This window comes from Nocardia veterana NBRC 100344 (assembly GCF_000308855.1).
Lineage (GTDB): Bacteria > Actinomycetota > Actinomycetes > Mycobacteriales > Mycobacteriaceae > Nocardia > Nocardia veterana.
Window position 1 is genome coordinate 1 of sequence record NZ_BAGM01000101.1, and the last position, 57671, is coordinate 57671.

The following is a 57671-nucleotide window of genomic DNA, read 5'->3' on the forward strand; positions in this document are numbered from 1 at the left end:
AAAACCCCATGGCGCACGCACAATTCGACCCGACGGCGCGGCAGGATCTGGCCGTGAAGGCCGTCGAGGCCAAGATCGCCAAAGACCTCACCTGGCAGCAGATCGCCGAAACGGCCGGATATTCCACCGCTTTCGTCACCGCGGCGGTGCTCGGACAGCACGCGCTGCCGGAGCAGTCCGCCCGCGCGGTCGCCGACCTGCTCGGCCTCGGCGACGACGCGGCCACCCTGCTGCAGACCATCCCCACCCGAGGTTCGATCCCGGGCGGCGTGCCGACGGACCCGACGATCTACCGGTTCTACGAGATGCTGCAGGTCTACGGCACCACCCTCAAGGCCCTCGTCCACGAGCAGTTCGGCGACGGCATCATCAGCGCGATCAACTTCAAGCTCGACGTGCGTAAGGTCGCCGATCCGGAGGGCGGCGAGCGCGCCGTGATCACCCTCGACGGCAAGTACCTGCCGACCAAGCCCTTCTGAAAAGCGAGGAACACCACCATGGATTTCGCCCAGCACACCATCGATCTGGCACGACGCAATGTCGAGGCGGGCGGACGCCCCTTCGCAACGGTCATCGTCAAGGACGGCGAAATTCTCGCCGAAAGTCCCAATCTGGTCGCGCAGACCAACGATCCGACCGCGCACGCCGAGATCCTCGCGATCCGCGCGGCCTGCACGGCACTCGGCACCGAACATCTGACCGGGACCACCATCTACATCCTGGCGTTGCCGTGCCCGATGTGTCTCGGCGCGCTCTACTACTGCTCTCCCGACGAAGTGGTCTTCCTGACCACTCGCGAGGAATACGCACCGCACTACGTCGACGACCGAAAGTACTTCGAGCTCAACACCTTCTACGACGAATTCGCCAAGCCGTGGGACCGGCGCCGCCTGCCGATGCGGCACGAACCGCGGTCGGATGCCATCGACGTCTACCGCCGCTGGCAGGAACGCAACAACGGCGAACGCCGGGTCGCCGGGGCACCCACGGCACAGTAATTCCCCAGCCGGAAGGAAGCGTCGCGGTCCGGCGAGACCGCTCGGCGTGGTGGCTACAGCAGTGGCGATCCGGGAGCGGGGGTGAGTCGGGTGGCGGTCACCTCGGTAATGGCGGTGGTGTCGAAACCCGCCATATCGGAGCGCAATTCGGGACTGGCCAGATATTTCGCGGCGACTTCGGCCGGGTCGGCGGCGGCCGGAAAGCTGATAGATCCTCATGGCCCGATTCCTGTTCATATTCGCGAATGGTTGGCGGCCACGGTTTTCAGCGGCGACCACGCCGGGCCGGGCCGCCGGATGATCTCGTACCGAAGCGGGGTCGGGCCGCGCGGACGCGACGAATGTGGCGGGTATAGCGGAGGCGACCGATGACGTACCAGATAGCGCGTATCGGTGTGGGGAGAGCGCCGAGGAGGGCGGCGCGTTCGGCGCGGTCGGCATCCTCCAGGACGAGGCCGAGGAGCGTGAGCAGGGTGAGCTTGGGTGTGTTGGCCACCAGGTGTTCTCCCAGCGACGCCCATTCCCTTTCGGTGATGTACTCGGCGGCGAGTGGAAGGAGGGTCGCTTCTTCATCGTCGAGGTGTTCGAGCAGGACGGCCCGGTGATCGACGAGGATCGCGACGAGGGTGTCGCGTTCATCGGCTCCGGCCCGGGTCTCCCATGCCGGGACCGCGGCGTCCAGCTTGGTCAGGGTGGCTTCGACGCGCTCGTGCTGAGCTTGCATGCGCAGGATGACGTCCGCACCCGGGTCGGCCCGGGCGAGCAGCGGTGGCCACAGCAGCTCGTCCTCGCCCTCATGGTGGTTCTTCAGGCCGAGCCGATAGTCGCGGCAGTGCTCAGCGATCACCGCCGCGCGGGCGGTGTCTCCCGGAGCGACCGCCGCGATGAGCTCGATCAGCAGGCGGGACTCGCGGCGGAAGGCTCGGTGGACTATTTCCATGTCCTGGGTATTGACGCTCATTGTTCCTGTCCTTCAAGGGTTTCGAGTGCCTCGAGCCTGCTGTCCGAGGTTTGGAAAGGACTGGGAATCGGCTTGGAACGCCAGGCCGCCGCCGCGTGCGTACGATGTGACGCGTCATGGTCTTCATTCGGGTTTTGGGTTCGTTCGCGGCTGAGGCCGGCGGAGAAGCCCTACCCCTGGGCGGCCCGCGGCAGCGCGGCGTGCTGGCTCTGCTGGTGGCCGCGCGCGGGCAGGTCGTGCCGGTCGACCGGATGATCGAGGACCTGTGGCGTGGGGAACCGCCCGCGCGCGCACTGGCATCGCTGCAGGCGTACGTGTCCAACCTGCGCCGCCTGCTGGAGCCCGGCCGGCCGCCACGCGCGCCGGCTCGCCTGCTGATGAGCGCGTCGCCCGGCTACGCCCTACGGCTGCCGCGGAGCGCGGTGGACGCGTGGCGTTTCGAGGACCTGCTCGACGAAGCCCGCACACTCGCCGATCCACGTGATGCTCACACCCGGCTGACCGAGGCGCTGGCGCTGTGGCGGGGCCCCGCGTTCGCTGAGGTCGCCGACGAGCCGTGGGTCGCCGCCGAGATCGCGCGGCTCGACGAGCTGCGTCTGATCGCCCGCGAACTGCGCATCGCGGCCGGATTGCGGCTCGGCGACCCCGCGACCGTGGTGCCCGATGCGGAAACCTTCACCCACGACCATCCCCTGCGCGAGGAAGGCTGGCGCCTGCACGCCCTCGCGCTGTGGAGCAGCGGCCGCCAAGCCGACTCCCTCGCCGCTCTCCGCCGCGCCCGCGCCACCTTCGCCGATGAACTGGGTCTGGACCCCGGACCTGACCTGGTGGCGCTGGAAGAGGCGATCCTCACCCAACGCACGGACGTTCTCCACACGGCCGTCCCCCCGCCCGCGGCACACACACCCCGCGTCGCCGCACCCACACCGCCATCCGTGATCGAAAAGCCTTACACGGCAACGTTCGTGGGCAGGGAGAACGAGCTGGCGGCGCTGCTGGCCGCCGCCGGGGAAACCGTTCGTCGACAGGTGCGCGTCGCACTCGTCAGCGGAGAGGCCGGGCTCGGCAAATCGATGCTGCTCGAGCAGCTCGGCGCGCGGCTCGCGCAGGACGGATGGCTCGTGGCCGCCGGGCGCTGTCCCGATGTGGACAGCGCGCCGCCCGCCTGGGCCTGGGTCGAAGTGCTGCGGACGGTTGCCGACAGCGTTCCCCCGGGCGACTTCGCCGACGACCTGGCGCCGCTACTGTCGGACTCGGCGACCGGGACCGGGGACGCGGCAGCCGGCCGTTTCCGGTTGCGGCGGGCCGTGTGGGCCTGGCTGTCGGCGATCGCCGCGGATCGTCCGGTCGCCGTGCTGCTCGACGACCTGCACTGGGCGGACGCCGCCACACTGGAACTGCTCGCCGGCGTGGACGCCCGGGCCCCGATCCTGATCGTCGCGGCGTACCGCGCGGACGAGAGCGAGCACCTCGGTGCCACGTTCGCGTCTCTCGCCCGCACCGCGCCCCTGCGGCTCGACCTGTCCGGACTCGATCGCGATGCCGTCGCGGAACTGGTCCGCGCCGAGTGCGAAGCCGACGACTCAACCGTGGCCGGAATCACCGAGCGGACCGGCGGCAATCCCTTCTATGTGCGGGAGACCGCGCGGCTGCTCAGCGGCGAGGGCGCGCTGATCGCGCTTTCCGAGGTGCCCGAGGGCGTCCGGGACGTGCTGCGGCGCCGGTTCGCCAGGTTGCCCGAGAGCGGTGTGTCCGTCCTGCGACTCGCGGCGGTGGCCGGCCGGGAAAGCTCGGTGGACGTGCTCGTGCGGGCCGCCGACACCGACGAGGACGGGGTACTGGACGCGCTCGACGCGGGCGTCATCGCCGGATTGCTCGACGAGCCCGGACCCGGGCGAGTCCGATTCGTACACGCCCTGGTCAGGGACACGCTCATGACCGATGTCAGCCGGGTGCGGATCACCAGGATGCATGCCCGGATCGCCGCGGCGTTGGAGGGTCGCGGCGATGTCACCGCGCTGGCCCACCACTACGCGCGAGCGGGTTCGCCGAAGGCCGTCGGTTATTGCGTGCGGGCCGCCGAACTGGCCGAGGCACGGTATGCCCACGACGTGGCGGCCACGCTGCTGACCGACGCCGTCACCAACTCCAGCGACCCGGACGAGCGGGTCGGCCTGCTCGGTAGGCTGCTGCGCGCGCAGGTCAGGGCCGGGGCCTTCGCCGCGGCCAGGGACACGCGCGAGCAGGCCGTGGAGTACGCCGAGTCGATCGGGCGCGAGGATCTGATGATCGCCGCGTTCACGGCTTGGACCGAGCCCACCCCTTGGCAGGCCCGCACCTACGGCACGGTGGACCGTCCCATCGTCGAGCGCCTCGGCCGCCTGCTCGAACGCACCGGCCTGGCCCCCGACCTGCGGTCCCATCTCCTCATCGCCTACGCCCACGAGCTGGTCGGCGAGGGTGATCCGAGCGTCATGGCGGCGGCGCGGGAGGCGCTCGACCTCGCCACCACTCCCCGTCTGCGGGCCGCGGCACTGCTCGTCCTCGCGCGCGAGTCCGGCCGGGAGGAGTACTCCCGTGCTTTGGTGGAGATCGGCGTCGAGCACGACCTGCCCGTCTATCGCGTGACCGGCCTGCTCAATCGGGCCGCCAACGCCGCCGCGGCCAACGATCCGGCGACCATGCGCCGGGTGGCAACGGAGGCACTCGCGCTCGCCCGCGCCTACCGCATGCCGGAAGCGATCGGCGCCGCCGAAATCGCGCTGGCGACACTGGTGCTCATCGAGGGTCGATTCGCCGACGCCGAGCGCCTCTATACCGAGGCCACCGAACGAATGGAACGCGCCGGATCGGTGCACGCCGCAGGCTTCCTGCGGCTCGCACGGGCGGCGATCTGGATCAACGACGGCACGCTCGGCGACCACCTGAACGACGTGCGTGCCCTGCACGCGGCACTCGGCCCGATGACCGCCGACCTGCTCGCACTCGCCCTCCACGCCGCGGGCCGCAGCGATGAGGCGTACCGCACCCGCACCTCACCCGCCCCGATCCGGCCCGACTTCTTCTTCACCTTCCTGACCAGCCTGCGTGGGATGGCGGCCGTCGCCTTCGACGACCGTGACGCGGCCGAGCGAATCTACGCGGATTTGCTGCCGCACCGAGACGGTCCCCCGGCGGGCGCGGAGAGCGTGTCGCTGGCCCTGCGCCCGGTCGCGCACACGCTCGGCGAACTCGCCCTGCTCCTCGGCCGCGCCGACGCGGCCGCCGCCCACTTCGCCCGGGCCGCCGCCATCGCCGACGAGTGGAACGCTCCCGCCTGGTCCATGGATGCCAGAGCCCACGCGGTTCGTGTTCCGCACCATCGGATTTCGCCTCCGTCGCAGGGTTGAGACCACCCTGGGCCGGGTGAGGGCCCGCGGCGTTCGCAGTGCTCCAAGTCGGCTCCAAGTTCCTTCCAAAACCCGAGGAGCAGTGTCGACCCCATCGGAACCGAACTGATGGAGGAGCGAAACATGAACAACCCCAATACCTTCCGGGCCGCGGTCGTCCGCGCCCCGAGTGGACCCGACTCGATCGAGATCATCGACGTGCCGGTCACCGAGCCCGGCGCCGGAGAGGTCCGGGTCGCGGTCGCGGCCGCGCCGGTCAATCCCACCGATCTCGGCGTCGCGAGCGGGTTCTTCCACGAGATGGGGATGATCGACCAGCCCTCCCACACCGGCCTGGGCTGGGACTTCGCCGGCACCGTGGTCGCCGCCGGTCCGGGCGTGGACGTGGCCGTCGGCACGCGGGTTGCCGGTGTCGTACTCGGTTTCGATCGCGACTTCGGCACCTACGCCGAACAACTCGTCGTGCCCGCCGCCGATCTCGCCGTGGTGCCCGACGAACTCGACCTGGTCGCGGCATCGACGGTGCCGCTCAGCGCGTTGAGCGCGGCGCAGATCGTCGATCTGCTCGGCGATGCGCCCGCCGACGGCAACCGATTGCTGGTGGCGGGTGCGGCCGGTGCGATCGGCGCGAATGTGGCCGCACTCGCACCCGACCGCGGCTGGCGAGTGACCGGATTGGCACGCGCCGAGGACGAACCGTTCGTGCGCGGTCTCGGCGCCGACTTCCGCACCGAAGCCGAGCCGGGTTGGGATGCCGTCGTCGACACCACATCACAGCAGGCATGGGGATTGAACCCGGTCCGCGACGGGGGAACCTTCGTCGGCGTGCGTCCGAACCTGACGCCCGCGGCCGAGCGCGGAATCACGGTGCACATCCTGATGGTGCGGTCCGACGGCCCGCGCTTGGAACAGCTGCTGGCCCGCGCCGCCTCCGGCCGGCTGCCTACCCGCGTGCACGCGGTCCTGCCTCTGGCCGAGGCCGCCGCAGCCCACCGGGCCATGGCCGAAGGCGGGACGCGCGGTCGGTACGTGCTCGACCCCGGGATCGACCGGGTCCGACCATCCCTCGGTGGCACGGTTCGAAACGGCCACAACCCGGTCGTCCCGGACACCGAGGCCCCGGTCACCGTGATCAACACGATGTCCGTACCCGCGGCGCAGCGGGAGCTGTTCCTGCATCGCTGGCGCGAGAGCGCCCAGTACATGGCGGCCGCATCCGGTTTCCGTCGAACCCGGATGTTCCAGGCGGCCGGTGACGCGGCCGAGGCGGTTTTCGTCAACGTCGGAGACTGGGACAGCGGCACCGCCCTGCGCAACGCCCTCGGCACTCCGGAATGGCGTGAGTTGACGCTGCGGATCCAGAACGAGGTCGACCTCACCGCACGGCCGATGATCTTCCATCTCGCGCTCGAGTTGGGGCCAGGCGACATGCTGCCCCAGTGACCGCCGATCGATAGCTCGAAGATTCGACGCCCGGCCGACTCGCGCGAGAGCACGGCCGGCCGGGCAGTGCGTCTCGGCAGGGCCGGATGCCTTGCCGGACAAGAATTCACCGTCCGAACGTCACAGGAGACCAACCGTGTCGCGCAAGAACCTCACCACCGGCCTGGCCACCGCAACTGTCCTGTTCACCTTCTACCTCGCGCTCTCCTTCATCCTGGCCCCCGCGACGTCGGCGCCGGGCTTCGGCCTGCCGACCTGGCCCGCCGGCGACGGCGGCGGCTTCCTCATCGTGAAAGGTTGCCGTGAACTCGCTATGGGCCTGGGCTCGGGCATCCTGCTGATCACCGGCCGCCGCCGCGCGCTGGGCTGGGTCCTGCTGATGACGGCCGTCGCCCCGCTGGGCGACATGGTCAATGTCCTGGCCCACCACGGCTCCACGGCCACCGCATTCGGCGTCCACGGCCTGACCTCCGCACTGATCGCGGTCACGGGTCTGCTGATCCTCCGCGAAACTAGCAAGGAACCGACGGCCCGGGAGGGCGCCGCCCCAGCGCCCGCCGTGTTATCCGCCTGACATCTACCCGCCCGCAGCATATTTCAGAACGAGGACTCGATGAAACTGCTCTACTGGACCGCCGTCGGCTACACCGCGCTGGGACTGCCCTCGGGCCTGCTCTACCGCGAGCTCACCAAGGCCCACCGGTTCACCGGCAAAACCGAACTCGCCGTGGTCCACACTCATCTGCTGGCATTGGGAACACTGTTCTTCCTGATCGTCCTGGCGCTCGAATACCCACTCGCCCTCTCCGAGACCCGCGCGTATCGCTGGTTCTTCACCGTCTACAACACCGGCGTCATCTGGGTCGTGTCGTGCATGACGATCATCGGCGCCCGGACAGTCCTCGGGTACAGCGAATACAAGCCGCTCTCGCATCTGGCAGGCGGCGGCCACATCCTGCTCACGATCGGATTCGTACTCTTCTTCCGCACCGTGCACCAGGCCATCACAGCTCGCCGCGACGAGCCGATCCCCTCCTGAAGACCGGTAGTGTCAGTCCGCCCGAAGCACCGATCCCCGCAGCGGGATTCGCCCGCTGGAGGCCGGCGAAATGGTGCTTCGGTCGTGAGATTCCGACGCTCATGGGCTGGTAGGACACTGGTGTCGGAATCGGATCCCGGCCAGGATGAACCGCGGCACCATCGACCACACCGACCCTACGGGACGACCAGACAACTGCCCATACCCGAAAGGCCTTGGATGTCAACGGAACTCAGGACCACCGTCCAGGACCGACAGACCGGCCTCACGGCTGGTCACGATCCCACCCATCCCGATCGGTATCAGCTGGTACCGATTACCTTTCAGTGGCTCTCGGGCAACCATCCGCACAGCCGAATCGGAATGCGAATCCGTTGCCAAGAACCTCGACAAAATTGAGGGCGATCCTGAAACCTTCTGGCCAGGACCGCCCTCGTCAGTAGCGGGGACAGGATTTGAACCTGCGACCTCTGGGTTATGAGCCCAGCGAGCTACCGAGCTGCTCCACCCCGCGTCGGTAATGTCAACCCTACGCAACCACCCCTCGAAAACCAAAACGCCTGGTGGGAACGGGCCATAGCAGCTGCTACCACCGCGGGCCCGGGCGGGCGGCCCGACAGCCACGGTTACCGGCGCTCCCGCCATCGGCGCACGGTGATCGCAACGATGGCCGCCGCCGCAGGCTGCGCGCCAGACTGGCCGAGTGACGACGACGAATTCGCATCCCGTGCGCGATCGGTACCGCGATCCGGAGCTGACCTCGCTGACGCGAACCAATCCGGTCATCGAGCTACAGCTCGCACACCGGTCCGTCCGTGCCTTCCGCGACGAGCCGGTGGGCGCGGCGGAGTTGACCACGATCGTCGCGGCGGCCCAGTCGGCCTCGACCTCGTCGAATCTGCAGGCGTGGAGTGTCGTCGCGGTGCGCGACCGGCAGCGGCGGGACCGGCTGGCCACCTTGGCCGGCAATCAGGACTTCATCCGGCGCGCCCCACTGTTCCTGGTGTGGGCGGCCGATCTGGGCCGCATCGGCCGCCTGGCCGCTGCGCGGCAGGCGAGGGTGGACGCGACCGAATACCTGGAGTCGACGATCCTCGGTTTCGTCGACACCTCGCTCGCGGCACAGAATGCGGTGCTCGCTGCCGAATCCCTCGGCCTCGGAGCGGTTTTCGTCGGCGCCATCCGTAACGACCCGGTGGGCGTCGCGGCCGAACTGCGGCTGCCCGACGGCGTGTTCCCAGTCTTCGGATTGGCCCTCGGCGTCCCCGACCCGGCCGAACCGGCCGGGGTGAAGCCACGCCTGCCGCAACGCGCGGTCCTGCACCACGAGGTCTACGACCCCACCGGCGACGAGGCGATCGGCGATTACGACGCCCGCCTGGCCGAATACAACACCGAATTCGGGCGATCGGGCGGTTGGGTGGACATCGTGCTGAACCGGCTCGCCGACCGTGACAGCCTGAAGGGCCGGCACCGTCTCCGGGAACACCTGCAGCGCCAGGGCTTTCCGTCGAGGTAATGCGGAACCATCCCACGGACGGAAAAGCGGCCCGGGACCGACCGACCCCACCTGTCATCGGAATACACCTCGCGTCGCGGTGCGTTGTCAGCCACCCAGCGATTCCCAGAAGGTGCACTGGTGTTCTCGGGCGAGATCGGCTGAGCCGATGTGCGCGGGTGCGAGCGACTGGACGTGGTCTCCGCTCCGAAACGGCAGCCACTGCGGCTGTCCGCCGCCGTTCGGATCTCCGGTGGATGCGAACCGAGCCCAGTACTCGATCATGGTCGCCGACAGCTGTCGCTGGGAGGCCGTGACGGGTCCCGGGAGCTGCTCGTCGGCAAAGAGGTACTGCAGTTCCGCACCATGAAACGCGCCGGTGGGAAAGTCGGGCTTCGCGAGCGTGGTGAACCACGGAGCGCTCTCGTCGGCGAATTCGTAGGCATACAAGGGTGTGTTCGCGGCGAGCACCCGATTCTGATCGCGCACCGCGCAGCCCCACGCCCAGTCGGTGACCACGGCCGACAGCGCCTCGCCGGCGGAATGGAATCGGCCGACGGGATACCGCTCCAGGATCCGTTCGACCTCGGATGCGGGGAACAGTGCGTCGAGTTGTTCGCGATAGCCGGCCGGAGTCGTCGGCTGGCCGGTTGCCGCTTCGATTGCCGCGGTGAAGAGGCGATGTTCGTCCCGGGTTATCCCTTCGATGACGGGCACACGGTTGAAGCGTCCGGCGGCGAAGGCGCCTTCCGGGCTGAGGGGAAGCATCCCGTCACCGACGGTGGGGCCTGATCCGACTCCGTCATCGGACCATTTCGCGAGCTCGGCTGCGGGCTTGGCTCGCAGGCACTCGGCAGCCGTGACCGGGTCGGAGCAGCCGACCTTCGCAGCGACCTCGACACCGTGCTGCTCTCGTTCGGAGCGTGGCAACGGAAACCAGGTCGGCGGCCCCGGCGACCACCGCCGACCGGCGCACTGGCCGCTTTGCACGATCGCCTTCTGAAACAGGCCTGCGGATCCCGGTGCGGCCAACTGGGCGCAGACACTGGTCCCCCCGGCGGACTCGCCGAAGATCGTGACGTTGCCGGGATCCCCACCGAATGCTGCCGCGTTGCGCTGGACCCACTGCAGCGCAGCCTGTTGATCTTCGAGGCCGAAATTTCCGGAGAGGTTCCGGGCTGGACCGTGGTCGAGGGCGGGATGAGCGAGGAATCCGAAGATTCCCAGTCGGTAGTTGGGGCTGACAACGATCACGTTTCCGCTGCTTGCCAGCTGCTGCGCGTCGTACAGGCTGCCGGCGCCGCTGATGAAACCGTTGCCATGGATCCACACCATCACCGGTAGTCGGCCACCGCTGCTGTGCCGCGGCGTCGTCACGTTGAGATAGAGACAGTCTTCGGTGGAACTGGCCCGATCGATCAGTCCTTCGGCTTGCGCGCATCGATTCCCGGGTCTGGTCGCGTCCCGAATTCCAGTCCACGACGCGGCAGGTTGCGGCGATGCCCAGCGGAGTTCACCAACCGGTGGCGCCGCGTACGGAATCCCTTGAAAAATCCTGGCATTCGTGGCGAGTCTGCCTCGTACTTCGCCGTATTCGGTCGTGACCACGGTGGCAGCGGGGCTGCGGGATGCGCTGCGGCTCCATGCCGGAGCGGCTGCTCCCGCGCCGGCCGCGCAGAGCGCGAGCACCGCCACGGCCACGACCACCCCCAGCCGACGGGCAGTTTCGGAGCGCGGTCTTCGCCGGCCCGATTCGTGGTTTTGCTCCTGCTGTTTCATCGGCACTGCCCCGATCTAATTCGTGTGAGGGTCACACAAACAATAAGTGTATGGTTTACACGAAGTCAATCGGCTCGCTGCCGACGAGAGGAATCGACCGATGCCGACCGCAGACGACGCGGAGCTGCCGCCGGGGATGGCCCTGGCGTGGCGGCTCCCGGTCAAATCGAACCAGCTCGGTCGGAGGCCGTCCCGAAGCGTCGAGCAGATCGTCGAGGCAGCCATCGAGCTGGCCGATACCGACGGATTCGCCGCCATGTCGATGCCCAAGATCGCGCAGCGGATCGGGCTGACCGCCAACGCGATCTACCGGTATGTCAGTTCCCGGGACGAACTGCTGGTGCTCGTCGCCGAGGCAGCCTGGGGCCCGGTGCCGGGCCCGGTACTCGAGGCGCAGGATTGGCGAGCCGCGGCAACCATCTGGACGCGGGGAATGATCGAACGATGCGACAGACATCCGTGGCTCTGCGATCTACCGATCCGCGGGGCTCCGGTGACACCGCATCTGCTGGGTTGGACGGAGGCCATCCTGAAGGTGCTGACCGGCGCCGGCCTGAGCCCCGGCGAGAGCTTGGGCTGCGCGTTGCTGCTCGACGGTTACGCGCGACAGGTCGCCAACACACGTCGCGATGTGCGCGAAAGTACCAGCACGTCGGTCCGGTCGGCAGCGGTGACCCGGTTCCTCGAACCGCGGCTGCGAGAACTGGGATATTCGGTCCTGGCGTCCATGATGGCCGAAAACGAATACACCGACGACATTCTGGACGACGACATCGCCTTCGGCCTCGAGCGGATCCTGGACGGTATCGATGCTCTGATCGCCAGTAAAGATACTGCAGCACAACGAGATTAACGACATCCGGTCGTCCCGATCCGGCCGCGCGAATACCTCGGTGTTTCGGCCGGCGGGCAGGTGAACCAAACGAACGAGCCGACCGCGACGGTCGACGAGAGTGGCGATCGCCGATCCGCCCCGAGCTCTGATGATCAAATCACCACGTGCCGTGGGCTGCGGGGTGCCTCCGGGACGTACCCGTGCGCGGTCCCGGAGTCCGTCGTGGATGCGTTGCCGCGCACCGGATCTCGTTCACCCGCGGTAGATGTCGTGGACGGTCGTCGGGGGCGGGAAGTCGTGGGGAAGCTGCGTCCACGCGATGCCGTCACGTTTCCGGAGAGTATGCCGGCGGACGGGGCTCGCTCCGAGCTCGCACACCGATCAACTACGTAGGGCACACCGATGCCCCGGTATCGACTACGTGGGTACGGTCTGTCCGGTCGGCACGCCGCCAGCCCTCAGCGACTCGACGACGGCGTTCCAAGAAAGTGAAGCGGATCGATACGGACATATGGCGTGCGGGGAGGGCATGGTGCACGTCGGTTGTGTGGGTTGATCCGCAACGAACGCAATTCCCCGCGGCCTTCACGGAGATCGGCGCCCGGTGTGGTCAAAACGGCACGCCAGTCGATCGGCGCGTGAAATGAATAGATGGTTCCATGCGAGTTCCTGAGCCGTTCCAACCCTTTCATCGCTCTATTGCTGCAGCCTATCTGCGCAATCTGAGAGATGTACTGTCCAATGTCACTCGTCGATTCAGCACCGAAGAGGCCGCGAACCTCAGAGGAGCAGCGCTTCAGGTTTCACGCGCCTCGAAGGAATTGCGGAATGCCGATCGAGAAGCGCGGTACCATTTCGAAAAGGAGGACGCCCCGGGCTTGGCGCTACGACAGGAAGGGGCTCGTGACACGGCCGTAGTCACGGACCCTCGGCGGGTACACGCGGCATGGTCCAGGATGTCACGTAACGACAGGGACGAATTGCATCGTATCGATCCGTTCATTGGCAACCGCGACGGTATTCCACAGGCCGACAGAGATCATTACAATCGAAAGACACTTCGATTGCTGCGAGAGAAGGCTCTGGCAGCGAAAGATTTTGAACGCGTTTCACACTACGACGTCATCGGCCAGGCTCTCGAATCGAGACCAGGCTCGCCGCAGAGGTACTTGTCACTGCTCGATGACAAGTTTCGTTGCGCTGTCGCCGTCGGAAATCCGGACAATGCAAGGAACGTGGTCACCAATGTTATCGGCGCCGAATCGAACCCGTCGGGAATCCAGGGCTGGACCAATGTTTCCGAAAGCCTGCGCCGATCCGCGATAGCGGCGGATCCGACAGCGGAGACGTCGGTGATCGCGTGGGCGGGATACGATCGACCCCCGACAATTTCCAGATCGATCGATTCGACATACGCGCGAAAAGCGGCCCCGACATTGGTGAAGTACCAAGAGGGACTCGGCGTTACCAATAATCAATCGCCACCGTACCGCACGGTTGTCGGCCATTCCTACGGGTCACTGGTCGCCAGTCACGCAGCGTCACATGGACTGACTTTGCCCGCCCATAATCTTGTTTTTACCGGCAGCTTCGGGGTCGGCGTCGATCGTGCAACGGAGCTGAGCTTGATCGGGCAGCCGTCGGATATGAGCCGACGAATTTTCGCCACTATCGCAAAACATGATTCGATTCAGCTGATGCCGAGAGCCCACGGTCCACTACCAACGGCGCCCGATTTCGGTGGAACGAGATTCACCACCGACTCCAGCCGAGGTCCCTGGACATCCTTGAGATGGAATTCCGACGATCATGATTCATATTGGAGCAGCACCAATTCCGCTATGCGGAATATGGGATTCATCGTCACCGGCCATGGTCATCTCGTGACGTGACATTCCATCCGATTCCTCTGTGAAGAAGGACACGAAATGACCCATGAGCCCAATGAATCCGTAGCCCGGGAGAAATTACATGCGTACTTGGTCGATATTCTTCGATCGCTTCCCACTCACCTGTCGCTGTCGCTATTCAATCCGAACCACCCCAACGCGAGGTTCGATACCGGTCTGACGATGCCGTTCAACGACACCGACCCGGAAGGGATGGAGCTGTACTACTTCGATATCTCGTACTGGCTTGTCGGGTGTCGTCCAGAGAGATCAGAAACGTGCTTTCGGGTCGTTGTCGAGGCGTGGAAACGTCTCGAATGGCATCCTGAATCGAGTCGTAATCGTAGACCACTGGCGGCGGTGGCTCGCACACCCGATGGATACGGGTTCGCCCTACAACAGAGTGTCGATGGACATCTGAGCTTATCCGCTTCAACTCCTCCGTTTCCTCCCGGAGGCACCGGCTGCGGGCCATTTCCGGAATCGATCACAACCGATACATAGGTTCCTTTTGCAGTACCCGAACGGGCCGAGTGGATAGCCAACCGCTCGCGTCTCGGTCTTCGAGGCTCGGCGATGGTGGTTTGCAGAAGCCGGCCGCGCCGACGCCGGTGATCTTTCAGCCGACCTACTGCCGAGGGACGTATCAAGCGCGACAACAACATTCGGATGTAGGAGTACTGGTCGAAGACAATCGGAAACGGCCGGCGACCGACGCCACAAGTCCGGGCGGCTCATCAACAGCGTCCGCTTCGACCGGTTCTACACCCTGTTCTGCCTCGAGCTGACCACCGGCCTACGCCGGGCAGAGACCTGCGGAGCCCACGGACCCTGCCACGATCTCGACGCCGGAGCGCTGTCGGTACCGACGGGACGTATCGTCGTCGCCGGTCACGCGCGCGACGCCGAGCACGCGCTGTACGGCGACGACTCTACGAAGACGGCCGGACCGTCCACCCGGACTCGATCCGAGAACGATTCAAGTGCCTGGCCGCCTGCGCCCCGGAACTGCCTGAGATCCGCTTCCAACGATCCGCGCCACACCCTACTGGGCGGAAAACCACGGACACCGCAAGCACAGCTGACACTTAGCTTGGCTAATGATGCCGAAGGTGATACCGATCCGAACGAAAACGGCCCCGGAACCATGGTTCCGGGGCCGTTTCCCTAGTAGCGGGGACAGGATTTGAACCTGCGACCTCTGGGTTATGAGCCCAGCGAGCTACCGAGCTGCTCCACCCCGCGTCGGTAAACACAACATTACACACGGGTCGGCCAGGGCTGCAAATCGCGTGGTCAGCGCATATTTTCAGGTTAACTGTGCCGATCTTGACCAACCTTGTCACACCACTCGAACAGGAAGCCGGCCCGCCGAGCAACGCTTCACCCACACCCGGGGCGGCGGCTGGAGACCGCGGTTCACCACGGCGCGGCAAGCCTCAGCGCCAATCGCCACCACCGGCGCGGAGCAGACAGGGCGGGCCGCGCCGCGGGGGCGGACCGGATTCGGCCGCCTACCCGACCACGGCCGAATACGATCCCGCCCACGGGAAACGCGCGCGTTTCCAAAATTCGCCCTGGAAAAACGTGACCGATGCCACTGATTCGCCGTGATTCATCGCACATAACGAGCACATAACAGTCGTTCGGAATGATCAATCACTGCATAGCCAACCTGCATGGATGTGCCGAATCGGGTTATTCGCTTCATGCAATTGTCGCTGTTATCAAGACGTGATCTGTCGAGATCTCTTCGTTATGGTCGTCTGCGGCCCGGATCGAACCCGTGATGGGCTCCGACCCGAACCGTTGCACACCGGCAACCCTGCCCCGCGGTTCGGGGATCCCCGACCTCCTGGGGGCAGGGACGCGGCCGAGTTTCGCCGCGCCGGCGGGCGCAGGGAGGGACACCACCATGAACAAGAACCGGAAGATCAGCAGTCGCGCCCTCGGCTTCGCCGCCGTCGCCGGCGCCCTTGTTGCCGTCCCGTTCGCAGCTTCCACCACTGCTTCGGCTGCGCCCGCCCACGACTGGGACGGTGTCGCGCAGTGCGAGAGCGGCGGCAACTGGAATATCAACACCGGCAACGGTTACTACGGCGGCCTGCAGTTCACGCAGTCCACCTGGGCCGCCAACGGCGGCACCGGCTCGCCGCAGAACGCGAGCAAGGAAGAGCAGATCCGGGTCGCGGAGAACGTGCTGCAGACCCAGGGCCCCGGCGCCTGGCCGGTGTGCGGACAGTACCTGCGCTACGCGCCTGCCGAGGAGGCCCAGCCGGCTCCCGAGCCGCAGCCCGAACCGGCCGCGCCGGTCCAGCTGCCGACCGACCGCCAGGAGCTGATCAACAAGGCCACCGAGGCCGGGAAGCAGGCCGCCCAGCAGTTCGGCGTGGCCGACCAGTTCCAGCAGATCCTGGATCAGAACAGCGGTCTGATCGACACCCTGGGCCGCTGAGCTGTCGCGGTCACCGCGCGAGCTCCGGACCGACACGCATTCGGCGCTGCCATCAGCTGATGGCAGCGCCGAATGTCGTTCGCGCGGCGGGTTTTCCGCGGGCCGGTCCGCTACCCGCCCGCCTTGTTGTAATCGTCGATGGCCTTCTGCAAGCCTTCCAGCGCCTTACCCAGCTGGCCCAGGTCGCCGGACTTCTGCGCGTCCTGCACCCCCTTCAGAGCGTCGTTGAGCTCCTTGACCGCCGCGTCCTTGCCGGCCGACCCGGTGGTGGGCGGTGGCGTCGTCGACGGCGGTGGGGTGTTCTGGTTCGACGGTGGCGGCGAGGTGCTGCCCTGCTGCCCCGGCGGGTTGATCGCGGCCTGCCCGGGCTGCTGAGTGGTCGCCGCGCCCAGGCCGTCCTGTACGTCGTTGAGGGCGTCACCCAGCGTGGACTGATAGCCCACCTTGTCGCCGTAGGAGGCGAGCACCTTCACCAACTGCGGGAACGAGGCGGTGGTCGGCCCACTGTTGCGTTCCAGATACCAGGGTTCGACGTAGAGGATTCCGCCCTCGCCGATCGGCAGGGTCAGCAGATTCCCGTATTTGATCTTGTTGGTATTGCCACCGGTCAGCAATGTCCGATCGTTGGAGACGCGGGCATCGGTGGTCATCGACGTCTGCACCTGTTGCGGACCCGGTGTCTGCGAATCCGTCGGCAGCTTGAGCACCGTGAACTTGCCGTAGTTCTCCGGATCCGAGGCCACCTGGATGTAGGCGGCCAGGAACTGCCGCTTGAAGCCGACCATCGCACTGGTCAGATTGAACTGCGGCCGACCGGTTTTCGGGTCCCCGATCAGCACGTAGTACGGCGGCTGATGCGCGTTGGTCGGCGTATCCGAGGTCGGATCGTTGGGCACCGACCAGAACGCGTTGTTGGTGAAGAATTCCCGCGGATCGTTGACGTGGTAGCGCGCCAGCATCTCCCGCTGCACCTTGAACAGATCCTCGGGATACCGGAAGTGCGCACGCAGTTCGGGCGAGATCTCGCTCTGCGGTTTCACCGAATTCGGGAACACCCCGCGCCATGCTTTGAGCACCGGATCGCTCGAATCCACGTCGTAGAGGTTGACCGTGCCGTCGTAGGCGTCGACGGTGGCCTTCACGGAATTGCGGATGTAGCTGACTTCCTTGCGCGGCAGCGTGCGTCCGGTGTTCTGATCGATGCTGTCCTCGACCACACCCTCCAGCGAGGTGCGCTGTGCGTAGGGGAAGTTGTCCAGCGTGGTGTAGGCGTCGACGATCCACAGGATGCGCCCGTTCACGACGGCCGGGTACACATCGCCGTCGGTGGTGAGCCACGGGGCGACCTGCTGCACACGGCTGCGCGGATCGCGGTTGTAGATGATCTTCGAGTCCGAGCCGATGGCGCCGGAGAACAGGATGTTGCGCTCGGCGTACTTGGCGGCGAAGGCGAGCCGGTTGAACCAGTTGCCGATCGGAACGCCACCCTTACCGGTGTAGGTGTATTGCTCGGTGCCGGTGTCGTATTCGCGCGGCGGCTGCCCGTTGCCGCCGACGATGGCGTAATCCGCATCGGATTTGGAGATCATCTCGCCGTAATAGATGCGCGGCTGATCGACCGGAATGGCCTGCCGGTCCTTCGGCGTGAACAGATCGCTGACCGTCGATTTGTCCCCGACATTGAAGACCGGGTAGCCGTAACCGCCGCTGGAACTGCTCGCACCGGCACCGGTGGCCGCCTGCTGAGTTTCCTTGGGCGGGGCCACATTCACCCGATTGGCGGGCGAGGCGACGAAACCGTCGCCGTGGGTGTAGACGGTGTGCTTGTTGATCCAGTCGGTCTGGTTGCCGGACAGGTTCTGCGGCACCAACTCTCGCGCGGCGACGATATAGTCCTGCTTCTCGCCGTTGATGGTGTAGCGGTCGATGTCCAGCGGATCCGGGAATCCGTAGAAGTTCTGCAACTGCTGGCGCTGGATGAAGGTCTGGGTGAGCAGATTCGGATCGAGCAGACGGATATTGGCGATCGTCTGCTGGTCGGCCGGTACCGACCCCGGGTCCTTGGTCTGACTGCCCTTGTAATCGACGTAGGAGACCTTGTCGTCGGTGAGGCCGTAGGCCTGCCGGGTCGCGGTGATGTTGCGTTCGATATAGGTGGATTCCTTGGTCGCGGCATTGGGGCGCACCTCGAACTGCTCCACGACCAGCGGCCAGACCGCGCCCACCAGGATCGAAGACAGCAGCAGCAGGGCCGCGGCCATCGCCGGCACCCGCAGATCACGCAGCACCACACCGGCGAAGAAGGCGATCGCGCAGATGATCGCGATCGACATCAGGATCAACTTGGCCGGCAGGACGGCATTGATATCGGTGTAGGAGCCACCGGTGAAGGTCGGCTCCTTCCGCGTACTCGACAGCAGCGAATACCGGTCGAACCAGTAGGCGATGGCCTTGAGCACGACGAACGTGCCCGCGATGAGCGCCAGCTGGATGCGGGCCGGGCGGGTCAGCGTGCCCTCGCGGCCGGACAACCGCAATCCGCCGAAGATGTAGTGGGTCACCAGATTCGCGAAGAAGGCGATCACCACCGCCACGAACAGCCAGTTCAGGACGAGTTTGTAGAACGGCAGATCGAAGGCGTAGAAGCCGACATCGATATGGAACTGCGGATCGGCGATGCCGAAGGATCCGCCGTGCAGGAACAGCTGCACCGTCACCCAGCTCGACTGTGCGACCAGCCCCGACAGCAGGCCGACCAGCGCCGGGATCCCGATCCCGAACAGTCGCAACCGGCCCATCACCGTGGTGCGATAGCGCGCGATCGGATCACTGGGACCGGAGACCGGGACGAACACCGGCCGAGTGCGGTACGCGGCCAGCAACGCCAGCCAGATCAACACGCCGACCACGACCGCGACCACCAGGAACAGCAGCAGGCGAGTCACCAGCACCGTGGTGAAGACCTGGCGGAACCCGACCTCGCCGAACCACAACCAGTTCGTGTACGCGTCGGTCAACCTCGGGCCGACCAGCAGTAACGCCGCAATCACGAGCGCGGTGATCAGCAATATCCGGCTGCGTCGAGACAGCGAAGGTAAGCCTGTCGGGGGGCGCATGCCCACGATGCCACTCTCCCAGGTCCGGCGATGTACCGAGGCGAATACCGGCCGATACACCGCAGTCCGATGATGCGTGTGGTCCCTGCGGACCGTCTCTCGCGCCCCACTCTACGTAAAACGGGTCGGATTGGATCGCGATGGCTCCCGGTACGCCGTGGCGGGCCCGCGGGTCCGGTGGACGTACAGTGTCCGCCGTGACCGTGGACAATCCCTCCTCCGCCCTGTACCGCTGCATCCGGGACGTGGCCGAGTTCGCCGACAGCGAAGGCTGGGATCAGCCACCGCAGTTGTTCGCGCTGGTGCCGACCGCCGATCTGGTGGCCGCCGAGCCGACGCTGGAGGATCAGCTCGACGACGGGGCCGCGCTGACTCCCATTGCCCAGGAACCACTTCCGGACGATCTGACCGGCGATTCGATGGCGCTCGACGAATTCCTCGCGACCACCAGCTGGCCGCCCGCCGTCGCGGGCGTGGTCCTGGTCCAGCAGATCGTGGTGCTGCCGCCGACCGCCGAACGCACCTTGGACGAGGCGATCGCGCCGCTGCTCGCCGATCGCGACGCCGCCGACCGGGCTGGACGCGATGCCGCGCAGGCGCACCCGGAGCGCCGCGACGCCCGCCTGTACGCGGGGGTGCTCCGCGACGGAGTCTCGTTGTGCCTGTTGCAGTTACGCCCCGAAGAGGACGAGGCGTTCCCGGATCTCGATCTGCGCACCGCGCCGAATCTGGCCCCGAACCTGGTCGACGCGCTGCGCCACACCCTGGAGAACGAACCCGACTGAACCGTGCCCGGGGCCGGGCACGGTTCGCCGCGGCGTCAGCCGCAGCTGGGCGCCGGGCGACCGGCGTTGATGTCGCCGAGCGCCTGCACCGCGCTGGACAGGGTGTCGACCTTCACCAGTGTCAGGCCGTCGGGAGTGCGCTGCCGCGCCTCGTTGCAGTTGTCGGCGGGGACCAGGAAGGTCTCCGCACCGGCATCGCGGGCGGCGATCATCTTGTACTGGATGCCGCCGATCGGGCCGACCTTGCCCTGCGGGTCGATGGTTCCGGTGCCGGCCACGAACCGGCCGCCGTTGAGCTCACCCGGGCTGAGTTTGTCGATCAGGGCCAGGCTGAACATCAAACCGGCGGACGGGCCGCCGATGTCGGCGAGGTTGAAATCGACCTGCAGCGGACCGGCCGGCACCTCCTGCGGCGTGACGCCGAGGTAGGCCTTGCTGGAATCGTCCGGGCGCGCACCGAGTTTCACCTCGACCGTCTGTTCCGCGCCGGCGCGGCGGATCACCATCGGCACCGTGGTTCCGGGGGCCGCACCCTGGACCGCGTCGACGACATCCTTCGAGGTGGCGACGGGCTTCCCGGTCACGCTGACCAGCTCGTCACCCTGCTGCAGCACCGACTTGGCCGGACCGTCGGCGGCGACCACCCGCACCTGCACCTTGGTCGGATACTTCAGGAAGTTCAGCGCCGCCAGTTCGGCGTTGTCCTCGGATTCCTTGAAATCGGCCTGATTGGACTTGTCGACCTGCTCGCGCGGCACATCGGGCGGATAGACCTCCGCGCGCGGGACGAGCCCGTAACGCCCGTCGGCCCACAGACCGAACGCCTCGAATATATTCAGCCCGTCGCGAACGGACACCGTGGTCATGTTCAGGTGGCCGGAGGTCGGATCCACCGCCGCACCCTGAATCGCGACGACCTGCTTGCCGTCCACCTCGCCGAGGGTATTGAAGGTGGGACCAGGGCCGAGAGCGACGAACGGCACCGTCACCGCGCTGCCCACCACACCGAGGACGAGCACGGGCACCAGAGCCGCTATCAAGGTGATGATCCGACGATTCACCCGGCCCACAGTAGCGGCTCGGCCATGACCATCCGCGTAGCCTTGGGGGCATGAGCGACGTGCCCTTCGGATTCTCGAACCGCGACGACGATCCCGACCGCGACAAGCGTGACGATCCGTCCGGTTCCGGAGCGAACAACCCCTTCGCCTTCGGCATGGGTTCTGCGGGTGCGGCCGGATTCGATCCCGCGGCGTTCGGCCAGATGCTGACCTCGCTGGGCCAGATGTTCTCCACCATGGGCCAGCCCGGCACCCAGTCGAGCCCGGTGAACTACGACGTGGCCAAGCGGCTCGCCCGCCAGCAACTCGGCTCGACGATCGCCCCGATCACCGACGGCGCGCAGCGCGCGATCAGCGATGCGGCGCATCTGGCCGAGCTGTGGCTCGACGCCGCGACCACGCTGCCCGCCGGCGCGACCAGGACCGTCGCCTGGACGCCGAACGACTGGATCGAACAGACCCTGCCGACCTGGAAACGACTGTGTGACCCGGTCGCCGAACAGGTCTCCGGTATGTGGAGTTCGACCCTGCCGGAGGAGGCCAAACAGTTCGCCGGCCCGATGCTCGGCATGCTGGGCCAGATGGGCGGACTGGCCTTCGGCTCGCAGTTGGGCCAGGCGCTGGGGCAGCTCGCGCAGGAGGTGCTGACCTCCACCGATATCGGCCTGCCGCTGGGTCCGGCCGGAACCGCCGCACTGCTGCCGAGCGCGATCAGCGAATTCAGCAAGGGCCTGGAACGGCCCGAGAGCGAGATTCTGGTCTACCTCGCCGCCCGTGAGGCGGCGCACCAGCGGCTGTTCGCGCACGTGCCGTGGCTGCGCCAGCAGGTGCTCGGCGCGGTCGAGGACTACGCGCGCGGCATCCGGATGGACTTCTCCGCGATCGAGGAAGCGGCCCAGAACATCGATCCGATGTCGCTGACCGACCCCTCGAAACTGGAGGAACTGCTCTCCCAGGGCACCTTCGAACCGCAGACCACTCCCGAGCAGAAGGCCGCGCTGGATCGGCTGGAGACGCTGCTCGCCCTCATCGAGGGCTGGGTTCAGGTCGTGGTCGGCGAGGCGGTGGGCGACCGGCTGCCCGGGGCGGGCGCGCTCGCGGAAACCTTGCGCCGGCGGCGCGCGACCGGCGGCCCGGCCGAACAGACCTTCGCGACGCTGGTCGGACTCGAACTGCGGCCGCGAAAACTGCGCGAGGCGGCCACGCTGTGGCAGCGGCTGACCACCGATGCGGGCATGTCGGCGCGCGACGCGGTGTGGGCGCATCCGGACCTGCTGCCCAGCTCGGAGGATCTGGACAATCCGAGCGGCTTCATCGACGGTGTGATCGGCGGCGGCGCGAACGTATTCGACGATCCGCTGGCCCAACTGGCCGAGACCGAAGCGCGGGAGCGCCGCGAAGGCGGTGCGGCCCGAGCCGAAGGATCGGGCGAGCCCGAGGATTCCGCGGACGGAGACGATTCGGGCGACGACGGCGGGCGCGGCGAGAAGGATCGCTAGCACCGCCGGACGAGGCTCGACTCAGCCCAGTCGAGCCTCGGCGGTGGCATAGCCGAACAGCTTGCGCCCCTTGGACAATGCGTCGACCACGACCGTGACCATGCGCCGCCGCGAACTCAACCAGCCGACCTGGCCGCCGAACCGGATCGCTGCCGGCGCGTCCGGAGTCACGGTCAGGTAGTGCATCTTCGGCGCGTACTGCACGCGCAGTTTCGTCAATGCCGTCGGATCGCCGAGCCAGCGGCCGAGATATCCGGCGACCAGGCCGAGGGTCATCATGCCGGGGACCGCCCCGCACGCCTGCGCCGCACCGGTGTGGCGCACGACGTCGGCGGCCGCGACCGTGACGGTGTCCACGGGGAGATCCGCTCCGACTGCGAGCGGGCCGAGATCCACACTGGGCCGGGGCAGCTGCGGCGCGGTCCGGTCGCGCTGTGGCGTGCGCAACCGGCGCTGCACCGGTACCGGTTCCAGGTCCTGCGGGGCGCGCCGGCCGGTCGGCCGACCCGAGCCGAGGTGTGTGTGGACCAGCAGTGTCGAGGAGCCGGTCGTCACCACCCGGCCCTCGAGGTCGCGCAGTACCGTGGTCACCGAGACCACGTCGTAGTCACGATAGTGACGGAAGGATTCGAAGCCGATATCGCAGCTCAGCCGGTCACCGGCGAGCAGCGGGCGCACGATCTCCAGGGTGCGGTCGGCGTGCACCACCCGGCCGCTGTGGAAGTCCGGGACGAGTGCCTCGAGCGTCTGTTCCTCGGCTCGCATCCATACCGTGGTGGCGAATGTGGGTGGTGCCACCAGCGCGTCGAAACCCCGGGCGCGGGCGGCCCGTTCGTCGCGGTGCAGCGGGTCGGTGGCGCCGATCGCGCGGGCATACTCCCGTATCGCATCGGCCGCGATCCGATACTCGCCCCGAGACCGAAACCGATGCTCACCCTGCAGCGGTGCCACCGGCGGCACGTCGACGGATGCGATGACCATAGTGCTCCTTTGCCCGACCCGAATCGACCCGATTGTCGGCCGTCGGCGGCCGGTCGTTAGCACTCGCCGCCAGGCTCTGGAAAATTCACGGCACACCGCGGGCGAATTTTGTGAGACGCGGCCCGGAACCGGTCCCCGCGGCCCGACCGAAAGCGGGTTGTGGACAACGCGAAAGCTGTGGACAACCAGGGATCGTCCGGCCCAGCGCGGTGGGTTCGCCGACCATACTGGCGCCATGACGTTGTCACACGCACGTGGACCGATGTTGCATCCGCGGGTGGCGGTTCTGCGCCGGCCCTCGGGTGCGGTGCAATTGGGGTGGGATCCGGAGCGCGCGGTCCTCCTGCATCCGCCGGCTGCCGGCGGCGAAGCGCTGCCGGCCTTCCTGCGGCTGCTCGACGGCCTGCACAGTCATCCCCAGATCCTCTGGGAGGCCGGACAACTCGGCCTGGACGGCGCCGAAACGCTGGGACTGTTACGCGATATCGACGCGGCCGGTCTGCTGGTGTGGCCACGACCGCGCCGAACCAGGATCCGTGGCGTCCACGTGCACGGCCGCGGTCCACTCGCCGACGCGATGATGGCCGGTATCCGCCGGTTGGGCATCACCCCTACCCGGTCGCACGAATATCGTTGTGGTGCCGACCATCCGGTCACCACCACCGATCTGGTCCTGCTCACCGATGCGCTGGTACCGACGCCGGAGCTGGTCGGCATGCTGCTGGTGCGCCGGACCCCGCATCTACAGGTGCGAATTCGGGACGGGCACGGCGTGATCGGGCCACTGGTGCTGCCGGGCGGTACCAGTTGCCTGCGGTGCGCGGATCTCACCCGCACCGATTTCGATGCGGAATGGCCTCATCTGGCGGCGCAACTGCTCGGCCGTACCGGCTACGCCTCCCCCGCCACCATCGCCGCCACGGCGGCGCTCACGCTGCGAGAGATCGAAGCGATCATCGATGCCGACACCGCCGACCCACCACGAACGCTGGACACCACCTTGGAATTGGATCCGGACGCCCGGCGCATCGCCCGCCGGAGTTGGAGTCCGCATCCGGAGTGTGCGTGCCGGCGCATCGCGGTGCCGGCCCACGAACTCACCGCCGGAAACGACCGGGTTCCCGCCGGCGGCGCCTCGTGAACACCGCGAACCCGGCCGCGCGCAGGTCGGCTCCGCCGCGGCTATGGTCGGTTGCTCGTCTCGCCACTCCTCCAGATGACGCAGGTAACATCCGCGTCGGTTCGTATCGGCGCGGGTGGACGACGGCCCCCTCGGCCGAGGGGGCTCGTACTGCGCGAGGCCGAGGTAGAGCCCGGGCCGCTTCGCAGGCAGCGCCAGCGAGGAGAAGCTCCAGCCCGACGACGGCGCACGGCTCGCCCGCGGTCACGATGCACCGACTGTGATGGATGACACGTCCGCTGCCAGGGGTGGAGTTCGGCCAATTCACATGGCACGCGACACGGTGGGTCAGCCATGATGGGTGTGTGTCTGAGATTGTGCGCCGTAGCTCGTCCCGCAACGCCAAGCTGGCGAAGATCCCGCTCGGTATCGCGGGGCGCGCGGCCGTGGGCTTCGGCCGCAAACTCGCGGGTGGCGACAAGGGGGAGATCAACGCCGAGCTGAATCAGAAGGCCGCCGAGCAGATCTTTTCCGTGCTGGGCGAACTCAAGGGCGGAGCAATGAAATTCGGGCAGGCGCTGTCGGTGATGGAGGCTGCGGTCCCCGAGGAGTTCGGCGAGCACTACCGCGAGGCGCTGACGAAATTGCAGGCCGCCGCGCCGCCCCTCCCGGCCGCCGCGGTCCACCGGGTTCTCGATCAGCAGTTGGGAACCGCCTGGCGGAAACGTTTCCGCTCCTTCGACGACACCCCCACCGCCTCGGCGAGTATCGGTCAGGTTCACAAGGCGGAATGGTCCGACGGCCGCACCGTCGCGGTGAAGGTGCAGTATCCCGGCGCGGACGAAGCGCTCCGCGCGGATCTGAAGACGCTCAATCGCATGGCCGGCATGATCGGCGCCGTCATTCCGGGCGCCGACGTGAAGCCGATCCTGGCCGAGATCACCGAGCGCACCGAGGAAGAACTCGACTACCGCACCGAGGCCGCCAACCAGCGCCGCTTCGCCAAGGCCTTCGACGGGCATCCGCGCTTCCTGGTTCCGAAGGTGGTCGCCGGTGCGCCGAAGGTGATCGTCACCGAATGGCTCGACGGCACCGCGGTGTCGGGCATCATCAAGCGCGGTGAGCAGGATCCCGCGGGCACCGTCGAGCTGCGCAATCGGGTCGCCACCCGGATGGGGGAATTCCACTTCTCCTCCCCCGCGCTGGCCGGCCTGCTGCACGCCGATCCGCATCCGGGCAATTTCATGATGCTCGACGACGGCCGCCTGGCGGTCCTCGATTTCGGCGCCTGCGCGCCGCTTCCGGACGGGTTCCCGCCGGTGCTGGGCCAGATGGTGGCGCTGGCCGTCGAGGATCGATTCGAGGAACTGACGGAGCTGATGTACAGCAACGGCTGGGTCATTCCGGGGCGCAAAGTCACCCACGCCGAGATCGCCGATTATCTGCGGCCGTTCACCGACCCGATTCGCACCGATTCGTTCCATTTCACCCGCAGGTGGATGCAGCGCGTCGCGGGCAAGGCCACCGATATGAGCCGCCCGGAGATGAAAACCGGTATGTCACTCCAGCTTCCGGCCGAGCACATCATGGTTTTCCGGGTGCTGATGGGCTCGATCGGCATCTGCGCCCAGCTCGACGCCGAGGTGCCCTTCATGAAACTCATGCGCGACTGGGTGCCCGGCTACACCGAATACCGCAGCGCCAGTTGAGCTTCGGCGCTCGGCGCCGACACCGGACATGGGACGAGCCCCGCATCGGTCATCGGATGCGGGGCTCGTCGGTGTTCCCAGAGGTGGCCGAGGCGGCGAGGCACTCGGCCGGATCCGGCGCCGATCACGCCAGTGCGACCTTGCGCGGGCGACCACGCGGCCGCTTGCGGGCGATCACGACGCCCTGTTCGAAGATCTCCCCGCCCCAGACACCCCAGGGCTCACCACGATCCAGGGCGGCGGCCAGGCAGCCCTTACGGATCGGGCAGGAAGCGCACAGTGCCTTGGCCTCCTCCAGCTGGGTGGGGCTCTCGGCGAACCACAGGTCGGGGTCTCCGACTCGGCAGGGCAGCGCGAGTGCGACGCCGCGGGTGCGGGCCGGCCTCGAGGCCTGGGTCGATCGGCATGTCACGCGAGTAGCGGTCGCGGTGGACACGTCTTGCTCCTTCAGCTCGTGCAGCGGTCGTTTCGTTGTCTTCCGCGAAACCGGTGCCGGTGGCTGAGGGCCGATAAAACTATGGCCACGGTTTCGCTTCGGGCGATCCGTGGCCAGGAGGCTAGGTAGCGGGGCTACCTGAGTCGACTTCGGTGTCGACTACTGATCACGGTCGCTGGGTGTGCGTTGCGGAGGCGGGCTGCCTGCAGCTTCGCCGGCATACGGCCGGCTTCGGCTGCGAAGGCGTCGGTGGTGTCGATGTGGAAACCGACAGGTCCCGGGTGCCAACCCCGCGCGGGCTTGCCTGCGTTGATTGCATACGTCGGCGCTTTCGGACGACCGCCGATAATGCTTGCGACAGACAGACCGGTCCCCTGCAAAGCGAGGACCCCCCGGGAGGTGGACACATGCGAAACCACCGGTGCCACAACGCTTCTCGAAGCGAGAGTCACACTGTTGTTCATTTCGTCTACCTCCCTCCTACTCGATGTCCGACTGATCACTGTGCGCGCCGGAATACCCTCCCGGTACGTGATCACCACCCTACGGGGGCGATACACAACCGCACAACCTATTTTTCACCTGCGGTTTTGTGGTCGGCGGCGGATCCGCCGCGCTATCGGTTACGCACCCGCGAGCGCACGATCGCGAGGACCTCGGCACCGAACTGTTGCGACTTCTGTTGACCGATACCCGGAATCGCGGCCAGCGCCTCCTCGTCCATCGGCACCTGCTCCGCGATCGCGGTCAGCGTTTTCACACTCACGACCGCGAACGGTTTGATCTGCAATTCCTCGGCCCGCTGCCGGCGCCACTCCTGAAGCGCACCGAGCAGTTCGGTGTCGACCTCGGCCGGGCACGTCGAACAGCGCCCGAGCAGCGTATCGGTGGAATTGAGCAGCGAGCGGCCGCAGACGCGGCACACCGGCAGGCGGCGGTTGCGCCCGCCGCGCACCCCGGCGTTGCGCGCGACTGTCGACGCGGGTGAATCATCCGGAACCAGGCCGGCCAGAAAGCGGCTCCGGCGACGATTACGACGACGGCCGTCGGCCCGCGACAACGCCCAGGACAGGCGCAGGTGCTCCCGGGCGCGGGTGACTCCGACGTAGAGCAGGCGGCGTTCCTCCTCGAGGGCGGCCTCGTCGGCCACCGCGCCGCCGTCGCCGAGCACGTGCGCGATCGGCAACGTGCCGTCGGTGAGCCCGACCAGGAAGACCGCGTCCCACTCCAGCCCCTTGGCCGCGTGCAGCGAGGCCAACGTCACCCCCTGAACGGTCGGTGGGTGCCGTGCCTCGGCGCGCGCGGCCAGTTCCCGCAGCAGCCCGGCGAACTCGAGGTCGGGATCGTGGGCGGCCAGTTCCTCCGCGAGCTCGACCAGGGCGACCAGCGACGCCCATCGCTCCCGGGCCTGCGCTCCGGCGGGTTCGGTCGCGGTCAAGCCCAGCCGCGCCAGTACCGCGCGGACCAGCGTGACCACCTCCGCGCCGCGCGCATCGGGCAGGTCCTCGCGCGCACCCGCCTGCCGCAGGGCCTGCACCGCCTGCCGCACCTCCGGCCGCTGGAAGAAGCCCTCGCCACCGCGGATCTGGTAGGGAATGCCGGCCTCGGTCAACGCCTGCTCGTACACCTCGGACTGGGCGTTGATCCGATACAGCACGGCGATCTCCGCGGCGGCCACCCCCTGGCCGAGCAGTGTGGCGATGCCCTTGGCGACCCCGGCCGCCTCCGCGGTCTCGTCCTCGTATTCGGCGAAGGACGGTTCGGGACCGTCGGGGCGCTGGCCGACCAGCTGCAGCCGGGTGCCGGCGATCCGCCCGCGCGCCGCGCCGATCACGCGGTTGGCCAGCGACACCACCTGCGGGGTGGATCGGTAGTCACGTTCGAGACGCACCACGGTCGCATCGGGGAAGCGGCGGGAGAAATCGAGCAGGTAGGCCGGGCTGGCGCCGGTGAACGAATAGATCGTCTGATTGGCGTCGCCGACCACTGTCAGATCGTCGCGGTCACCCAGCCAGGCGTCTAGCACCCGCTGCTGCAGCGGGGTGACGTCTTGATATTCGTCCACCACGAAACAGCGGTAGCGGCCCCGGAACTCCTCGGCGACGGCCGGATAATCCTCGAGCGCCGCGGCGGTGTGCAGCAGCAGATCGTCGAAATCGAGCAGGAGCCCGTCGGGCGTGTTCTTCAGCGATTCGTAGCCGGCGTAGACGGCGGCGATCTTGTCGGCCTGATAGGGGATGTCGCGATGGTGGCGCTGCGCGGCCTTCGCATAGTCCTCCGGCGCGACCAGTGAGGCCTTCGCCCACTCGATCTCCCCCGCCAAGTCCCGCACGTTCTCGGTCGCGGTCGGCAATCCGACCCGGTGCGCCGCCTGGGCGACGACGGTGAACTTGGAGTCGATCAACTTCCACGGCACGTCGCCGACGACCTGCGGCCAGAAGTACTTCAACTGCCGCAGCGCCGCCGCGTGAAAGGTCCGGGCCTGCACCGCATTCGCCTCACCACCCAGGCCGAGCGCTCGCAGCCGAGCGCGGAGTTCGCCGGCCGCCCGGGCGGTGAAGGTCACCGCCAGCACTTGATCCGGGCGCACATGTCCGGCCGAGACCAGATGGGCGATGCGATGCGTGATGGTGCGCGTCTTTCCGGTGCCGGCGCCGGCGATCACACAGACCGGACCGCGTGGCGCCCGCACCGCGGCGGCCTGCTCGGGGTCGAGCCCGTCGAGCCGCAGGCTGGTCGGTGGGGTCGGGGCAGGCACGCGGTCCATCATGGCAGGGACCTCCGACAGATCCGATCCGCACCGGGTTGCCCCGACCGACTCTCGGTCGCCCCCTACCGCGGACCAGCGTTGTCGCCGATCGAGCGGCCCGTACCGCGCCTACGGGTCATCCCTGCCGGTCCCGCAGGGTCCGCAGCGCTGCTGCGAAATCCGCGCTGTGCGGGCCGAGGGGTCCGAAGAAGGCGCGGTCGCAGTCCTCGACGGCGACGATCGCGCGATTGACCAGGGCCACCCCCGCGTCCGTCGGGACCAGGGACTTCGCCCGCCGATCGTGGGGATGGTCACGCCGCTCGATCAGACCCTTCTGTTCCAGCGCGCGTAGCACCTGGGATGTCATCATCGGATCGGTCGCGGCGTGGGCGGCGAGATCGCGTTGGGTGATCGGCGTATCGCCCTTCGTCCCGCCGAACCAGGTGAGCGCGGCCAGCAGGACGAATTGCACATGGGTCAGATCGAACGGCGCCAGGGCGGCACGCACCGCCGCCTGCCACCGGTTGGTCACCTGCCACAGCAACAGGCCCGGACTTTCGTCGGCACTGCCGAATTCTGTTCGCAGCAAACGGTTTTCGTCCTTCACCGGGCGGCCGCCATCGTCTCGGCGGCCGCCTCCCCCAGCATGGCCCGGGAAACGACGGTGAAATCGTGGGCGCTCAGTTCCACCACCCCACGCCGCAGCACGATGCCCCAGTTCGGGACGCTGGTCAGCTCGAGCTCGCCACGCAGCGTATCGATCGCGATCTCTGCCGCGTCGTGCCGGTACGTCACCGCCCGCCGCCACGGCCGGAAGCAACCACCCTGATCCTCGGCCTGCCACACCGGCCGGTCGGCGATGGTTCCGATGGCGGTGAACGACTTCACCGGGGCTCCTTCGCGCATTCCGGTTCGCGGCGAGTAGTAGACCAGGCCGTCGCCGGGCCGCATCCGCTCGACCGCGGTGCGTTTTCCGTGGTTGGCCTGGGCGATACCGAGTGCCACGCCGCGGCGCACGTGATCGCGCGATACGACGGCCAGCCAGTACTTGGTCATGATGTCCTCCGGTGTCTCGGTGTGGTTCAGTCGGCGGGAGTGGCGGTCGGAACGGCGTGAGCTGCGGCGATCCGCGTCATGCATTTAGTATGCGCGCTTACTACCTTCCTCGCAACCCTCCGCTGCCGGACATCACAGACCGGGAGGGAACAGGAAAATCCGATTCGATGTTCAATCAGGTGTGACTGCTACTGACCTGACCATGTACTCGACCACCTGGTGTGGCTACTGCCGCCGCCTCGAGAAGCAACTCGACGAGGCCGGGATCACCTACACCAAGATCGATATCGAACAGGATCCCGAAGCGGCCGAATTCGTCGGCAGCGTCAACGGCGGCAACCATGTCGTGCCGACCGTGAAGTACGCCGACGGCTCGACCGCCACGAACCCGAGCCTCGCCCAGGTCAAGCAGGCTCTGGCCGCGATCGGCTGAGCCCACGCACGGGCCGAGGCGAATCAGCCTGCGGCGGCCCAGGATTCGACGATGGTGCGGGCGATGGAGATCGATCCCGGCAACAGCAGCCGCTGCTGCTCGGCATTACCGGTAGCACCGGTGACCGATCCCCACGCGCCCGCGGCCAGCGCCGTGCGCACCTCGTCGCGGGTGAACCAGTGGGCCTCGGCGATCTCGCCGTCGGAGAACACCAGGGGCGCGTCAGGGTCGGCGACCGCGGCGAATCCGAGCATCAGCGACCGCGGCAGCGGCCAGGGCTGACTGCCCAGGTAGCGGATGTCGCGGACCTCGACACCGACCTCTTCGCGCACCTCCCGGACCACACAGCGCTCCAGCGACTCCCCCGCCTCCACGAATCCGGCCAGCAGCGAGAACATCTTCTCCGGCCAGGAGTTCTGGCGGGCGAGCAGCACGCGGTCGCCGCCGTCGTGAATCAGGCAGATGACGGCCGGATCGATCCGCGGAAACTCCTCGCGCCCGCCGGCGTCGACGCGTGACCACCCGGCGTTGCTCACGGTGGTCAGGCTGCCGTCGACGGCGCTGTAGCGGGCGCGGTCGTGCCAGTTCAGCAGGGCCAGCGCGGTCGACAGCAGCCCGAGGATCACATCGTCGAGGTGCAAAGCGGTGCCGACCACACGCAGATCCATCAGCCGACCGTCGAGGTCGTCGTCGCGAATCGCCCACACGTGCGCGCCGTCGACCACGCCCAGCAGGACCGCCTCCGGCGCCGGCTCGGCCGAATAGTCCACCGCTGCCTCGAGCACGACCCGGTCACCATCGATACGGACCTGACCGCGCCGGTTCATTCGCAGCAGCTTCGCCTCCGCCCAGCCCTGCTTCAACGCCTGTTCGTCCGAGCGCAAGGTCTCGGCCCGGTCGAGGGCGGAACGCGACAGCAGCGGAAGACCATTCAGTTCGAATACCGACACAGCTTCGAGACTATATGCCGAGCGCGGCAGGCCGGAGCGCCGGTTATTTGTGCACGCGGCTTATTTGTGCACGCGGCGGATATAGAGGAGTTTGTCGCCGGATTCGAGGGCGTCCACCTCGGGTTCGTCGACCCGGATCAAGGTGCCCTCGCGGACCACGCCGAGCACGATATCGCGCAGATGCCGCGGGGACCCGCCGACCTCGTCGGATTCGACGTCCCGCTCGGCGATCGCGAATCCGGCCTCCGGCGTGAGCAGATCCTCGATCATGTCGACCACGCTCGGCGTGGTGGTCGCGATGCCCAGCAGCCGACCGGCGGTCTCCGAGGACACCACGACCGAATCGGCGCCGGACTGCCGCAGCAGGTGGGTGTTCTCCGCCTCGCGGATCGACGCGACGATCTTGGCCTTGGCGTTGAGCTCGCGCGCGGTGAGGGTCACCAGTACCGCGGTGTCGTCGCGGTTGGCGGCGACCACCAGCGAGGCCGCGTGCTGTACCCCGGCCAGGCGCAGCACATCCGACTGCGTCGCCGAACCGTGCACCGTCACCAGACCCGCGTTGGCCGCCGCCTCCAGCACCGTCGCATCGGTATCGACGACCACGATGTCGGCCGGCTGCACGCCGTCGCCGAGCATCGCGTCGACCGCGGTCCGGCCCTTCGTCCCGTATCCGACGACCACGGTGTGATTGCGCACCTTCTGCCTCCAACGCTGAATTTTGAACGCCTGCCGGGACCGCTCGGTGAGCACCTGCAGGGTGGTACCGACCAGGACGATCAGGAACAGCACCCGCAGCGGCGTGATCACGATCGTGTTGATCAGCCGCGCTTGCTCGGTGATCGGGGTGATGTCGCCGTACCCCGTGGTGGACAACGACACCGTCGAGTAGTACGCGGCGTCGAGCAGGGTCAGTTCCTCGCCACGATTGTCGTGGTATCCGGACCGGCCGAAGTACACCACCAGGGTCGCCGCCACCAGCAGCAACACCGCGAACACCACCCGGCGCGCCAGCGAAACCCAGGGACTGGTCCGGATTTCGGGAATGCGGAGGATGCCGACCAGTGCGTAATGGGGACGATCGGTCAATCGGCCCAGACCTTGTGAGCTGTCACCGAACACGGCGTCCCCCGGATATGTCGTTGCTCACCTGTGCCACAGATCGGCAGCGTACCGGCCGAACGCCGGCTCGACGGACTGGGCACGCGAGTGGAACAGTGTTCGCCATGAGTGATGTCGACCGGTCCGCGCAGCGGCGGGTGGTTCTGATGAGCGCGGCGCTGTTCGGTATGGGCACGCTGCACTTCCTGGTACCGAAACCGTTCGATTCGATCGTGCCGCCGGCCTTGCCCGGCCGCGCTCGCACGTACACCTACGCGTCGGGCGTCGCCGAGCTCGGGGTGGCGGCGGCCCTGGCGGCGCCGCGGACCCGCCGGTTGGGTGGGCTGCTGGCGGCGTTGCTGTTCATCGCGGTGTTCCCGGCCAACGTGCAGTTCGCGGCGGACTCGCTGCGCAATCCCAAGGCCGCCGCACCGGTGAAATGGGTGTCGGTGCTGCGGCTGCCGTTGCAGGCGCCGATGATCACGCAGGCACTGCGCATCCGCCGCGAAGCGGCCTGAGGGCCAAGGGTTTTCACGTCAGTCGACGTCGGCCGGCGGATGATCCTCGGGCGCGAGATCGGCTTCGGAGAGGTACGCCGGGTCGGGCGGCGGTTCGGCGTCGAGGTCGGATTCCGGCGATGCGGCCGGAGCCCAGGGCGGCGCGGATGCGGCGATGAACTCGGCCAGTTCGGCGGGGCCGGGCAGTTCCGCGGGGGCCACGGTTCGCCCGCTGCGCACGTAATGGAATGCGGCGCTGACCTTTTCGAGCATCTGCTCTTCCGATTCCCCGGTCCGGGCGGCCATCATGCGAGCCCAGGCCACCCGGTAGACCGCCAACTGCATGGCCACCGAGCGTTCCTGGGTTCGGGTGGGTTCGGCGCCGGTTTTCCAATCCACGACCAGCCAGCGATCGCCGGGCTCGCTGAACACCGCGTCCATCCGACCACGGATCAGGGTGCCGCCGATACTGGTTTCGAAGCCGACCTCCACATCGACGGGATTGCGATTCGCCCACGGCGAGGCCAGAAACGCCTCCTGTAGCCGAATCAGATCACCGTCGCGGTCGCCGCTGTCGGCCGCGCCGGGCAACTCGTCGAAGTCCAGCAGCCCGACCGCGCCGAACCAGCGCTGCAACCAGGCGTGAAATGCGGTGCCGCGCCGGGCTAGTGGGCTCGGCGGGTACGGTAGCGGGCGCCGCAGCCGGGCCGCCAGTTTCGCCGGATCGGCACGCATATCGACCAGCGCGGTGGCGGGCAGTTGCGCCGGCAGCTCCACCTCGTGGATCCCGTCCGCGGTCGAGAAATGTTCGGCCAGCAGCGCGTCCACATCCGCGGCCCAGCCCTCCGGATCGAGGTCCTCGCCGGGTTCCGGGTCGGCGGCCAGATCCTCGAACAGGTCCAATTGCCGTGCCGGAGCGGGCGGCGCCGACGGGTCGGAATCGGGCGGAAGTTCCGCCAGGGCAGCGCGGACCAGGGCGGCACCCTCCTCCACGGCACGGCGGCGAGGCCCGAGCGGATCGCGCGGCCACCGCGCGACGGCGGGGTCGTCGGTGAACGGATTGACCGCGTCTGTGGGCGGCGGATCGGCCCACCGGTCGATCCGGACCGCGGTGCTGCCCGGTGAGCCCGGATCTTCGGTCCACCGCTTCAGCTCCAGCAGGAAATCCGACGGGCCCTTCGGCGAGGAACCGGTCTCGGCCCAGTGATGAGCCGAAACGAACAGTGCGCGTTCGGTTCTGGTGAGGGCGACGTAGAACAGCCGTCGCTCCTCGTCCAGTCGCCGCCGGGCCAACGCCTCCTTGTGCTGTTTGATCGCCTGCTCCAGATCGCTGCGGTCGTACAGCTCGCTCAGATCGAGCACCGGCACACCGTCGCGTGCCGCCGCGGAACCGGGCGCCTCCGAATCGGGTTCGCGCTGCCGGTCGCCGCGCAACGAGGTCGGTAGTTCGGCGAGTGCGCCGAGCCAGGTCCCCGCGGCGGTGCCGGACGGGAACAGGCCGCGCACCACATGCGGGACCGCCACCACCTCCCATTCCAGCCCCTTGGCGGCGTGCACCGTCAACACCTGAACCCGGTCGTGGGCGACCTCGACTTCACCCGGCTCCAAACCGTTTTCGACCTCTTCGGCGGCGGCGAGGAAGCTCAGCAGGCCGGGGAGCGTGGCACGGTGGTCGCCGGCGTATCCGGCGACCACCTCGGCGAAGGCGTCGAGATGCTCGCGGCCGGCCCCCGCGCCCACCGCGGCGCGACGGGTCTGCGTCTCCACCCCGACCCCGATGGTGCGTTCGACGTCGGCGACCAGTTCCGGCAGCGATTGACCGCTGCGCTCACGCAGCGCCGCCAACTCGCGCCCGAGGGCCACGATGCGCGCGTAGCCCGACTCCGAATACCGGTCCGGCGGACCGGGGTCGGCGATCGCGTCGGCGATACCCGCCTGTTCGGCCGGTTCGGGCGCCACCGCGCGCAACGCGTCCGACAGCGTCGCGGCATCGGTGATCGGCTCGGCGCGGCCGTGCTGTCCGACGATCGACAACTCCCGCGCGCGGTGTGACAACGCGGCCAGATCACTCACCCCCAGCCGCCAGCGAGCGCCGGTCAGGATCCGCATCGCCGCGCTGCCGGCCCCGGGGTCGGCGATCAACCGCAGGGTGGCCACGACATCGGCGACCTCGGGCGTGGCGAGCAGGCCACCCAGCCCGACGATCTCCACCGGCAGCCCCCGCGCCCGCAGGGCCTCGGCCAGCGGCGCCGCATCCGCGTTGCGCCGCACCAGCACCGCCGAGGTGGGTGGCGGCCGGCCGGCCTCGGCATGCTGCTCCCATTCGGCCGCGATGCGTTCGGCAACCCACTCTCGTTCGTCGGCAACGGTCTCGGTGAGGGCGAGAGCCACGGTTCCGGCCGTGGCTTGCGGGCGCGGGCGCAGCGGATCGACGGTCACCCCACCCTCGGCGTCGCGCAGCGGTTCGGCGACGAGATTAGCCAGATCCAGTGCCTCCGGTGGGTTGCGCCAACTGGTCAGCAGCGGCAGCACCGGTGCGGGCACCCCCGGCGCGGCCGGGAAATCAGTCGTGAAGCGGGGCAGATTGGCGGCCGAGGCGCCGCGCCAACCGTAGATGGATTGCATCGGATCACCCACCGCGGTCACGGCCGGACGGGCCGCGAAATCCGGGCTCCGCTCCTCCGCGGCGGAAATACCGACGGCGCCTCGATCGCCGAACAGTGACGCCAGCAGGATGCGCTGCGCGTGGCCGGTGTCCTGGTATTCGTCGAGCAGGACCAGGCGGAAGCGGTCGCATTCGGCCACGCCGACCTCCGGATGGGTGGCCGCCAGCCGGGCGGCCAGCGACATCTGCGATCCGAAATCCAATGCGCCCCTGCGGCGTAACTCCTCGCCGAGCCGAGCGACCAAGGGCAGCAGCGCAACCCGGTCCTGCTGCACCTTGACGATCGTGCGCAGTTCCTGGTTCGGCCCGCCACGCTGCCGGGGTCCGGGCGGGAGCGTCTCCACCAGCCGCTCCAGCTCTCGATGCGCGACCGCCAGCTGTTCGGGCTCGACGAGATGTTCGGCGAGCTGACCGGACAGGGCCAGCACCGCCTCGGTCACCGATACCGGCGTGCGCTCGGTATCCAGATCACCGTCCCAGCCGGTGACGACGCGGTGCGCCAATTGCCACAGCTGCGTTTCGGTGAGCAACGTGGCCGACGGTTCCACCGGCAGCAGCAGACCGTGTTCGGACAGCAATCGGCCCGCATAGGAGTGGTAGGTACTGATTTCCGGTTCCGACCCCACCAGCATCGCGCGCAACCGCCCGGTGCTGTCGATATCGCGCAGCAGCGGCGACCCGGCCAGGCGTGCGAGCCGGGTGCGGATCCGAGTGGTCAACTGCTGGGCGGCTTTTCGAGTGAAGGTCAGTCCCAGCACGGCATCCGGGGCGACCAGCCGGTTGGCGACCATCCACACCACGCGCGCGGCCATGGTCTCGGTTTTCCCGGCCCCGGCACCGGCGACGACGAGCGTCGGCCCGAGCGGAGCGGCGATCACGGCGGCCTGTTCGTCGGTGGGTGGCGGCAGGCCCAGCGCCTGCGCCAATTCCGCGGGCGTGATCGTCATCGATCCGTCACCTGCCGGCCGATGTCCTGCAACGGGCAACTCCCGGCCACCCGGCAGTGCCGGCACCCGTCGTTGCGCACGGCCAGGAAACCGGGCCCGCGGGTGGCGGCGGCTGCTTCGTGGATCATGCTGCGCCACTGCGCGATTCCGGCCGAATCCAGGGCGGTCTGCAGCCGCTCGGTGGCGCCGTCGCGGCTCGGTTTGGCGACGTACACCAACCGAGCACCGCCCGGCTCGCCGCGGGGCCCGTCCGGATCGGCGGCCAGGCCACCGGCGCCGGCGGCCACCTGATAGGTCGCGAGCTGTGCGTGCTCCTGCGCTGCCTGTTTGGAGATCGGCGTCTTCCCGGTTTTGACGTCGACGATGACGAAGCGGCCCAGGGCATCTCGCTCCACCCGGTCGACCCGTCCGCGAATGCGCACCGGGACCTCGTCCGGATCACGGGCCGGGAGGACACAGTCCACCGGTACCTCGACGCCGACCTCGGACAATTCGGTGCGGGTGTTGCGCAGCCAGGCGAGAAAGGTATCGACCATAGATTCGGTGCGGCGCAGTTCCAGCCGCGAATGCCAGCTGTTCGGGCCGTCGTCGCCGGAGCTCGGATCGACCGCCTTCCATGCCCTGACCAGGGCCGCCTTCACCTCGTCCTCGGTGACCCGGCCGGCGAGCGCCTGCACCAGCGTGTGCACCAGATTGCCCTTGACCGCGTGCGGGTTGTCCCCGTCGTCACCACCGTGGCGTTCCAGTGCCCAGCGCAGCGGACAGGTTTGCAGCAGTTCCACGGTCGAGGGCGACAGGGCGACCGGCCCGTCACCGTCGTCCCAGAGCGACCGCTCGGAACTCGGCGCCGCGATGCCGTACCACTCGTCGGGATGGGCGCCGCGCACGCCGGCCCGCGCCAGCCGAGCGAGCTGCGCCGCGGCCCGTTCCCGCCGCGCCGGATCGGCGCCGTCGTCGCAGACCACCCCGCGCAATTCGGCGATCAGGGCCTGCGCGACCAGTGCGCGGCCGGGATCGACCGGCGCCGGGATCCGTCCCGGCTCGCCCGGTTCGGCCGCGGCGTCGAGTTCGGCCAGGAACCGCGAAGGCACCAGATCCCGGTCGCCGGTCACCGATTCGACCGCGGTGACCAGCAGGCTGTGCCGCGCCCGGCTGCAGGCCAGCAGCAACAGCCGGCGTTCCTCCGCCAGGATGGGCGCCGACCGGCTGACCTGATCACCGGGATCGGCCACCCCGCCGACGAGGTCGACCAGTTCCTCGACACCGAGCAGCGTGCCGCGCGGACGCAGATTGGGCCAGATCCCTTCCTGCACACCGGCAACCGCCACCACATCCCATTCCCGGCCGGCGGCCGCGTGCGCGCTGACGATCGCGACCGCGTCACGGGGTTCGGTCAGCGGCGCCGGATCCTGGTTGATCTCCTGCTGCTCCAGATATTCCACGAATCCGTCGATCGACGCGCCGGGCAGCCGGTCGACGTAAGCGGCGGCGGCGTCGAACAGCCCGACCGCCGCATCCAGATCGCGATCGGCCTGCACCGCACCGGGTCCGCCGCGTTCGGACTGTGCCACCCAGCGCTTCTCGAGTCGCGACACCGTCCACAGCGCCCACAGCACGTCCTCGAGCCCCGCACCGCGCCGAGACGCCCGCCGCGCCCGGTCGACCGCCTTCAGTACCCGGATCAACGGCGCGACCTCGACGTCGGTGAGTTGCTGAAGGATACTTCGATCGCCGAGTCCGGTGATCAGATCACGGAGCACGACCGCCGAGGACCGGTCGAGTTCGGAATAGGGGGCGAGCCCGTCGGACGGAGCACCGAGCTCGTCGATCTCGGCGCGGCGGCCCACCTGCCCCGGGCCGGGCTGCCTTCCGGTCTCCGGTGCCGATTCCACTGTCCCCGTATCGGTTTCGCCGGACTCCGACACCGCGGCAGTGACGGCTTCGGCACGACCGCCGGACAGATCGGCCCGGGAGTGCCCGCGTTCGATCAGCGCCCGGCGGACACCGCGGCGCAACCGGCGCAGAGCGATCTGATCGGCACCACCCAAGGGGCCGAGCAGCAGATCCAAGGCGTCGTCCTCGGTGAACAGCTCCGCGCGGCCGCGTTCGGCGACCAGCAGGGCGCGCAGCGATTGCAGCATCCAGGCCGCGCCCCGGCGACGCGCCAGCGGAGTGTCCGGCTTGGGCTGCAGCACCGGCACCCCGGCCGCGGTGAGCGCGCGGCGCAGCGGCCCCAGCGACAGCGGCACCGACCGCACCACGACGGCCATCCGCGACCACGGCACCTCCGCGTTGAAATGGGCGCGGCGCAGGTGGTCGGCGATCAGTGCCGCCTCCTTGGCGGGGGTGGTGAGCACCCGCACCAGCACCTGTCCGTCGACGGCCGGATCACCGAGCAGATGGGGACCACCGGCGCGAATGTCGAAACGATGATCGGCGCGACCCGGCATGCGTGCCGCGATCCGCGCCACCGCATCGTGAACCGCTGGTGCGCAGCGGTGGTCGTCGCGCAGGACGATGCGGCGGTCGGGCGGGGCGTCGGGTTCGGTGACGAAGCGGGTGTCGGCGCCCCGGAAGCTGAATACGGCCTGATCGGGGTCACCGGCGATCACGGTGGTCGCGGGCCCCGACCCGATCGCCCGAATCAATTGGGCCGCAAGCGGATCCACATGTTGTGCGTCGTCGACCAGGAGCATGCGGATGCGATCGCGTTCGGCATCGAGCAAGTCGGCGTCCTCGATCAGCACATCCAGGGCCGCGCCCACCAGTTCGGCGGCATCGAGGGCGGGCGCGCTGGCCTCGGGCGCCTGCACCCCGACCGACCAGCGCAGTAGCATCGCCTGTTCGTAGCGCTGCGCGAAGGCACCGGCGGCCTCCCATTCCTCGCGCTCGTGCAACCGGCCCAGTTCGACCAGGTCTTCGGGACCGATATCGCGTTCGGTGGCGCGCAGCATCAGATCGCGCAGTTGTTCGGCGAAGCCGTTGGTGCCCAGTGCCGCGTGCAGACGGGGCGGCCACAGCACGGCGCCGCCGGCCGACATGTCCGCCAGTTCGCCGCGCAACATCTCGCGCAGCACCACATCCTGCTCGGATCCGGTCAGCAGCCGCGGCGGCGGGTTGCCGCGAGCGACCGCGTGCGTGCGCAGGATGGCGAAGGCGTAGGAGTGGACGGTGCGCACCATCGGCTCCCGGCTGGCCCCGGGCACCCCGCCGAACTCCGGAGCGACGGCATCGAGCTGACGGGTGAGGTCGGTGCGCACGCGCAGCGCGGCCGCTTTGGAGTGGGTGAGCACGAGGACCGATTCCGGATCGGCGCCCGCGGCGATGCGGTCGACGGCGAGGTCGGTGAGCAGGGACGTCTTGCCGGTGCCGGGGCCGCCGAGTACCTGCCAGGGCCGCCAGCCCGGGTCCGCGCCCAGCCCACCCGCGAACAACGTTCGGACATCGGCACCCCATTCGCGTGGCCGGGGTGCGGTCTCACTGCGGCGCACCAGTCGCACCGAGCTATCCGATCGCATCACAGCGGCTATTTCAACAGACACCCCCGACAGAATTGAATTCCGTGCCAGCAAACGCACCCGCAGCATCGGATGTGTCCGACCTGTGATCGGTGCCGAGGCGCACCGGGGCGTATTCGCCAATTCCCGCGTCCGCACCGGTGACTCGGATAAGCGCTGGTGACAGCCGTTCTGGACCCGGGCGATCGGTCCGGACCGGCCGCCGAATATTTTCTCCGGCGGAATCTCACAACCGCACCCGTTCCCACCCCGTTCACCGATCCGGACAGCCTCCCGCTACCGCGGCGGTGAACGGGGCGCGATTTTGCGGTGCGCGCCTGGGACTTTCACGGCCGGCCGCCGCCGCCCGCACCCGCGCCGTTCGCCGGACCGCCCGCCCGGCGGCACAATGGCCGAGTGCACGACGCCCACATTCACCGCTTCGGCCCTGCCGACGGTCCGCTCGTCCTCGCCCTGCACGGCCTGACCGGTCACGGTCGCCGCTGGGCCGCATTGGCGCAGCGGGAGCTGCCGCAGGTGCGAATGCTCGCCCCGGATCTGCGCGGGCACGGCCGGGCCGGCTCGCTGCCGCCGTGGACCTTCGAGCAGATCGTCGACGACCTGCTGGAGCTGCTGACCGAGCCGGCGGTCGTCCTGGGTCATTCGTTCGGCGGGGCGGTGGCCATCCACCTCGCGCGCCGCCGCCCGGACCTGGTTCGGGCGCTGGTCCTGCTCGACCCGGCGATCGGGCTGGACCCGGCGCTGCTCCACGAGATCGCCGAAGCCGGTCTGGCCCGGCCCGACTATCCCGATATCGCGGCCGCGCGCCACGACAAACTGGAGACGGCCTGGGCCGATGTCGACCCCGAGTTGCTCGAGGCCGAACTGGCCGAACATCTGGTGACCACGCCCGAGGGACGCGTGCGCTGGCGGATGAGCCTGCCGGCGATCACCTCGTACTGGGGTCAGCTGGCGCGGCCTCGGGTACTGCCCCCGCCGCAGATCCCGACCGTGCTGGTCCGGGCCGGAAAGTCGCCGTTCGTCACGCCCGAGACCTGCGACGCGTTCGCGACCCTGCCGCGGTTCACCCTGCACGAGTTCGATTGCGATCACATGGTGGCCCAGGCCCGGCCCGCCGAAACCGCCGCCGTCGTCCGATCGGTGTTGTGATGGCCACCTCCGATGCCGAGATCGAGCGGGTCCGGGAGCTGGTCGCCGCCATCCCGCCGGGCCGGGTGGCGACCTACGGCGATATCGCCGCGGCCGCGGGCCTGTCCACCCCGCGCACGGTCGGCTGGATCATGCGCACCGACTCGGCCGACCTGCCCTGGCATCGGGTTCTGCGCGCCGACGGGACCCCGGCCGCCCACCTGGTGCATCGCCAACTTCGGCTGCTGGCCGAGGAGGGTTGCCCGCTGCGCGGCGATCGCGTCGATCTGGCCGCGGCGCGTTTTCGGTTCGACTGACCCGCTGCCCGTCCGGCGGCCACACATCGCCCGCGATCGTCGAATCCGCCCATATCCCCCGTGCGGCGGTTACCGTGGAGTGATGTCCACCCGTCTGGCGTGCGTGGTGTTCGATGCGATCCGGCCACGGAGCGTGGCCCGGTTCTGGGCGGAACTGCTCGGCTGGCAGATCACCGTCGACCGGCCGCACGCGGTCGAGGTGGCGGCGCCCGATCCCGACGCCGCCGATGTGGCGCTGACCTTCCTCCCGACGACCCGGCCGAAATCCGGGAAGAACCGGATCCATCTCGATCTGGTGGGGCGTTCGCTGGATCATCAACGGGTGCAGGTGGATCGGGCCCTGGCACTCGGGGCGCGGCGGGTCGATATCGGGCAGGGCGCGGTGCCGTGGGCGGTGCTCGCGGATCCGGAGGGCAACGAGTTCTGCGTGCTGGAGCCGCGGGAGCAGTACGTCGACACCGGCGCGGTCGCGGCGATCGTGGTCGATACCCCGAATCCCGACCGGCTGGCTCGGTTCTGGTCCACGGCGGCGGGCTGGCCGCTGGCCCATGACGAATCGCGGATGGCGGGTATTCGCTCGGCCACCGGCCAGGGACCGTGGTTGGAATTCCTGCGCACCGGGGTCGCGGCCCGCGAATGCGATCGGCTGCATCTGGACGTCGTCGCCTTCGGGGCCGACGATCCGGCGCGTGAGGTGGCGCGGCTGACGGCCGCCGGGGCGGTGCCGTGCGGTGATGTCACCCCGCATCCGCCCGCACAGGCGGTGCTGGCCGATCCGGAGACCAACCGCTTCCGGCTGCTCAGTGCCCCCGGGGATTGACCGAGTGCACCGCATCGGCGTCCCCCGGCCCGCGCATTACGATCGGTTCATGATCAACCTGCCGGGTGGGCCGCTGTGACCACAGTCGATGCGATCGTGCTGGCCGGTGGGCGGGCCACCCGGATGGGTGGGGTGGACAAGCCGGCGATCGCGGTCGGCGGCCGCGCCATGCTGAACGTCGCACTCGATGCGGTCGCGGGCTGTGTGCGCACGGTGGTGGTCGGTCCGCATCGTCCGGAGCTGGCGCCCGAGATCCGGCAGGTGCAGGAGGTTCCGGCGGGCGCGGGTCCGGTCGCGGCCGTCGCGTGTGGGATGCGGGCCTTGCAGGAGTGCGATTTTCCGGCCGATCTGGTGGTGGTTCTGGCTGCCGACCTGCCGTTCCTCACCCCGGCCGCCGTCGACGAATTGATCGAGCACGCAACAACTTCCGAGGCCGACGCGGTCTTCGCGGCCGACGAATCCGGCCGGCCGCAATATCTGGTCGGCGTCTGGCGGCGCGCGGCGCTGCTGGCGGCGTTACAGCAATTGGATTCGGTCACCAATCAGCCGATGAAGGCGCTCGTCCCGGTCGGCACCATGATGGTGCCGCTGGCCGGAATCGCCGACTGCGATACCCCGGAGCAGGTGCGCGCAGCCCAGGCGGCCGTGCCGCCGCTGCCGCTGGACCGGGCACGGACCGTGCTGAGTACGGACATCACCCGGTTACCGGTGCACGAGGCCCGGCCGGCGGCGGTGCGCGGCGCGACGCTGGCGGAACCGTTGCGCGCCGAAGCACCGCTACCCCGATTCGATGTGTCGGCGATGGACGGCTACGCGGTAGCCGGCGCCGAACCCTGGCGGCTGCGCCGCGATGTCGGATTCGCGGGCGGGGAACGTCCGGTCGGGCTGCTGCCCGGCGAGGCGGTCCGGATCGCCACCGGCGCCCATATTCCGGAGGGCACCGACGCGGTGGTCCGCGACGAATTCGTCCGGCTCGACGACGGTGTGCTGCATCGGCTCCCGGACACGCCGGTCCGCGACGATGTGCGCCGCCGCGGCGAGGATTGGCACATCGGCGACATCGTGGCCACCGCGGGCACGCCGGTCACTGCGGCCCTGATCTCGGTGGCGACCGCCGCCGAGGTCGGCGCCGTGCGAGTGCGCGGACCGGTGCGGGCGCGAATCATCATGACCGGCGACGAAATTCGCAGTGCGGGGCCGCTGCGCGAGGGCCAGACCCGCGATTCGGTCGGGCCGGTGCTGCCGGATCTGCTCGCCTGGCACGGGATCGAGGCCTCGGATCGCGTGCATCTGCGCGACACCCCCAACGGCTTCGACGAGGTGCTGACCGCCGCATCCGACGACCATCTCCTCGTGATCGTCGGCGCGACCGGCGGTGGTGCGGCCGACCAGCTGCGTGCCGCGCTGGACCGGGCGCGGGCCCGAATCCTGGTCCACCGCTTGCGGTTACGCCCGGGAGGATCCACGGTGGTGGCCGAATTGCCGGGCGGTCCCGTCGTCCTCGGCCTGCCCGGTAATCCCTATGCGGCGGTGGCGACGCTGTGCGCATTGGCGCCCGCTGTCGTCGCCGGGCTGACCGGCCGGGCTCCCGGGCGGATCCGCACCGGGCCGCTGCACAATGCCGGGGCGATCTCGGGCCCGGTGCCCCGTATCGTGCCGGCGCGGACCGGCGCCGACGGTGGCTGGATCGGGGACGTCCACATCCGTACCGCGCATCTGGCCGGCCTGCTCGATCGGGACGGCCTGGTCGTCGTCCCGCCCCATGCCACCGACGGTGCGCTGGTCGAATATCTGCCGCTACCGGTCTGAGGGGTTGCGCCCGCGCCTCGGCTCCGCGCATTCTGTAACGCGTTCTAGAAATCGAGGAGGCCCGCGCATGCCCACCCCCGGCGAACTCGTCACCACCTTCTGCGCCGAATGGCGCACCGGCACCCCGGAATCGATCGCCGAGTACTTCAGCGACGACGCCGTCTATCACAACATCCCGATGGAACCGCTGGCCGGTAAGCCCGCGATCCTCGAATTCCTCCGCGGCTTCATCGGCAACTTCGGCCATATCGACTTCGATATCCACCATCAGGCCGAGATCGGCGCCATGGTGCTCAACGAACGCACCGACCGGTTCACCATCGGCGAGAACAAGGTCGAGTTGCCGGTGATGGGCAGTTTCGAGGTCCGCGACGGCAAGATCGTGGCCTGGCGCGACTACTTCGATATGGCGCCCTTCACCGCCATGGCTGCCCAGCAGGGCTGAACCCACCTCACCGGCGGCTCGGATCCGGAATCGGCACCGCATCCAGCAGCCGCCGCGTATAAGGCTGCGTCGGGCCGCCGAAAACCGCTGCGGTCGTGCCCGTTTCGACTGCCCGGCCGGCCCGCAGCACCAGCACCCGGTCGGCGACGTCGTGCACCACCGCCAGATCGTGGCTGATGAACAGGCTGGCGAAGCCGTATTCCTCGCGCAGATCGGCGAACAGCTCGAGGACCTGCGCCTGCACCGAGACGTCCAGGGCACTCGTGGGTTCGTCGGCCACCACCAATCGCGGCGCCAGCGCCAGCGCCCGGGCGAGCACCACCCGCTGCCGCTGGCCGCCGGACAGTTCGCCCGGCCGGCGCCGAGCGTAATCCCGTGGCAGCCGGACCGATTCGAGCAGATCACCCACCCGGGCACGCAACAGCGAGCCGGTGGCCGCGCGATGCACCAGCAGCGGTTCACCGATCGAATCGCCGATGCTGCGGCGCGGGTCGAGCGCCGCGCCCACATCCTGCTGCACCAGGGCGACATCCTTGCGCGCGGCGCGCAGTTCCCGCGTGCTCAACCCCCGCAACGACGTCCCGCGCAGCACGACCTCCCCGGACTGCGGCCGGACCAGGCCGAGCGCCGCCCGGCCGAGGGTGCTCTTGCCGGAGCCGGATTCACCGACCACGCCGATCACCTCGCGTGCCGCCACGCTGAGCGAGACCCGGTCCAGTGCCCGGAACTGCTTGCCGTGCGCGCGGTAGACGACGGTCAGATCGTCGATGCGCAGCACGGGCTCGCGATCGGAACCGTCCCGCCGCGCTGCCGGTTCGGGCGCCGGGGACGCCGCGCGTGGCGGCAATCGGGGCACGGCCGCGAGCAACGCCCGGGTGTACGGATGGGCCGGGGCGGCGAACAGCTCACGCACCGGCCGCGCCTCGACCACTCGGCCGCCCCGCATCACCACCACTCGATCGGCGAGTTCGGCTACCACGCCCAGATTGTGCGAGATGAACAGGATCGCGGTGCCGTTGCGCCGCTGCAGGTTTCGCAGCAGATCCAGGATCTCGGCCTGTACCGTCACATCCAGGGCGGTGGTCGGCTCGTCGGCGATCAGCAGATCGGGGTCGCCGGACAGCGCCAGCGCCAGGACCACCCGCTGCTTCTGCCCACCGGAGAGCTGATGCGGATACCAGTCGACGCGGCGCCGCGGCTCGGGAATGTCGACCAGCTCCAGCAGTTCCACCGCCCGCGCTCGAGCGGCGGCCGTGGTTGCCCCGTGCGCCCGCAATGCCTGCACCAATTGCGTGCCGACCTTCTGCACCGGGTTCAGGGCGGTCTGTGGATCCTGAAAGACCATGGCCGCGTGGGTGCCTCGCACCGCACGCAACCCGTCTTCGGTTTCGCCGACCAGTTCGGCTCCGTTCAGGCGGATCGATCCGGCGGCCGTCGCGCCCGCCGGGAGCAGCCCGAGGATCGAGCGGGCGGTCAACGATTTCCCGGATCCGGATTCCCCGACCAGTGCCACCACTTCGCCGCGCCGGACCCGCAATCCCACCTCGTGGACGACGGTGTACGCACCGAAACGCACCGACAGGCCGGTGATGTCGAGAACCACGCCGGACTCGTCGCGATCCTCGGCCGCTCGATCCACCGTGGGCGCGTGGTCTCGGGTCCCGATATCGGTGCTACTGGTCGTCATCCGATCCTCCTGGCGCGGCCCAGTCCCTGCGCGATCAGCAGGAATCCGAGAGTCAACGCCGCGACCACGGCGAGTGGTCCGACGGCGAACGCCGGGTTGGCGTCCATATTCGCGATGGATTCGGCGATGATCGAGCCGAGCGAGGGCTGCGGCGGCCGCACACCGATTCCGATGAAACTCATGGCGCTGTCGAGGAATACCGCCACCGACAGCGACAGCGACAACTGCACGGCGAGCGGTTCGACCGCGTTCGGAAGAACATGTTTGCGCAATGTCCACCAGGTTCCGGCACCGATCACCTCCGCCGCCTCGACATAGGACTGTTCCCGGATCGCCAGCACCGCGGTGCGGATCTGCCGACCGAAGATCGGCACCTCGGCGGCCACGATGACCACGAACACCGCATGGGCGCCGGGCCCGGTGATCGCGGTCAGCGCGATGGCGAAGATGAGTGCCGGGAATGCCAGGATCAGATCGAATACCCGCTGGGCGAGCACATCCGCCACCGTGTTCACGCTGCCCAGCAGTCCGATCGCCGCGCCGATCACGGCGCCGAGCGGCACCGCGGTGAACACGATCAGCAGATCGATCCGAATCCCGTGCAGCACCCGGGAGAACACGTCCCGGTTCAGCTGGTCGGTGCCCAGCCAGTGGGTACCGCCGGGCCGCAGCAGATTGGCCCCCGGAATCTGGGCCAGCGGGTCGTAGTCGGTGAGCAGATCCGCCCCCAGGCCCGCGAGCGCGATCAGCGCGATCAGGCCGGCGCCGACGAGCAACTGCGCGTTGCGCAGCCGGCGCGACGAGGAATGCGTAACCACCGCCCCGGCGTCCACGGCGGGCGGGAACTCCTCGGCCACTGCGGTTTCGGTCACGACAGTCCTCCGATCCGGATGCGCGGGTCCAGCCAGGCATGCGCCAGGTCGGTGACCAGCTGGATCACCACGAAGATCGCGACCGACAGCAACAACACCACCTGCACCACCGGATAGTCGCGGCGGCTGATGCCCTGCTCGATCAGCGATCCGATTCCCGGCCAGGCGAAGGCCGCCTCGACCAGCACCGCGCCGCCGAGCAACTGACCGGCCTGCAGCCCCAGAGCGGTCAGTGCGGACGGCAGGGCGTTGCGCAGCGCACCTCGGATCACGATCTGCCCGTGCGGGATGCCGAGCGCGGTGGCGGTGAGAACGTACGGCTTGCCCAGTTCGGTCCGCAGTGCCTCGGTGAGGAACCGGGTCAGCGCGGCCGCGGCGGGCAGGGCCAGGCACACCGCGGGCAGGATCAGGTATTGGACGGCGATATCGGGCCGGGCGATGAATCCGTCGGGCGGGAGCCCACCGGCCGGCAGGACGGGCAGCGCGACAGCGAAAACCAGAACCAGCAGCACACTGGTCACGAAGGTCGGCAGGGCCAGTGCGGTCGTCGTGGCAGCCGCCACCACGGCATGCAGCCAGCGGCTGGGCCACACCACCGCGGCCACGGACACCGCGCCGGCGAGCAGGACGGCCAGCAGCAGTGCCGCGCCGGCGAGCACCGCGGTGTTGCCCAGCCCGTCGGCGACCAGATCGGAGATCCGGCCGCCGATCAGATACGACCGGCCGAGATCCAGCGAGAAGATGTCGCCCAGCCAGCTCAGATACTGCGCCGGAATCGAGCGGTCCAGCCCGAGCTGATGCCGGATCGCCGTGACGGCCTCCGGTGTGGCGTCCGGGCCGGCCAGGGTCAGTGCCGGGTCGCCCGGCACCAAGCGCAGCAGCAGGAAGATCAGGATCGATGCCGCGAACAGCACCAGCAGCGCGGAGGGTATGCGCCGCAACAGATATCGGGTCATGCCAGGAATGCCTCGGTGAGTACGGTTTCACGACTCTTGGTCCACGACACTCCGTGGACCCGGCGCGCGGCGGCGAACTGTTGCAACCGGACGCCGATCTCGATCAGGAACAACCCGTCCAGCAGTTGGTCGGACAACTCCGCATAGGCGGGCCCGGGCGGCGCGCCCGGTGGGATCTGCCACGCGGAGTCGGCGGCGGCGGTGTACGCGGCGGACTGGTAGTGCGAGGCGTTCTTACGGGCGTTGAAGGGGTAAGCGCTCACGCTGAGGGTCGACGGGACGAATTGTGCCCAGGAGTGATCGGTCACCCACAGGCCCGGAAATTGGCCGCCGATGAGCTTTTTCACGAATGTCGACGGCTCGTTCGGATCCAGCTTCACCCGGATCCCGGCGTCGCCGAGATTCGCCTGCACGATCTGCGCCACGTCCACGTAGTAGGCGACATCGGTGGGATAGGACAGCAGCAGCTCCGGCGGGGTGCCGACCTGGGTCACCAACTGCCGGGCCTTGTCGACGTCGCGGGCGTACCGGGTATTGCGGGCCTGGTCGTAGGCGGGTGAGTATTTCGGCCAGGGCAGATTCAGCGGATAGCCCGCCCCGCGGAACACCTCGGAGATGATCCGCTCACGATCGAGCGCATAGGCCACTGCCTGCCGCAGCCGCACGTCGGCGAGGGCCGGGTTGGTCACGTTGGCGCCGACATAGATCTGCAACTCGGCGCCGGTGAAGCTGATCGTCTTGAATGCCGCCGAGCGTGCGAGGTTTTCGTTGTCCCGATAGGTCAGTCCGGTGGCGATAGTGATCCGCCCGGATCGCAGGGCGTTCAACTGTGCCTGACTGTCGGGAATGATGGACACTTCCACCCGGTCCAGATACGGCCGATCCGGAACGCGGTAATGCGCGTTGCGTTCGAAGACGATGCGGGTGTTCGGCTCCCGGGCGGCCAGCCGGAAGGGGCCGGTACCGACGAAGGTGCCGGAGCCGGGAGCGCCGAGCGTCTCCCGGTCCAGCATCGGGACGGTGGTGAGAAGATCGAAGATGTTGGTCAGCGGATGCGCGAACCGCAGGGTGATGTGATGCGGTGTGTCCGAGTCGAATCCGACGATCGCGGCGGCGGTGCTCTTCAGCTGGGCCGACCATTTCGGATCGGCGTAGGTGCGCAGGGAGAACTCCACATCGGCGGCGGTGAACGGGCGACCGGTGTGATAGGCCACGTCCTCGCGCAGCCGCAGGTCCAGGGACCGGCCGTCGGGCGCCAGGGTCCACGATGTGGCCAGCAGCGGCGCCGGTTCGAGCGCGTCGTGCGGGTAGCGCACCAGCGATTCGTAGACCAGGCCGATGACCAGCGGCACCGCACCGGTATTGGTCAACAGGTTCGCCGGCACCAGATCGACCGTGGTCCCGATCTTCAACGTGCCGCCGCGCACCGGGGCGGCGTTGTCGTCGCCGGCGGCGCGTTGTTCCTCCACCGCCGACGTGCAGGCGGCCGAACCGCCGGCGCCGAAGACCGCCAGCGCGGTGATTCCCGCGGTGCGGAGCAGGGTCCGGCGCGAAACACCGGTGGATGCAGTCATTCGGGTAGATCCTCGGAATACGACCCGCCGGGCGGGTCAGCGATATCGAACGGCCGTCGGCGTACCGATCAGCGACACGACCGGCGCACGCACCCGATTCGGGGCATGCGGCAACGGCTCGTGAACATGGGCCGACGCTAGCAATGCGGGCGGGACCGAACACCGGTTGCGCGCACCATGCGCCAAAACCTGGTGGCATGCGGACCGCGCCGGTTTCCCTGATCGCATGCCAGTGCCCGAGTATGCCCGCGGATACGACGCCTTCACCGGCGAGATCGGCCGCACGACCAGCGATTCCACTCCGGCCTGGGACTATCCGCCGAGCGCGCCCGCGGGGTCACCCAACATCATCGTGGTGTTGGTCGACGATATGGGTTACAGCGATATCGGTCCGTTCGGCTCCGAGATCGACACCCCGACGCTGGACCGGCTGGCCGAACGCGGTGTCCGCCTGACGAACTACCACACTACCCCGCTCTGCTCGCCCTCCCGCGCGGCGCTGCTCACCGGGCTCAACTCCCATCGCGCCGGATTCGGCTTCGTCGCCAACGCCGACCCCGGCTATCCGGGGCTGCGCCTGGAGCTGGCCGACGACGTGCTGACCCTGCCGGAGATCCTGCGGTCCGGCGGATATGCCACCTACGCCGTGGGCAAATGGCATCTGGTCCGCGATGCCACCATGAACCCGGCGGCTCATCGGGATTCGTGGCCGACCCAGCGCGGATTCGATCGGTACTACGGTTCGCTGGAGGGCTTCAACTCGTTCTTCTACCCGAATCAGATCGTCTCCGATTCCTCCGTGGTCGATATCGAGGAGTATCCGCCGGACTACTACGTCACCGACGATCTGACCGACAAGGCGATCTCGTATCTGAAGGATCTGCGCGCCCACGATGCCGACAAACCCTTCTTCCTGTACTTCGCCCATGTCGCCATGCACGGGCCGCTCCAGGCCAAGGACGTCGACCTCGCGAAATACCGGGGCCGCTACGCGCAGGGGTGGGACGCGGTGCGGCAGAGCCGGTTCGCCGCACAGCTGGAGCAGGGCCTGTTCGCCCCCGGCACCAGGCAGCAGCCCCGCAATACCGAACCCGGATACGAAGCGCAGGAATGGGATTCGCTGCCGCCCGAGCAGCAGCGCCGGTTCGCCCGCTACATGGAGGTATACGCGGCGATGGTCGACAGCATCGACCAGAGTCTCGGGCGCATCCTCGACACCGTCGAACAGTTCGGCGAGCTGGACAACACCATCGTCGTGTTCACCTCCGACAACGGCGGCACCGCGGAGGGCGGGCCGGTCGGAACCCGCAGCTACCTCGCGGAATTCGCCCACATCGACGATCCGGACTGGGTCGGTGACGTCCCGCACGACGAGGAGTTGATCGGCACCGCGCGGCTGGGGGTGCACTATCCGCGCGGATGGGGTCAGGCCTCCAATACGCCGTTCCGGTTCTACAAGGGCCAGACCTTCGCCGGCGGGGTGCGGGTGCCGTTCATCATCTCCTGGCCGAAGGGGCTGCCGGGCAACGAGATCCGCGACGAATACGTCTATGTCACCGATCTGGCACCCACGCTGCTGGAACTGGCCGGGGTGGCCCGTCCGACCGTGCGAAACGGATTACCCGCCAAGGAGTTCGACGGCGTGTCCGCGGTGGAGGTCCTGCGTGATCTCGACGCCCGCTCCCGACATGTCGAACAGTATTCGGAGATGACCGGCCACCGCGGCTTCTACCGGGACGGCTGGAAGCTGTTGGCGCTGCACGAACCAGGTGCGGATGTGGACGCGCCGCGCTGGCAGTTGTTCGACGTGCGCACCGATCCGACCGAAATCCACGATGTGGCAGCGCAATATCCCGACCAGGTGCGTGAGCTCGCCGCGGCGTGGGACGAGGCGGCCTGGCGCAACACCGTCTTCCCGCTGCTGACGCGGCAGGACCTCGCCCGCCGCCGACCCGAGGAAGCGCGGCTGTCGGCACCGTTGCGAATCCTGCCCGGCACCCCGACCCTGGAACGCTATCGGTCCCAACGGCTGATCGCCTATCGCGACTTCACCGTCACCGCCGAACTCGACGGTTACCGAACCGGCGACGAGGGTGTCCTCGTCGCGCACGGTGATCCCCAGGGTGGCTACCTGCTGTACGTCGAGAACGGCCGAATCGTGTTCGGCTTCAACTCGTTCGGTCGCTACACGGAAGTGTCGGCACCTCTTCCTGTCGGGGTCCGAGAGATCACCCTGAACGCGACCGTCCGCCCACACCTACGCTGGGACTTCACCCTCACCCTCGACGGCACCCCAGCCGCCACCCTCCCCGACCAGGTGCAACTCGTCGGCATGGCACCGTGGACCGGCATCTCGGTCGGCGTCGACGCCCGCGGTCCCGTCGCCTGGGATCTGCGACAACGCCGCGGGCTCTTCCGCTACACCGGTGCCTTGCGCGCCGTCACCTATTCGCCGGGACCGCTGCGGGTACCGGAGAAGGTAACGCGTGCATTGGAGTCCTCAGCGGAACTCGTCGCCGAGTAGGGGTTACAAGCGTTCACGCCCTCCACGTTCGCGTTCTCTCATTCGTTCGCGTTCCGACCTGCCGCCGCGGGTCGACCCTGGGGAGGGATGCTCCCGATGGAGGCGTTCCAGGCCGGGGGTCGGGCGACTCTTGAACAGAAGATCTGTCACGTCCGGAGGCAGTCTCGTCCGCAGGAATTCGTCGGCCAACTCTCGTTGCTTCCGCTCCCGCTCGATCGCCTCTCGCTCCAGTCGCGCACGTTCTTCCGCTTTTGTCGCTTCTTGGAGCCGAGCTTGGTCGGCGGCCTCGCGGGCCTGTTGCACCTGCTCGGTGTACGCGCTGAGCTCGCTCAACTCCGCGAGCGCACGGGCTTCTCGCGCTTCGCGGGCTTCCTTGGCTTCGCGATCTTGCCGCTTGATGTTCTGCATGATTCCGCCGAACTCGCGGGCGACCTGCTCGCGGGCATCACGTTCGGCGCGTAGCCGCTCGTCGCGCCGTCGTTGCTCCTCGCGGAGTCGTAGCCGTTCGGCTGCCTCGCGGAACTTTGGCAGTCGCTCCTCGGCTCGCCGGCGCCGGTCATCACGCTCGCGTTGCTTTCGTTCACGCTCGCGCAGTCGCTCGGCGGCTTCGCGCACTTTCTTCAGCCGCTCCGCTGCACGCTGGCGGCGCAGGACGTCCTGCTTCGACATCAGTTCCTGCTGCCGGGCGTCCTTCTCGCGTTCGCGCCCCAGCGCAAAGATCCGCTCGGCCTGGCTGCGGGAGATGACTTGGTGCGTGACGCGCCCCGGAAAGTCGCGGCACAATCCCTCCAGGAGTTCGCGCGCTTCTTTGGACATCGGCTCGCCCTCGACAGTGCGAACGCGGTATGTGTCGATCACGCCGCGTTCGAGGAGCCATCGGTCCTTTTTGAACTGCTGCTCGTCCTTTCGCCCGCCGACCCTTCCTGACTTGTCCTCTATCGCGTGAACGCGCCCGCTCTTGTCGACCCTGGCTTTGTCGAACCTTCGGTCACCGTGTGGTGTCCGGTATTCCTTCGGCTGCTGTACGTAGCCGTTCTCGCGGTCTCGATAATTGCGGTCGGTTCCGTTCTCGAAGATCCGTCCGCGCGCGTTACTGTCATACTCGCGCCGAATTTCGTCGTAGCCGTCAGGCATGACGGAGCCCACCCCCGAATGTGGATTAGGTCAGCAGGGATGCGCTGGGCTACATACGGCTGTGAACAGTAACGGGTGCTTAGCTGCCGGTTTGTCGCCGTTCGTAGCGGGCCGCGTAGTCGCGCATTTGGGCGGCTACCTCCGGAAAGCCGTACTCCACGACCGTGGAAACCAATCCCCAGGCGGTGTCACTGTCCTCGTCGATCCCGTATCGGAGCGCGGGGTTGATCTGCTCGTAGAACGAGTATTCGCGTCCGAAATACGTGTATTCGAACCACTGTGCGCCAGCGAACTTGATGAAGCATTCGCCGAGAAAACAGATGAATTGGTCGGCGGCTTCGAAGCGGTCGCGCGACATCGCGGTCTCCATGTCCGGGAAGAGTCGCGCGGTAGCCTCCGAGAGCTGATCGATCTCCGGTGCGCCTTCAGGCCATGGTGATTCCGGAATGCCGGGAAGGCCAACGTATTCCGCGAATCGCTCGGCCTGTTGCCGGCGATGCTCGGGGGCGACCCAGTCCAGCCAGGCTCGCGTGTGGTCGTCGAAGTCGATGTCGAAACCGATCTGTTCGGCGTCGCTCATGCTGGGCTCCCGTCGTCGGTTGGTTGCTGGTCAGACTAGCTGGCAGCACTGTCATACTTCGCCATCCTCTTCATCCTCGATGCGCTGGCGTATCTCTTCCACAGACCGCCCTTTCGGGATCCGGCTCGGCCGGCACAACACGCCGACGAAAACGACGAGCAGCACGCCGACGGCCACCGTGCAGAAGATCCAGACATCGGTCACGAAACTGTCCACAACCGTTCACACGGCAACCGGCGGTACTGTCGGCGCGGCAGCTCGAAGGACACCATCACGGCGGGATAGCCGGCGGCCCACTGTTCGACGAACCGCATCGCAGCCGACATGCACGCCACGAACCGCAGCTCATGCACGTTCGGGACAGTGATGCGGATGCAGAGAACGATGTCCGGCTCGTGCGGTAGCGGCGATTCTCGTTGAGCTTCAAGCAGTTCGGCGAAGCTCATGGCGACCCGCTACCGGTTCCCGATCGGCGAGTGCTCCGTGAGCCCGGCCAAAACATCCAGCAACGTCTCCAGATCGACCACCTCGGGTAGCGGGACGTCGCTGTCGGGGCGCGGCCGGAACGCGATGCCCCGGGCCGCTGCACGCTCGCGAGGGGTATCGACCGGTGGGACGATCTTGCCCGCCCGGACGAGGAAGCTGTAGGCGCTCGGCTTACGTGGGCACTCGATGGCATGGCATTTCAAGTGCTGCTGCATGATTTGCCGCGCCGAGCCGACTGTGAGCGGCTGCTCCGGGTGCACGTGCGCCACGTCGACGGGCCCTGACGCAGCGGCGGCCCATGTTGTTGGAGGACAGACTGTTTCGAGGTCGAAGATCTCGCACACCCGGCTCGGGGTGTTGCCGACTGTCTCCAGATCGTAGACAACCATCGCGTCGACGCTCAGGCCGGCGGCCAGACCGATCGCGTACCCGACCGGGTCGGGATCGTCGACCGGTGGCCGCACCGTATACAGAGGGAAGTAGCCCAACTTCGAGGCGTGACGCTGGACCGCGTCTGCATGCCGCGCAGCCTCCGTGCTTGAAACATCAGTGCGCACAAGACATATTGCCGTGGGCTTGTGGTTTGGTTCGCTGGTGTCCATCGCAAGTCCTCTCGTCTCGCTCCTGGTGGCGCTGCCCGGAGCGAATTGGAGCTGTGCGGAGATTCGCTCGAACTGGCAATACGCGCTGTGTTCAGGGTCACGGCGCTGGGGATGTCGCAACAATGTCCGCACCCGGACATTTGACGGACTTTTTCCGGCCGCTCCGAATCGCCTGGCGGAGAAGATCTCTGCGTCGGCCTACCCTCGAGTTACCGCTCAAGTTAGAGGTGAACAGCGATGGACAACGCAGGCCCGCGGACCGTGCTCGAAGCTCTGATTCGCAAGGCAGATTCCAGCATCGGTGACCGGACGATCCCCGAGTGGTGCGAACACTTCAACTCCGTAGCGAGACAGACTGGGGAAACTGCCACACTCTCGGAACGCCAGCTACGTCGTTGGATGGCTGGCGATGTGGTTGATGCGCGGGCCGCGTCACGGCGCGTGGCGCAGCGAGTGTGGAGACTGTCTTTCGAGACCCTTGTGTCGCGACCCGACACACAGGAAATCCCAGAAGAAGCGGTTACCACCGCACTCGATCAGCTCACCCAGGAGATATCAATGTCCACCGAAGACTCCGCACGATGGGTCAAGCGTCGCGCCGGTGGGGTCGATCAGAACGTGCTCGATCAACTGCACGCCGACGTCCAGCATCTCGCCAGCGACTACCTCACGAAGCCACCCGTTGAACTTGTGCCGCAATTGACGCAGCTGCGACGAGAGGTCTTCGATCTGCTCGACACGCGGCAACGACCGCGATACCTGCCAGACCTCTACTTGGCGGCGGGCCAGATATGCGCGCTACTCGCGCATGCCTGCGCAGATCTCGGCCGCCCGTACGACGCCGACACCCACGCTCGAACTGCATGGTTCGCCGCCGACTATGCCGAAGACCAGCATCTGCGCGCATACGTTCGATGGGTGCAGGCCAACGTGGCCTATTGGGCTGGGGATTACCGCAGGGCGGCTACATATGCCGAGTCGGGTCTGGCCGACATGACTGACCCGTCGACGCGGCTGAGGCTCGCGAGTCAGCTTGCCCGTGCACGCGCAGCATGCTCGGACAAGCGAGCGGCGTTGACTGCTCTCGACATAGCAATGGATGCGCTCGGGCGCGTCGAGACAAGCGGGCATGATCAGGGCGTGATGTGGTTCGATCCCGGCAAGGCTCGCTACTACGCCGCGGAGGTCCACTTGGCGCTCGGCGGCCGTCGCCACAGTGAACAGGCCCTCATACAGGCTCGTGCCGCGCTCGATACCTTCACCTCGTCCAGCCCTGCCGAGTTCATCGCGGCGGCCGAACTTGATGCCGCGCGAGCACATCTCGGCCTAGGCGACCTCGACGCGGCTGGCGCGTGTATCTATAGAGTGCTCGATCTGCCGGTGGAGCTTCGAACGACACCGATAGTTGAGCGGGTGGTGACGGCAGCCGATGAGCTGCGTGCAATCGCGCCTACAGTCCGCACAGCGCGGGAGCTGCCGGACCGCATTAGCCTCTTCACCACCTATACCGCCCAGGCAACAGCCAAGGAGTGACATGCCCCCGATCCAGGTCGCAGTCTGCGGGCCACGGCACTGCACCGACGCGGACGCCGACAACGCTCGCGAAGTCGGCCGCCTCCTGGCGCGATCGGGTGCAACGGTGCTGTGCGGCGGAGGGACCGGGGTTATGGCAGCAGTCGCCGAGGGCGCGTCGTCGGAAGGCGGTCTGGTCATCGGGGTACGTCCCGACACCGATCCGTCTCGTATCTGCGACGGGCTCTCCGCCGTGCTCTACACGAATATGGGCGAGGCCAGGAATGCGATTCTCATCTGGTCGGCGGACGCGGTGATC

Annotated in this window: 47 protein-coding genes and 2 tRNA genes (1 of these 49 running past the window's edge); 25 read left to right on the forward strand and 24 right to left on the reverse strand. The window is 68.1% G+C overall.

All coding sequences use genetic code 11. The annotated features are described in order from the left end of the window. The first annotated feature begins 8 nt into the window (after positions 1-8). Both cynS and ON37_RS19055 read left to right on the forward strand, forming a co-directional pair. Positions 9-479 (forward strand): cyanase, encoded by a 471-nt coding sequence (gene cynS / locus ON37_RS19050; RefSeq protein ID WP_040721213.1) that lies wholly within the window; start codon positions 9-11, stop codon positions 477-479. An 18-nt stretch (positions 480-497) separates the two neighbouring features. Further along, positions 498-998: a nucleoside deaminase gene (locus ON37_RS19055; RefSeq protein WP_040721081.1), complete on the forward strand. Its 501-nt coding sequence runs from the start codon at positions 498-500 to the stop codon at positions 996-998. A 265-nt stretch (positions 999-1263) separates the two neighbouring features. Here the strand turns inward: ON37_RS19055 and ON37_RS19065 are convergent, their stop codons facing one another. Then, positions 1264-1959: a hemerythrin domain-containing protein gene (locus ON37_RS19065; RefSeq protein WP_051031785.1), complete on the reverse strand. Its 696-nt coding sequence runs from the start codon at positions 1957-1959 to the stop codon at positions 1264-1266. 116 nt (positions 1960-2075) lie between these two features. Between ON37_RS19065 and ON37_RS19070 the strand changes: the two genes are divergently transcribed. The 4 genes from ON37_RS19070 (at position 2076) to ON37_RS19085 (ending at position 7830) form a co-directional block, all read left to right on the forward strand. Continuing rightward, positions 2076-5348: an ATP-binding protein gene (locus ON37_RS19070; protein ID WP_040721082.1), complete on the forward strand. Its 3273-nt coding sequence runs from the start codon at positions 2076-2078 to the stop codon at positions 5346-5348. Between the two features lie 123 nt (positions 5349-5471). After that, the gene (locus ON37_RS19075) at positions 5472-6791 is read left to right on the forward strand and encodes a zinc-binding dehydrogenase (protein WP_157171500.1); all 1320 of its coding nucleotides are present in this window, start codon (positions 5472-5474) and stop codon (positions 6789-6791) included. A gap of 136 nt (positions 6792-6927) precedes the next feature. Continuing rightward, a complete protein-coding gene (locus ON37_RS19080) occupies positions 6928-7365 on the forward strand; it encodes a DUF4267 domain-containing protein (RefSeq protein WP_040721083.1) in 438 nt (145 codons plus the stop codon). Positions 7366-7404: 39 nt separating this feature from the next. Then, positions 7405-7830, forward strand: a complete 426-nt coding sequence (locus ON37_RS19085) for a DUF2871 domain-containing protein (protein ID WP_040721084.1) — start codon at positions 7405-7407, stop codon at positions 7828-7830. 440 nt (positions 7831-8270) lie between these two features. Here the strand turns inward: ON37_RS19085 and ON37_RS19090 are convergent. Then, positions 8271-8344: transfer RNA gene (locus ON37_RS19090), tRNA-Met, on the reverse strand. 189 nt (positions 8345-8533) lie between these two features. Between ON37_RS19090 and ON37_RS19095 the strand changes: the two genes are divergently transcribed. Further along, positions 8534-9349, forward strand: coding sequence for an NADPH-dependent oxidoreductase (locus ON37_RS19095; RefSeq protein ID WP_245553266.1), 816 nt, complete (start codon positions 8534-8536; stop codon positions 9347-9349). Positions 9350-9436: 87 nt separating this feature from the next. Here the strand turns inward: ON37_RS19095 and ON37_RS19100 are convergent, their stop codons facing one another. Then, positions 9437-11107 carry a carboxylesterase/lipase family protein gene (locus ON37_RS19100; RefSeq protein WP_083893111.1) on the reverse strand — a complete coding sequence of 557 codons (1671 nt, stop codon included), beginning with the start codon at positions 11105-11107 and terminating at the stop codon, positions 9437-9439. Between the two features lie 100 nt (positions 11108-11207). Between ON37_RS19100 and ON37_RS19105 the strand changes: the two genes are divergently transcribed. From ON37_RS19105 to ON37_RS32995, 3 genes are all read left to right on the forward strand, one after another. Further along, positions 11208-11960 carry a TetR/AcrR family transcriptional regulator gene (locus ON37_RS19105; RefSeq protein WP_040721087.1) on the forward strand — a complete coding sequence of 251 codons (753 nt, stop codon included), beginning with the start codon at positions 11208-11210 and terminating at the stop codon, positions 11958-11960. 938 nt (positions 11961-12898) lie between these two features. Further along, positions 12899-13834: an alpha/beta hydrolase gene (locus ON37_RS31870; protein WP_157171502.1), complete on the forward strand. Its 936-nt coding sequence runs from the start codon at positions 12899-12901 to the stop codon at positions 13832-13834. A gap of 36 nt (positions 13835-13870) precedes the next feature. After that, entirely contained in the window at positions 13871-14335 is a 465-nt protein-coding gene (locus ON37_RS32995; RefSeq protein WP_157171503.1) for a hypothetical protein, read from the forward strand. Between the two features lie 667 nt (positions 14336-15002). Here the strand turns inward: ON37_RS32995 and ON37_RS19110 are convergent. After that, positions 15003-15076 (reverse strand) — tRNA-Met (locus ON37_RS19110). Positions 15077-15746: 670 nt separating this feature from the next. Here ON37_RS19110 and ON37_RS19115 point away from each other — a divergent pair. Further along, positions 15747-16286 (forward strand): transglycosylase family protein, encoded by a 540-nt coding sequence (locus tag ON37_RS19115; RefSeq protein ID WP_040721088.1) that lies wholly within the window; start codon positions 15747-15749, stop codon positions 16284-16286. A 110-nt stretch (positions 16287-16396) separates the two neighbouring features. On the opposite strand, the gene ON37_RS19120 is transcribed toward ON37_RS19115, so the two are convergent. After that, a complete protein-coding gene (locus ON37_RS19120) occupies positions 16397-19408 on the reverse strand; it encodes a UPF0182 family protein (RefSeq protein WP_083893125.1) in 3012 nt (1003 codons plus the stop codon). 134 nt (positions 19409-19542) lie between these two features. Here ON37_RS19120 and ON37_RS19125 point away from each other — a divergent pair, with 134 nt between their 5' ends. Continuing rightward, the gene (locus ON37_RS19125; RefSeq protein ID WP_247609479.1) at positions 19543-20187 is read left to right on the forward strand and encodes a PPA1309 family protein; all 645 of its coding nucleotides are present in this window, start codon (positions 19543-19545) and stop codon (positions 20185-20187) included. 35 nt (positions 20188-20222) lie between these two features. On the opposite strand, the gene ON37_RS19130 is transcribed toward ON37_RS19125, so the two are convergent. Further along, entirely contained in the window at positions 20223-21248 is a 1026-nt protein-coding gene (locus ON37_RS19130; RefSeq protein ID WP_217999944.1) for a YlbL family protein, read from the reverse strand. Positions 21249-21298: 50 nt separating this feature from the next. Here ON37_RS19130 and ON37_RS19135 point away from each other — a divergent pair, with 50 nt between their 5' ends. After that, a complete protein-coding gene (locus tag ON37_RS19135) occupies positions 21299-22747 on the forward strand; it encodes a zinc-dependent metalloprotease (protein WP_040721092.1) in 1449 nt (482 codons plus the stop codon). 21 nt (positions 22748-22768) lie between these two features. On the opposite strand, the gene ON37_RS19140 is transcribed toward ON37_RS19135, so the two are convergent. Beyond that, complete coding sequence (locus tag ON37_RS19140; protein ID WP_040721093.1) at positions 22769-23728, reverse strand: FAS1-like dehydratase domain-containing protein; 960 nt, start codon at positions 23726-23728, stop codon at positions 22769-22771. A 235-nt stretch (positions 23729-23963) separates the two neighbouring features. Between ON37_RS19140 and ON37_RS19145 the strand changes: the two genes are divergently transcribed. Together ON37_RS19145 and ON37_RS19150 are read left to right on the forward strand one after the other, a co-directional pair. Beyond that, positions 23964-24869, forward strand: a complete 906-nt coding sequence (locus ON37_RS19145; protein ID WP_040721094.1) for a TOMM precursor leader peptide-binding protein — start codon at positions 23964-23966, stop codon at positions 24867-24869. A gap of 344 nt (positions 24870-25213) precedes the next feature. Next, complete coding sequence (locus tag ON37_RS19150; protein WP_040721224.1) at positions 25214-26557, forward strand: ABC1 kinase family protein; 1344 nt, start codon at positions 25214-25216, stop codon at positions 26555-26557. Positions 26558-26681: 124 nt separating this feature from the next. Here ON37_RS19150 and ON37_RS19155 read toward each other — a convergent pair whose 3' ends face one another. From ON37_RS19155 to ON37_RS19170, 4 genes are all read right to left on the reverse strand, one after another. After that, complete coding sequence (locus tag ON37_RS19155; protein WP_051031797.1) at positions 26682-26969, reverse strand: WhiB family transcriptional regulator; 288 nt, start codon at positions 26967-26969, stop codon at positions 26682-26684. 640 nt (positions 26970-27609) lie between these two features. Beyond that, the gene (locus ON37_RS19160; RefSeq protein WP_051031798.1) at positions 27610-29760 is read right to left on the reverse strand and encodes an ATP-dependent DNA helicase UvrD2; all 2151 of its coding nucleotides are present in this window, start codon (positions 29758-29760) and stop codon (positions 27610-27612) included. A 118-nt stretch (positions 29761-29878) separates the two neighbouring features. Beyond that, the gene (locus tag ON37_RS19165; RefSeq protein ID WP_210741687.1) at positions 29879-30331 is read right to left on the reverse strand and encodes a MarR family winged helix-turn-helix transcriptional regulator; all 453 of its coding nucleotides are present in this window, start codon (positions 30329-30331) and stop codon (positions 29879-29881) included. Positions 30332-30345: 14 nt separating this feature from the next. Beyond that, on the reverse strand, positions 30346-30798 hold the full coding sequence (locus tag ON37_RS19170) for an EVE domain-containing protein (protein WP_040721231.1): 453 nt from the start codon (positions 30796-30798) through the stop codon (positions 30346-30348). A 181-nt stretch (positions 30799-30979) separates the two neighbouring features. Between ON37_RS19170 and ON37_RS19175 the strand changes: the two genes are divergently transcribed. Further along, positions 30980-31231 (forward strand): mycoredoxin, encoded by a 252-nt coding sequence (locus ON37_RS19175; RefSeq protein ID WP_281004691.1) that lies wholly within the window; start codon positions 30980-30982, stop codon positions 31229-31231. Positions 31232-31254: 23 nt separating this feature from the next. Here ON37_RS19175 and nudC read toward each other — a convergent pair whose 3' ends face one another. Continuing rightward, positions 31255-32181 carry an NAD(+) diphosphatase gene (nudC, locus tag ON37_RS19180; protein ID WP_040721098.1) on the reverse strand — a complete coding sequence of 309 codons (927 nt, stop codon included), beginning with the start codon at positions 32179-32181 and terminating at the stop codon, positions 31255-31257. Between the two features lie 60 nt (positions 32182-32241). Further along, positions 32242-33267 (reverse strand): potassium channel family protein, encoded by a 1026-nt coding sequence (locus ON37_RS19185; RefSeq protein WP_245553267.1) that lies wholly within the window; start codon positions 33265-33267, stop codon positions 32242-32244. Between the two features lie 137 nt (positions 33268-33404). Here ON37_RS19185 and ON37_RS19190 point away from each other — a divergent pair, with 137 nt between their 5' ends. Then, positions 33405-33797 (forward strand): DoxX family protein, encoded by a 393-nt coding sequence (locus ON37_RS19190; protein WP_040721101.1) that lies wholly within the window; start codon positions 33405-33407, stop codon positions 33795-33797. Between the two features lie 18 nt (positions 33798-33815). Here the strand turns inward: ON37_RS19190 and ON37_RS19195 are convergent, their stop codons facing one another. Both ON37_RS19195 and ON37_RS19200 read right to left on the reverse strand, forming a co-directional pair. Further along, complete coding sequence (locus ON37_RS19195) at positions 33816-37388, reverse strand: ATP-dependent helicase (protein WP_083893117.1); 3573 nt, start codon at positions 37386-37388, stop codon at positions 33816-33818. Continuing rightward, positions 37385-40906 (reverse strand): ATP-dependent helicase, encoded by a 3522-nt coding sequence (locus tag ON37_RS19200; protein WP_040721102.1) that lies wholly within the window; start codon positions 40904-40906, stop codon positions 37385-37387. Before ON37_RS19200 ends, ON37_RS19195 begins: the two co-directional genes overlap by 4 nt. Positions 40907-41302: 396 nt before the next feature. On the opposite strand from ON37_RS19200, the gene ON37_RS19205 reads away from it, so the two are divergent. The 5 genes from ON37_RS19205 (at position 41303) to ON37_RS19225 (ending at position 45425) form a co-directional block, all read left to right on the forward strand. Beyond that, positions 41303-42055, forward strand: a complete 753-nt coding sequence (locus ON37_RS19205) for an alpha/beta fold hydrolase (RefSeq protein WP_040721104.1) — start codon at positions 41303-41305, stop codon at positions 42053-42055. After that, complete coding sequence (locus ON37_RS19210; RefSeq protein ID WP_174362121.1) at positions 42055-42351, forward strand: MGMT family protein; 297 nt, start codon at positions 42055-42057, stop codon at positions 42349-42351. The genes ON37_RS19205 and ON37_RS19210 overlap by 1 nt, the downstream gene beginning before the upstream one ends. A gap of 82 nt (positions 42352-42433) precedes the next feature. After that, positions 42434-43171 (forward strand): VOC family protein, encoded by a 738-nt coding sequence (locus ON37_RS19215; RefSeq protein ID WP_040721106.1) that lies wholly within the window; start codon positions 42434-42436, stop codon positions 43169-43171. Positions 43172-43246: 75 nt separating this feature from the next. Next, positions 43247-44980 carry an NTP transferase domain-containing protein gene (locus tag ON37_RS19220; RefSeq protein WP_040721107.1) on the forward strand — a complete coding sequence of 578 codons (1734 nt, stop codon included), beginning with the start codon at positions 43247-43249 and terminating at the stop codon, positions 44978-44980. A gap of 67 nt (positions 44981-45047) precedes the next feature. Further along, on the forward strand, positions 45048-45425 hold the full coding sequence (locus tag ON37_RS19225) for a limonene-1,2-epoxide hydrolase family protein (protein ID WP_040721108.1): 378 nt from the start codon (positions 45048-45050) through the stop codon (positions 45423-45425). 7 nt (positions 45426-45432) lie between these two features. Here ON37_RS19225 and ON37_RS19230 read toward each other — a convergent pair whose 3' ends face one another. The 4 genes from ON37_RS19230 to ON37_RS19245 form a co-directional block, all read right to left on the reverse strand. Beyond that, positions 45433-47112 (reverse strand): dipeptide ABC transporter ATP-binding protein, encoded by a 1680-nt coding sequence (locus ON37_RS19230; protein ID WP_083893118.1) that lies wholly within the window; start codon positions 47110-47112, stop codon positions 45433-45435. After that, complete coding sequence (locus ON37_RS19235; protein WP_210741716.1) at positions 47109-47903, reverse strand: ABC transporter permease; 795 nt, start codon at positions 47901-47903, stop codon at positions 47109-47111. The genes ON37_RS19230 and ON37_RS19235 overlap by 4 nt, the downstream gene beginning before the upstream one ends. A 77-nt stretch (positions 47904-47980) precedes the next feature. Further along, positions 47981-48940, reverse strand: a complete 960-nt coding sequence (locus tag ON37_RS19240; RefSeq protein ID WP_040721109.1) for an ABC transporter permease — start codon at positions 48938-48940, stop codon at positions 47981-47983. Further along, complete coding sequence (locus ON37_RS19245; RefSeq protein ID WP_040721110.1) at positions 48937-50514, reverse strand: ABC transporter substrate-binding protein; 1578 nt, start codon at positions 50512-50514, stop codon at positions 48937-48939. Before ON37_RS19245 ends, ON37_RS19240 begins: the two co-directional genes overlap by 4 nt. 226 nt (positions 50515-50740) lie before the next feature. Between ON37_RS19245 and ON37_RS19250 the strand changes: the two genes are divergently transcribed. Next, complete coding sequence (locus ON37_RS19250; protein ID WP_040721112.1) at positions 50741-53038, forward strand: arylsulfatase; 2298 nt, start codon at positions 50741-50743, stop codon at positions 53036-53038. A 3-nt stretch (positions 53039-53041) separates the two neighbouring features. On the opposite strand, the gene ON37_RS33000 is transcribed toward ON37_RS19250, so the two are convergent. From ON37_RS33000 to ON37_RS19275, 5 genes are all read right to left on the reverse strand, one after another. Beyond that, complete coding sequence (locus ON37_RS33000) at positions 53042-54172, reverse strand: hypothetical protein (RefSeq protein ID WP_157171504.1); 1131 nt, start codon at positions 54170-54172, stop codon at positions 53042-53044. A 79-nt stretch (positions 54173-54251) separates the two neighbouring features. Then, complete coding sequence (locus ON37_RS19265) at positions 54252-54752, reverse strand: hypothetical protein (RefSeq protein WP_040721115.1); 501 nt, start codon at positions 54750-54752, stop codon at positions 54252-54254. Positions 54753-54803: 51 nt separating this feature from the next. Beyond that, positions 54804-54956 (reverse strand): hypothetical protein, encoded by a 153-nt coding sequence (locus ON37_RS33005; protein WP_157171505.1) that lies wholly within the window; start codon positions 54954-54956, stop codon positions 54804-54806. Further along, positions 54953-55198: a hypothetical protein gene (locus tag ON37_RS19270; protein WP_040721116.1), complete on the reverse strand. Its 246-nt coding sequence runs from the start codon at positions 55196-55198 to the stop codon at positions 54953-54955. Before ON37_RS19270 ends, ON37_RS33005 begins: the two co-directional genes overlap by 4 nt. Before the next feature lie 9 nt (positions 55199-55207). Then, the gene (locus ON37_RS19275) at positions 55208-55840 is read right to left on the reverse strand and encodes a hypothetical protein (RefSeq protein WP_157171506.1); all 633 of its coding nucleotides are present in this window, start codon (positions 55838-55840) and stop codon (positions 55208-55210) included. Between the two features lie 237 nt (positions 55841-56077). On the opposite strand from ON37_RS19275, the gene ON37_RS19280 reads away from it, so the two are divergent. After that, positions 56078-57373 carry an NsdA family TPR-like regulatory protein gene (locus tag ON37_RS19280; protein WP_157171507.1) on the forward strand — a complete coding sequence of 432 codons (1296 nt, stop codon included), beginning with the start codon at positions 56078-56080 and terminating at the stop codon, positions 57371-57373. 1 nt (position 57374) lies between these two features. Then, positions 57375-57671 carry the 5' portion of an SLOG cluster 4 domain-containing protein gene (locus tag ON37_RS19285; protein ID WP_040721119.1) on the forward strand. 195 nt of this gene lie beyond the right edge of the window, so the window shows 297 of its 492 coding nt (coding positions 1-297); its start codon is at positions 57375-57377; the stop codon falls past the right edge of the window.

Bases quoted from the DNA above. Each gene is read 5' to 3' on its own strand.
- ON37_RS19065 (WP_051031785.1), bottom strand. From the start codon at position 1,959: ATGAGCGTCAATACCCAGGACATGGAAATAGTCCACCGAGCCTTCCGC.
- ON37_RS19265 (WP_040721115.1), bottom strand. From the start codon at position 54,752: ATGAGCGACGCCGAACAGATCGGTTTCGACATCGACTTCGACGACCAC.
- ON37_RS19250 (WP_040721112.1), top strand. From the start codon at position 50,741: ATGCCAGTGCCCGAGTATGCCCGCGGATACGACGCCTTCACCGGCGAG.
- ON37_RS19115 (WP_040721088.1), top strand. From the start codon at position 15,747: ATGAACAAGAACCGGAAGATCAGCAGTCGCGCCCTCGGCTTCGCCGCC.
- ON37_RS33000 (WP_157171504.1), bottom strand. From the start codon at position 54,172: ATGCCTGACGGCTACGACGAAATTCGGCGCGAGTATGACAGTAACGCG.
- ON37_RS19210 (WP_174362121.1), top strand. From the start codon at position 42,055: ATGGCCACCTCCGATGCCGAGATCGAGCGGGTCCGGGAGCTGGTCGCC.
- ON37_RS19170 (WP_040721231.1), bottom strand. From the start codon at position 30,798: ATGACCAAGTACTGGCTGGCCGTCGTATCGCGCGATCACGTGCGCCGC.
- ON37_RS19160 (WP_051031798.1), bottom strand. From the start codon at position 29,760: ATGGACCGCGTGCCTGCCCCGACCCCACCGACCAGCCTGCGGCTCGAC.
- ON37_RS19085 (WP_040721084.1), top strand. From the start codon at position 7,405: ATGAAACTGCTCTACTGGACCGCCGTCGGCTACACCGCGCTGGGACTG.
- ON37_RS19245 (WP_040721110.1), bottom strand. From the start codon at position 50,514: ATGACTGCATCCACCGGTGTTTCGCGCCGGACCCTGCTCCGCACCGCG.
- ON37_RS19190 (WP_040721101.1), top strand. From the start codon at position 33,405: ATGAGTGATGTCGACCGGTCCGCGCAGCGGCGGGTGGTTCTGATGAGC.
- ON37_RS19270 (WP_040721116.1), bottom strand. From the start codon at position 55,198: ATGAGCTTCGCCGAACTGCTTGAAGCTCAACGAGAATCGCCGCTACCG.
- ON37_RS19280 (WP_157171507.1), top strand. From the start codon at position 56,078: ATGGACAACGCAGGCCCGCGGACCGTGCTCGAAGCTCTGATTCGCAAG.
- ON37_RS19230 (WP_083893118.1), bottom strand. From the start codon at position 47,112: ATGACGACCAGTAGCACCGATATCGGGACCCGAGACCACGCGCCCACG.
- ON37_RS19200 (WP_040721102.1), bottom strand. From the start codon at position 40,906: ATGCGATCGGATAGCTCGGTGCGACTGGTGCGCCGCAGTGAGACCGCA.
- ON37_RS19195 (WP_083893117.1), bottom strand. From the start codon at position 37,388: ATGACGATCACGCCCGCGGAATTGGCGCAGGCGCTGGGCCTGCCGCCA.
- ON37_RS19140 (WP_040721093.1), bottom strand. From the start codon at position 23,728: ATGGTCATCGCATCCGTCGACGTGCCGCCGGTGGCACCGCTGCAGGGT.
- cynS (WP_040721213.1), top strand. From the start codon at position 9: ATGGCGCACGCACAATTCGACCCGACGGCGCGGCAGGATCTGGCCGTG.
- ON37_RS31870 (WP_157171502.1), top strand. From the start codon at position 12,899: ATGTCACGTAACGACAGGGACGAATTGCATCGTATCGATCCGTTCATT.
- ON37_RS19100 (WP_083893111.1), bottom strand. From the start codon at position 11,107: ATGAAACAGCAGGAGCAAAACCACGAATCGGGCCGGCGAAGACCGCGC.
- ON37_RS19275 (WP_157171506.1), bottom strand. From the start codon at position 55,840: ATGGACACCAGCGAACCAAACCACAAGCCCACGGCAATATGTCTTGTG.
- ON37_RS19225 (WP_040721108.1), top strand. From the start codon at position 45,048: ATGCCCACCCCCGGCGAACTCGTCACCACCTTCTGCGCCGAATGGCGC.
- ON37_RS32995 (WP_157171503.1), top strand. From the start codon at position 13,871: ATGACCCATGAGCCCAATGAATCCGTAGCCCGGGAGAAATTACATGCG.
- ON37_RS19105 (WP_040721087.1), top strand. From the start codon at position 11,208: ATGCCGACCGCAGACGACGCGGAGCTGCCGCCGGGGATGGCCCTGGCG.
- ON37_RS19125 (WP_247609479.1), top strand. From the start codon at position 19,543: ATGGCTCCCGGTACGCCGTGGCGGGCCCGCGGGTCCGGTGGACGTACA.
- ON37_RS19135 (WP_040721092.1), top strand. From the start codon at position 21,299: ATGAGCGACGTGCCCTTCGGATTCTCGAACCGCGACGACGATCCCGAC.
- ON37_RS19215 (WP_040721106.1), top strand. From the start codon at position 42,434: ATGTCCACCCGTCTGGCGTGCGTGGTGTTCGATGCGATCCGGCCACGG.
- ON37_RS19070 (WP_040721082.1), top strand. From the start codon at position 2,076: ATGGTCTTCATTCGGGTTTTGGGTTCGTTCGCGGCTGAGGCCGGCGGA.
- ON37_RS19145 (WP_040721094.1), top strand. From the start codon at position 23,964: ATGACGTTGTCACACGCACGTGGACCGATGTTGCATCCGCGGGTGGCG.
- ON37_RS19055 (WP_040721081.1), top strand. From the start codon at position 498: ATGGATTTCGCCCAGCACACCATCGATCTGGCACGACGCAATGTCGAG.
- ON37_RS19075 (WP_157171500.1), top strand. From the start codon at position 5,472: ATGAACAACCCCAATACCTTCCGGGCCGCGGTCGTCCGCGCCCCGAGT.
- ON37_RS19240 (WP_040721109.1), bottom strand. From the start codon at position 48,940: ATGACCCGATATCTGTTGCGGCGCATACCCTCCGCGCTGCTGGTGCTG.